Raw genomic sequence first — 57,671 nt, 5'->3', positions numbered from 1 at the left:
ACAAGGAGAGCATTCTCTACCTGTGCCTGATCAAGTCGTTTGGCGACCTGGACGCGGTCATGAAGCAGATGGAGGACCGGACGATACCGGCCCTGGACCGCCTGCGCATGTTTGCCCGCAGCCTGGCACTGGCCCAGAACAACGATTACGGCCGTTGCCTCGTCCTGGTTGGCTCGCGTCCGCTTGACATGGCCCCAGGCGGGGAGATTCGTAAATTCCAGAGACGGCTTGACGCCACCGTGCGCGCGCTGGTGGTCGAAGGCATCGCGGATGGCTCCGTCAAACCCTGCCATCCCGGCCTGGTATCGGCCATGCTGTTCGGCTCGTTGAACTGGGTGCCACGCTGGTTTGAGAGCAGTGGGAGGCTGACGCTTGAGCAAGTGGTCGACGCCTTCGTCGATATGCTCACATCGGGCATTGCCACATCCCATACAGCTTGAATGGCACGCAGACGGCAGCGGGCTGCGTCGCGCACCCCGCTTGCCAGTCCCACACTGGCTCCCCATAGAAGACGTTGAACCAGGCCCCAGGCACTCGAGCAGCTTGCCCCTGAGCTCGCGCAGTGGGAAGTCCACCAGTGACTTAGCCTAGTTATTGTCCCGCACCGGCAAATCCATCTGCCTACGATCTTTTCGATGCACCGCGGATCCTCGCCCAGCAGGATGCGGGGCGCGATCACGTCGTAGATCATGCTGATCATTGGATACTGGAGTTCTTCGCGATATACCGCGACGAGGTATCGCCCAAGCCGGCGAAGCCCACCACGCCATCGGTGGACGGCTATCGCCTGCGCATCGTGGATGGCAGCCATTTGCGGGCGAGCGAAAAGCGCCTGAAACCATTACGTGGGTTTCGGGGCGCGGCCTTGCCGGGGCAGTCATTGGTCGTCTATGACCCGGACACAGCGATGATCGTTGATCTGGTGCCCTGTGAAGATGCGCATGCCCAGGAGCGGGCCATCATGGAAACCCTGCTCGCATCGGCCCAGCCGGCTGAACTGTGGATCGCCGATCGACAACTTCAGCACCCGGGCGATTCTTGCCGGGTGGCAGCGTCGCGGCAGCGCCATCATCGTGCGGGAGCACGGCCGCAATCCGAGCCCCAGCGAGCTGGAGCCGTTCGCGAAATGGGCGGGGTCGAAGCCGGCATCGTGTACGAGCAAGCGGTCAGCATCCCAGATGAATCGAACGCGCCGCTGATGCTGCGGCGCATCGAGCTGCATCTGGATGGCGCCACCGAGGACGGTGACACCATCATCCGCCTGCTGACCAATGTCCCGGCCGCCCAGCTGACGGCCGAGGCCGTCGCCCGGCTATACCGGCGACGCTGGAGCATAGAGAATATGTTTCAGCGGCTGGAATCGGTGCTCAACAGTCGTACTGAGCGTGATTGCGACTGCGGCGAGAATCCGGCATGAGCTGGATACCAGCGACATCGAGCTCTCACCGTATTACCTCGCCAGCGAAATCCGGGCAACTTATGCCGGCATGATGATCGCGGTGCCGCCCGAGGTGTGGCAGGCCTATGACCTCCTCACCCCAGCTCAGCTCGGTCGCGAGTTGATCAAGATGGCGACGCACGTTGATCCCCGCGCGATGCGCAAATATATGCGGGGACCGAAAGCGCCGAAGAAGAAAGGCTACGTGGCCGGATGCGTAGCACGGCGGCATGTTTCTACCGTCCGTGTCATCAAGGCTGGACGTGTCGTCTAATCACCTTGAAAGGGGTGGCACTTGGGACTTGAAACCGCCAGCAATCAATAGGCACGGAAATCGAACATGAGCAATTCCTTCAAACCTAAACGCGATGCGGCAGAGACCATGAGGATCCCGGCAACCGACAGAGATCGGAACGGCACTGTCAACTTCTTGGTAGCAAGGCGAAACAGTGGCAAGCATGACCGTCCTTCGTAGGGATCGGCAACCGTTTGCCCTTCCAGAGTGGGGGCATCGTGTGTCAATTCTCAACGTATCGTTTCCGTTACAGACAGCATCCATTGCCACGACAAGTGCCTACCTGCATACGGAAGACGATGCGCGGCACGAGGCCACGCAGAAACGGCACCGGATCGCGTGGACCCGCGAAAGGTGATGGGCGCGCCCACCGGCATCGCATCCCTGCGCGCGACGACTGGAATCCATTGCTCCCCTGTTGAGCTGCCGTGGACACCACCGCAGCCACCATCGTCGCGCCCTGCGCTTCCTGCTCCAGGTCTTGCCCTACGCGCCTCACATGCACCTGGACGCTGGAGCTCGGAAGTTGCCTCCCGCACGGAGACGCATCGCCCAAAAAGGATCCGCGCCGGTCGGTATGACATCACGCTGGCATACCGACACTGGGGCCCAGGCCCACTCCACCGGGGATGAAGGAACAGCACTCGTGCGGATGGGATGCCCGTGACCATGGAGCAAACCCTCATGACGCCGGATGCGGTTCAGTTGTTGCAGATCGCTATTTCGGCTAATGGCGACCTCTAATTACGCCATTGTGGGTGCCAGCCAGGATAGATGAAGGAAAAACGCTCTTCTCCTACCGAGGCTCGCGAGTGCTTTCAATGGTGATCTCGCTGGCGCGAAGATCGTGGCGTGAACGCGGATCGCCAGAATTCCCCTATTTTTCCGACCTTTTGCACGGTCATACGCATGGCTCTACCGAAATATCACCCTCCCCGTCCGCCCTGCCCGGCCAGCAATAGAATTTCGCCGACGCCGGCTCGGCGTAGCCCGCGTTAGCGGAATTAATGATCCGCCGCGCCGCATTAGCGGAATCGTTGGACATGGACGGAAAGTGGCGTTGCTCTTGCACAACGGCAAAAAACGCCACTGAACGGCCGTTTCGCCATATAGATCAAAGGTTTACAGCCATGTGATCGCCGCAACCACCCTACTGGCTATCGACAAATATCCCTTGCAAAAGGGAGGCGACCATATAAGTAAAGATGCGAACACTTCGCTATAGCGTCGCCGCTCGGTTGCCTCCAGCAGTGCCGTGCGCAGCGTTCTTGTTGACAAGCGCAGGGTTTCGTTCAACCAAAAGAAATTAACCAACCCGCTCTGCGGCGGGATGCCCTCGTAGGGATCGATGTCCAACAAGGGACGGTCATGTTGGCAGAGGCGCAGGCGATTAATTGCGTTTATTTGCCACTCCATCGGCCCCATGCATCATTGCCTGCCGCACCGAGCCATCGTTCGCGGTCGACACAACGCGGCGGCTCGCACGTCCGATGGTGCGTCCGGCTGGAAGCTCGACGAAACGTCTTGGGGAAAGCCTGCGACGGGCGCGTCGATACCACACTGGCGAGGTCTCCCCAAGCACAGCCGACCGGGCCCTTCAAGCCTTCGTCAGGATCTCTTCAGCCTTATTGGTGTCCTCCAGTGAGTCCAGTCCCACGAACACGACAAACTGTGTTCCAAGCACGGAGGCCGAGAAGCCGCGCAGATTGACCCCGCTGGCAGCAAGCCGCTGAGCCAACTCCGCCGCGATGCCGGGTCGGTCCGGGCCGATGACCCGAAGGGTGTGAAGGCTGTGAGTAACATTGAACCCGACTTGTGCAGCCGCGCGGACTTCCCTGTCACCCTGCAGCGGCGTAACGAACACTACACCCTTGCCGGGATCAACTGCGGTACGGCGGGCGATGATGAACTGCAGATCCGCGCCCGCGTCGCGCAATGTCGCCAGCACTTCCGCGAGGCCGCCGGGTCTGTCCGGTATGGGTGCCGCCCACACATCCACGCGTTCCACCAGAAGATCCATCGCCATCTCCTAGTCTCCATTGCACCAATCAAAATCTAGCTCACGGGATGCTGCAAGCAAAGTCCGACGCGCTGGCGCCTTGCCCGGTAAATCCTGATGGAAAAAAAAAGTCCACTTTGCCCCGAGCACGTTAGTTCCGTTGGCCTGGCAACTCGGCACCCCTGCACGTAATATTTACATAGTAGTTTCAGATCCCGCGCTTACGTGCCGACAGGGCCGGATCGCGGCACTGCGGCGCTTCCGGACGTGGCAGGTGTCTCCAAGGTTGCCTCCATCGGCGTCTATGAAAGCTGAAAGGGGAATGGTCATGTCAGAAGACAAGTCGCCGCGCCATGCCACGGAGCAGCAGACAGCTGATATTTCCGAGGCACAAATTGCGGTCCATTGGCCCGAGGAGGACTATTTCTCGCCGTCCAGCCAGTTCATCGCCCAAGCCAACCTGACCGACGCGCGCATCTTCGAGCGCTTTTCCCTTGAACATTTTCCAGAGTGCTTCAAAGAGTTCGCGGACCTGCTCGACTGGTACAAGTACTGGGAGACAACCCTGGACTCCAGCAATCCGCCGTTCTGGCGCTGGTTTGTCGGAGGCAGGATCAACGCCTGTTATAACTGCGTGGATCGTCACATCGCCAGCCACAAGAACAAGACAGCTATCCACTTCGTTCCCGAGCCCGAGAGTGAAACAGTACAGCACCTTACCTATCAAGACCTCTTCGTACGCGTAAACGAACTGGCAGCGCTCTTGCGCGAATCCTTTGGGCTGAATGCGGGCGACCGGGTGACCCTGCATATGCCGATGGTGCCTGAGTTGCCTATCACCATGCTTGCCTGTGCGCGACTCGGCGTGATTCACTCGCAGGTCTTCAGCGGATTCAGTGGAAAGGCTTGCGCGGACCGCATCGTCGATTCCGGGAGCCGCCTGCTGATCACCATGGATGTCTACCACCGCGCCGGCGAGTTGCTCGACCACAAGGAAAAGGCTGACATCGCGGTCGCGGAGGCCGCCAGTGCCGGCCACCAGATCGACAAAGTACTGGTCTGGCAACGCTACCCGGGCAAGTACTCGAGCCCCACAAAGCTGGTGGAGGGACGTGATGTCGTCATCAATGATGTCCTTGCCAAGTACCGTGGCAGGCACGTAGACGCCGTGCAGATGCCGGCAGAGGCACCGCTCTTCCTGATGTACACAAGCGGCACGACCGGGCGGCCAAAGGGCTGCCAGCACTCCACCGGCGGCTACCTCGCCTATGTCGCGTGGACATCGAAGTACATCCAGGACATTCATCCCGAGGACGTCTACTGGTGCATGGCGGACATCGGCTGGATCACGGGCCATTCCTACATTGTCTACGGCCCGCTTGCGCTTGCCGCCTCCACGGTCGTGTATGAAGGCGTTCCGACCTATCCGGACGCCGGCCGGCCATGGCGTATCGCGGAGAACCTGGACGTCAACATCTTCCATACTTCGCCCACGGCGATCCGGGCGCTGCGGCGCAACGGGCCCGACGAACCCACGAAGCACAACCACCATTTCAAGCACATGACTACCGTGGGCGAGCCGATCGAACCCGAAGTCTGGAAGTGGTATCACAAGGTGGTTGGCAAAGGCGAGGCGGTCATCGTGGATACCTGGTGGCAAACCGAAAACGGCGGATTCCTCTGCAGCACAGTGCCGGCGATCCACAAGATGAAGCCAGGCAGCACGGGACCCGGCATTCCGGGCATTCATCCGGTGATCTTCGACGAGGAAGGCAAGGAACTCCCGGGCGGGTCTGGCAAGGCGGGGAACATTTGTATCCGCAACCCGTGGCCAGGCGTATTGCAGACGGTCTGGAAGGATCCAGATCGATACGTGAGCCAGTACTACGCGCGCTATTGCAAGGACCCCAAGAGCAAGGACTGGCGGGACTGGCCTTATCTGGCCGGTGATGGCGCGATGCAGGCCGCGGATGGCTACTTTCGCATCCTCGGCCGCATTGACGACGTGATCAACGTCGCAGGCCATCGCCTCGGCACCAAAGAAATCGAGTCTGCTGCCCTTCTGGTGTCCGATGTCACCGAGGCGGCTGTGGTTCCGGTCGCGGACGAGCTCAAGGGCAAGGTGCCCGACCTCTACGTGTCGCTGAAGCCGGGACTGGCCCCCTCCTCGAAGATCGCGAACAAGGTTTCGGCATCCGTGGTTTCCCAGATCGGGGCAATCGCGCGGCCGCGTAGGGTCGTCATCGTTCCCGACATGCCCAAGACCCGCTCGGGAAAGATCATGCGGCGTGTACTTGCGGCGATCTCGAATCAGCAGGACCCCGGCGACGTGTCCACTCTCGCCAATCCGGAGGTCGTTGAGCAGATCAAGGAGCTGGCTGCGGAGGGACGGTCAGGCTAGTCGCAGGTCGCACACAACGACGGTTAAACCGTGTCAAGAAGAAGGCGCGCGTGCGCCGACGGGAAGTGAGACACCTTTGCCACGACAGCACTACGTCGATGACCACCCCGCCCTTCTTTGCGTGGCAGGTATCCTGGCCGCACAGAAGGCACGGCTGACCGCTCCCTGAGAACATCGCGGGTGTGACGCAGGTAAGCTCGCCGAAGCAACACAGCCCATTTGGAGCATCGCACCTACGGCTGACGCCGTACCCATTTCTGCGTGGCAGTGGGCGAGTGGGAGTGGCCGAATTGGGGGGCGCCTTCTATGCCGCAGGGATTGCGGCATCGCGTCCCTTCGAACTGTCGCGGCGCCTTGATGTAGCCGGCATCGGACAATCGCGCGAAAACAGGTAATGAATCATCGTCGATAGCGGTCGTCGTTGCAGCATTGGGCCAGGCTGGCAGACAACCACGGGTCTGGGCTTCTGCCATGCCGCGCACCAAGCGATTGCAGGAAGAAATGACCAAATTCCTGGTGGACAGCGGGTACGACGATCCCAATGACGTCTGTGTGGTGACCGACGGCGCCCTGGATCTTGCCGGGGTTGCTGACGACCTTCCGTTCGATACCGAATGGGTACTCGACTGGGCGCACATCGGTCGAATGCTGCGACACGTCGATCAAGCTATCACGCCTCTGGCGTAGGGGCGTCTTACGGCCAACGGATCAGCGTTCGAACTGTGGGATCTGTTCGTTCGCTTTCGCAGCTTCGTCTCGACCGGGCAAACGGTGCGGTGGCAGAAGCTCGCTAAAGAGCTGTGCGTCTGCTTGAGCTGCGCGAAAAGCTTGACCCGATCTCGAGCCACGAAGCCAGACAAGCGCGCTACAAGCTCATAAATTTGGTCAGTTACCTCAATAACAATCTTGAGTCGCTGATCGACTATCGCACCCGGCAGCGTGTTGGCCTAAGAATCGCGACCGGCTTCGTCGAGTCATCTATCAATCGAATCGTTGGCCGTCGCATGTGTAAAAGCCAACATATGCGTTGGAGTCGTGCGGGAGCACACAGTGTCGTGCAAGTGCGCGCGCCCTATTGAACCAGGAATTCCACGAACTCGCTCCGCGGCAGTTTCCGTTGATTGGCCAGGGACGTGTGTCTTGGCCCTGGCAAAGACCGGCGTGGGCTTTTTAACGGCTTCCCTCAACAGTTGCCGCCGCGCTGGACCGCTCCCGGCGGATGCAGCGGGGCCGCCAACCACCGCGGCCCCGCTTGGTACGGCCGGACAGTCAGCCGTACTTACATCCCACAGTCGCTTGATTCCGCAACCTTCCCCATCAGCATCAGTTGCGGGTCCGGCGCGCGGCTGATAAACGACCATAGTTCATCGACCAGCGGCTTCGGGCTGGTCGCCGAGCGGTACAGGCGAATATCAAGGCTCGTTGCCCACGAGGCAGGCCCTGCCACCACCAGCTTGCCCTCTCTCAATTCGTCGCTGACGCAGCTCTCAGGCAACCAGCCTACGCCGTGTCCTGCTACGACCATGGCCTTCAGGGCCTCGGACATATGCGTCTCGAAGCAACGTTGCAGCCCGTACGGCTCCGGTGCATTAAGCAGGATCATCTCGACCACGTTGCCAAGGAAGGCGCCGGATGAGTAGGCCATAAAGGGCAAGGGCTTGGCGCTCGAGCCCGGCAGGCGGAAAATCGGCTGTCCCTCCTTGTCCGGCGCCGAGAACGGGAGGATCCGCTCGACACCCAGAATCAGGAACGGGAAGCCGTTTGGGTCGAGAAGGATCGGCAGTTGCTGATGGTGGTAGCCCAACAGGATGTCGCAGTCGTCATCCACCAGCTGTTGCACGCCCTCCGGCACATTCACCGCGTGTACGCACGCGCTCAGCGACCCGAAGCGTTGGTGCAAGTACTTGAGCCAGCTCGGGAAAAAGGTAAACATCAGGGTGTGGGCCACCGAGAACCGTATCACCTTGTCACTCTCAGCAAGGGGCTGTTGGCTGCTCAGCAGCGCTCGTGCGGCATAGGCGTCACGCAGCAGGTCGGCGGCGAGGCGCCGGAACAGCCAGCCTGCTGTCGTCAACGAGGCCGGCTGCACGCTGCGATCCACCAGGCTGACGCCAAGCCACTCCTCAAGGGCCATGATGCGGCGGCTGAATGCCGACTGGGTAATATGCCGGTCGCTTGCCGCGCGCGAAAAACTGCGCGTTTCAGCCAAGCACAGGAAGTCTTCAAGCCACTTGGTTTCCATAATGGAAGGTACTCGACATCAGGGGGGGACATCAGGGGGGCTCTATCGCACATCATACGACAACGCGGCGCCGCACAAATCGGTGGACGCCCGATAGCCTGATGAAAAATTTGCGCCACATTATTCCGAAATTGCAACATCCGTCCCCGCCTCCTGCCTGCGGCGAAGGGCCGGGCGCACCGGCGGCTGATGATACGGCAAGCCAAATGCGCCCGTATCCGTAGAACCCCTGAGATGGCGATGCAAAATTCGCCACAAGGTATTCGAAATAATCATCACCCTCCGGGCCCGCCGGGCTGATGCACGCCAGGCTCTCCCTGCGCATTTGTCGACAAGCACGGATGCTGCATGAGTATTTCGTGGCATGTCATGACAAATTCGCATCACAGTCGCTACGTGCCGACGGATTCAATACAGTCTGCTCCTCCCTTGATGCCAATTTGCGAGGAGCAAATTCATGACCGCCGCATCCTTTAGAACCGAACACGATCTCCTGGGCGACCGCGAGGTCCCGGCCGATGTCTACTACGGTGTGCACACCTTGCGCGCGGTGGAAAATTTCCCGATTACCGGCACCCCGATCTCCATCTACCCCGAGCTCGTCAAGGCGCTGGCCTATATCAAGCAGGCGGCCGCGCTGGCCAACCATGAGCTAGGCCTGCTCGACGAGTCCCGCTGTGACGCCATCGTCTCGGCGTGCGCGGAACTGCTTGGCGGCAAGCTGCACGAGCAGTTCGTCGTCGACGTGATCCAGGGCGGCGCCGGCACCTCGACCAACATGAATGCGAACGAGGTCATCGCCAACCGCGCGCTGGAACTGCTGGGGCACAAGAAAGGTGAGTACCAGTACCTGCATCCGAACGAGCAGGTCAACATTGGCCAGAGCACCAACGATGTCTACCCGTCCGCCCTCAAGATCGCGACCTGGTTCGGCATCCTGGGGCTGGTGGATGCCATGGGCGTGCTGCGGCGCGCGTTTGAGCGCAAGGCTGAGGAGTTCAAGCATGTGTTGAAGATGGGGCGCACCCAGTTGCAGGATGCCGTGCCGATGACGCTGGGCCAGGAGTTCAGCACTTACGCCGTGATGCTGGGCGAAGACGAAGAGCGCCTGCGCGAGGCGGCCTTGCTGATCTGCGAGATCAATATGGGCGCCACCGCAATCGGCACCGGCATTACCGCGCACCCGGACTACGCGCCGTTGATCCTGCGGCGCCTAAAGGAGATCACCGGCATTCCGCTCGTGACCGCGCCGAACCTCATTGAAGCCACGCAGGACTGCGGCGCCTTTGTGCAATTGTCCGGCGTGCTCAAGCGCGTGGCGGTCAAGCTGTCGAAGACGTGCAACGACCTGCGGCTGCTGTCCAGCGGCCCGCGTGCCGGCCTGGGCGAGATCAACCTGCCGGCAATGCAGGCGGGATCGAGCATCATGCCCGGCAAGGTGAATCCCGTCATCCCGGAAGTGGTCAACCAGATCGCATTCGAGGTCATCGGCAATGACATCACCGTCAGCTTCGCGGCCGAGGCCGGCCAGCTGCAACTGAATGCATTCGAGCCGATCATCGCGCACAGCCTGTTCAAGAGCGTGAGCCATCTGCGCAACGGATGCTTGACGCTCGCAGAGCGCTGCGTCAATGGCATCACGGCCAACGAAGAGCGCCTGCGGGCCACGGTCGAGAACTCCATTGGCATCGTGACCGCGCTGAACCCCTACATCGGCTACGCCAATGCCACCGCCGTCGCGCAGGAGGCCCATGCATCCGGCGGCAGCGTGTACGAGATCGTGCTGCACAAGGGCTTGTTGTCCAGGGAGCAACTCGACCAGATCCTTCGCCCGGAAGTGCTGACGCAGCCGACACCGCTCGGTCTGTCCTCGCACGGCAGATGAACCGGGGCACAAGCTGCCCGGCGCCGTACCAGGCATCCTTGGGGGTGCCTCCCCGCTAAATCGACGGCCAGACCAGGATCTGCCGCAACCGCTGGAGACAACGCATCATGAAGGCAAACAAGCTAACCACCAGGATCATGGTCGCCATGGTCCTGGGTATCGTCGCGGGCTATCTCTGCAACATCCTCGCGCCGAATGCAGCGATGGCCAAGGAGATTGCCGGCTACTTTTCGATCGTGACCGACGTGTTCCTGCGCCTGATCAAGATGATCATCGCGCCGCTGGTGTTCGGGACACTGGTGGCAGGCGTCGCCGGCATGAAGGACGCCAGCGCCGTGGGACGCATCGGCATCAAGGCATTGGGCTGGTTTATCACCGCGTCGCTGATTTCGCTGCTGCTCGGCATGTTCTTCGTGGACGTGCTGCAGCCTGGGCATGCGCTGAACCTGCCGCTGCCGGAGATCGGCACCGCCACCAACCTCAAGACCTCCTCGCTGAACCTGAAGGACTTCATCACGCACATCTTCCCCAAGAGCGCGTTTGAAGCGATGGCGCAGAACGAGATCCTGCAGATCCTGGTGTTCTCGCTGTTCTTCGGTTTCGCCATCGCTTCGTTCAAGGGCAAGGTGGGCCATCACCTGGTGGCGTCAATCGAGGAACTGGTGGCGATCATGCTGCGCGTCACCGACTTTGTGATGCGCTTCGCGCCGCTGGGTGTGTTTGCCGCCGTTGCCGCCGCCATCACGGTGCAAGGCATTGGCGTGCTGTTCACCTACGGGAAGTTCATCGGTGGCTTCTACCTGGGCTTGCTGGTGCTGTGGCTTGTGCTGACCGCGGCGGGCTACCTGTTCCTGGGCGGGCGGGTGTTCACCCTGCTCAGGCTGATTCGCGAACCGACGATCCTGGCATTCTCGACCGCCAGCAGCGAGGCGGCCTATCCCAAGACCATGGAGCAGATGGAGAAATTCGGGGTGCCTAACAAGGTGACCGGCTTCGTCCTGCCGCTTGGCTACTCGTTCAATCTCGACGGCTCGATGATGTACCAGGCCTTCGCGGCGCTGTTCATCGCCCAGGCCTACAACATCGAGCTGAGCCTGACGCAGCAGATCACCATGTTGCTGGTGCTGATGATCACCAGCAAAGGCATCGCCGGCGTACCCCGCGCCTCCATCGTCGTGGTGGCGGCGACCTTGCCGATGTTCAACCTGCCCGAAGCCGGCCTGCTGCTGATCCTGGGCATCGATCAGTTCCTCGACATGGGCCGCACCGCCACCAACGTGATCGGCAACAGCATCGCCACCGCGGTCGTCGCCAAATGGGAGGGCGAACTGACCCCGACGCAGGTATCGGAGGCGGAAGACGTTCCTGCAGATTCCCACGCATACAGAAGTCCGATGGACCACGAAATGAGTGAAGACGCACGAGACGGGCGTTACGTCGAACACCAACCCACACCCGATTTGACGCCCTGACAGAGCCACAGAGACAGCCATGACCGACAACCTTCGCGAAGCCGCACTCGATTACCACCGCTATCCCACGCCCGGCAAGATCTCGGTGACGCCCACCAAGGCCATGGCCACCCAGCGCGACCTCGCCCTCGCCTATTCGCCCGGCGTGGCCGACGCCTGCATGGAAATTGTGCGCGACCCGGCCGAAGCGATGAACCTCACCTCGCGTGCCAACCTGGTCGCCGTCATCACGAACGGCACGGCGGTGCTGGGCCTTGGCAACATCGGCCCGCTGGCCGGAAAGCCCGTGATGGAGGGCAAGGGCTGCCTGTTCAAGAAGTTCGCGGGCATCGATGTCTTCGACATCGAACTGGAGGAGGAGGACCCGGATGCGCTGATCGACACCATCGCCCGCATGGAGCCGACCTTCGGCGGCATCAACCTGGAGGACATCAAGGCGCCCGAGTGCTTCTACATCGAGAAGAAGCTGAGAGAACGCATGAAGATCCCGGTCTTCCATGACGACCAGCACGGCACCGCCATCGTGGCCGCCGCGGCCATCCTCAATGCGCTCAAGCACGTCGGCAAGGACATCCGCGAGGTCAAGCTGGTGGCGTCCGGCGCGGGCGCCGCCGCCCTCGCCTGCCTGGACCTGATCGTCAGCCTTGGCCTGCGGAAGAGCAATGTGTTCGTCTCCGACAGCACCGGCGTGGTCTATCAGGGCCGCAAGGAGCAGATGGACCCGAACAAGGCGCGCTACGCGCAGGACACCTCCGCGCGCACGCTGGCCGACATCATCGGCGACGCGGACATCTTTCTTGGCCTGTCGGCCGGCGGCGTGCTTAAGGCCGAGATGGTCAGGGCCATGGCGCGCGACCCGATCATCCTGGCCATGGCCAACCCCACGCCCGAGATCGCGCCGGAAGATGCACTGGCCGTACGCTCCGATGCGATCCTGGGCACAGGCCGCTCGGACTATCCGAACCAAGTCAACAACGTCCTCTGCTTCCCGTTTATCTTCCGCGGCGCGCTGGACGTTGGGGCCACCACCATCAATGAGGAGATGAAGCTGGCCGCCGTGCGGGCCATTGCCGATCTCGCGCATGCCGAGATTCCGGAGATGGTGGCGCAGGCCTACGGCACAGTCGGCCTGCGCTTCGGCGCCGAATACCTCATTCCCAAGCCGTTCGACCCGCGTCTGATCGAGGCCGTTGCCCCTGCCGTTGCCAAGGCAGCGATGGACAGCGGCGTGGCAGCGCGGCCCATCGCGGACCTGGGGGCCTATCGCCAGCGCCTGAGCCAGTTCGTCTATCAGTCGCGCAGTGCCATGCAGCCGGTGTTCGCCGCCGCCAAGCGCGCACCCAAGCGGGTGATCTACGCCGAAGGCGAGGACGAGCGCGTGCTGCGCGCCGCGCAAGTGGTAATCGACGAGGGCGTCGCGCGCCCGCTGCTGGTGGGCCGCCCGGACGTGATCGCGCAGCGCATCGCGCAATTCGGCCTGCGCCTGCAGCCGGATGTGGATTGCGAATGCGTCGATCCGCTGGACCCTGGGGTGTACAGCAGCGCGGCAGAGGCTTACTACCAGTTGAGCTGCCGCGACAGCGTATCCCGCGCCCTGGCGCAGGAGGAAGTCCGCAGCCGTGGCACGCTGCTGAGCGCGATGCTGGTGCGCCAGGGCCGGGCCGATGCCATGCTGTGCGGCACCGTGGGCCGCTACCAGGACCACCTTTCCTACGTACGCGACGTGATCGGCATGAAGCCCGGCATCCAGACGCTGGCCGCCATGCAGATGCTGATGCTGCCCGGGCGCCAGCTGTTCATTTGCGACACCCACGTCAACCTGGATCCGACCGCGCAGCAGATTGCCGAGATCACGTTGCTGGCGGCCGACGAGGTTCGCCGCTTCGGCATCACGCCGAGCGTGGCACTGCTGTCGCACTCCAACTTTGGCAGCTCCACCGCCCCCGCGGCAGTGAAGATGCGCGAAGCGCTGGCGCTGGTGAAGGCGCAGGAGCCGTCGCTCGCGGTGGATGGCGAGATGCAGGGGGATGCGGCGCTGTCCAAGCCCATCCTCGATCACGAATTTCCGGAATCGAGCCTGGCGACGGAAGCCAACGTGCTGGTGATGCCCAATGTCGATGCCGCGAACATCTCCTACAACCTGCTGCGCATCGCGGCGGGCGGCGGCATCACGGTGGGCGGCATCCTGCTGGGGGCGGCGAGCCCCGTGCACATCCTGACGTCATCCTCGACGGTCCGCCGCATTGTCAACATGACGGCGCTGGCTACGGTCGATGCGGGCTCGCAGCGCGCCGCCGCGGGGTCGCCCGACTGAACCTGGAGCATCGCCACGGGATGCTGGTTGCCGCCCAGGGCCAGCATCCCGGCGGGATGGCGCAAACGGCGGCGAATCCAGACACCGGCCGCTGATGTATCTCTCGCTCTACAAGATGCACGAACTGGCCTTGCATGGCTTCGCCAAGGTGGCGCTCGACACCCTCGCGCGCTCGATCGTCCGACGCACGGAACCCCATGTGAAGCTGCACTGAGTCCGGTGCCGCCTCATTCGCTCGCTCACACATTGTTCCCGATCTCATGACCGTTCCTACACCCGATCCCGCCCGCCGGATTGCCGAGCTCTTCGGCGCGCAGCAGACCATGCTGCGTGCGCTCGGCGTCGACGCGCTTTTCGCGCCGGTGTCGATGCTGACGGCCGCGCGTGCTCTCGCCGCCTGGCCGGACCAGGCATTTAAGCAGATGACGGCATTCTGGCCGATGGGAGAACCCACCGGCACCCCCGACCGCCGCTTTGCCGCACAGGCCTGGCGCGATGACCCGCGCTGCGAACTGGTGGTGCGCCACTACCAGAGCTATGCCAGGCTGCTCCGCGGCACCATCGACGAGTCGCCGGCCGATGCGCAGACCAAGGCGCAGTGGAAGTTTGCGCTGCGCCAAATGCTGGACGCACTCAGTCCGGCCAACTGCCTGGCCACCAACCCCGAGGCGCTGCAGCTTGCCGTGGACTCCGGCGGCGCCAGCCTGGTGCAGGGCATGCGGCTGTTCCTGCAAGACCTGGCCAAGGGGCGCGTCTCGATGGCCGACGACCGGGCCTTCGAAGTCGGCCACGACGTCGCCACCACCCCGGGCGCCGTGGTGTACGAGAACGAGCTGATGCAGCTCATCCAGTATGCGCCGGCTACGGCCAAGGTCTATCAGCGTCCGCTGCTGATCGTGCCGCCTTGCATCAACAAGTTCTATATCCTCGACCTGCAGCCCGAGAATTCATTCGTCGCCCATGCCGTGGCACAAGGGCATACGGTCTTCCTGGTGTCGTGGCGCAACGTCTCCGACGCACAGGGACATCTGACGTGGGACCACTACGTTGAAGACGGCGTCCTGCGTAGTGTCGACGTGGCACAGGACATCACCGGCGCCGATCGCGTCAACACGCTCGGCTTCTGCGTGGGCGGCACGCTGCTGGCCTGCACGCTGGCCGTGGCCGCCGCACGGGGCCAGGACCGGGTCGCCAGCGTCACACTGCTCACCACGATGCTGGACTTCCACGATACCGGCGAGATTGGCCTGCTAGTCAATGAGGCCATGGTCGCGGTCCGCGAGGCGACAATTGGCCACGGTGGCCTGCTGCGTGGCCGCGAACTGGCCCAGGTCTTCGCCGCGCTGCGCGCCAACGACCTGATCTGGCCCTACGCCGTCAACAGCTACCTGAAGGGTACCGCGCCACCGGCGTTCGACCTGCTGTCCTGGAACTGCGACGACACCAACCTGCCGGGGCCGATGTATTGCTGGTACCTGCGCAACGCCTATCTCGAAAACCGCCTGCGCCTTCCCGGCGGCACCGTGCAATGCGGGGAGGCGGTGGATTTCGCCCGGGTCCAGGTCCCCGCCTTCCTCTATGCCTCCCACGATGACCACATCGTGCCGTGGGGCAGCGCCTATGCCACCACGCGCCTGCTCGGCGGCCCGACGACCTTCGTGCTGGGCGCCAGCGGCCACATCGCCGGCGTGATCAATCCGCCGGCCAAGGGCAAGCGCCACCACTGGACCGGCCCGCTGGAAAGCGACGCGCAGCGTTGGCTTGGGGGCGCCGAGCGCGTCGAAGGCAGTTGGTGGCCAGCCTGGGCCACCTGGCTCGGGCAACACGCCGGAGCGCGGACCGCCGTACGGCAATCGCCAGGCAGCGCCAGCTACCCCGTGATCGAGCCCGCACCCGGGCGCTACGTCAAGGCGAAAGCCAGCTAGCGCTGGCCCGCCCCCCTATCCCCTATTCACCCAGGAGAGTCATATGGAAGATGTTGTTATCGTCGCTGCAACCAGAACCGCCGTCGGCAAGTTCGGTGGATCGCTGGCCAAGGTGTCGGCGCCAGAACTGGGCGCCACCGTGATCAAGGCATTGCTCGAGCGCAGCGGCCTGCAGCCTGAGCTGGTGGACGAGGTGCTGCTGGGCCAGGTGCTGACCGCAGGAAGCGGGCAGAACCCGGCGCGGCAGGCGGTCATCAAGGCAGGCCTGCCGCACAGCGTGCCCGCCATGACCATCGGCAAGGTTTGCGGCTCCGGACTGAAGGCTGTGCACTTGGCGGCGCAGGCCATCAAATGCGGCGATGCGCAGATCGTCATCGCGGGCGGCCAGGAGAACATGAGCGCGTCCCCGCACGTGCTGCTGGGCTCGCGGGACGGCCAGCGCATGGGCGACTGGAAGGTCACCGACACGATGATCGTCGACGGCCTGTGGGATGCCTTCAACCGGTACCACATGGGCACCACCGCCGAGAACGTCGCCAAGGCCTATAACATCTCGCGCGCTGATCAGGATGCGTTCGCGGCCGCTTCGCAGCAGAAGGCCGAACTCGCGCAGAAGACGGGCCGCTTCAAGGACGAGATCGCGCCGGTCTCCATCGTCTCGAAGAAGGGCACGGTGATTTTCGATAGCGACGAGTTTATCAAGCACGGCACCACGGTCGACTCGCTGGCGGGTCTGCGGCCCGCTTTCGACAAAGCCGGCACCGTCACGGCTGGCAATGCCTCCGGCCTGAACGACGGCGCGGCGGCGGTCCTGATGATGTCCGCCAGCAAGGCGCGCGAACTCGGCCTGACGCCGCTGGCACGCATCGCCGCCTATGCCTCGGCCGGGCTCGACCCCACGATCATGGGCATGGGCCCGGTACCGGCCTCGCAGCGTTGCCTGCAAAAGGCGGGCTGGAGCATCCGCGACCTGGACCTGATGGAGATCAACGAGGCATTCGCAGCCCAGGCGTGCGCGGTCAACCAGGAAATGGACTGGGATCCCAGCAAGATCAACGTCAACGGCGGCGCCATCGCCATCGGGCACCCGATCGGCGCATCCGGCTGCCGGATCCTGGTGACCCTGCTCCATGAAATGGCGCGCCGCGACGCCAAACGCGGCCTGGCCTCGCTTTGCATCGGCGGCGGCATGGGCGTGGCCCTGGCCATCGAGCGTTAAGACAGCATGCATTCCCCATTGATTCCATAAAGAGACGACAGACATGAGCAAGCAACGCGTAGTACTGATCACGGGCGGCATGGGTGGCCTGGGCGAAACCATTTCGACCAAGATGGCCGATGCCGGCTATACGGTGGCGGTGACCTATTCGCCCGGCAATACCACTTATGGCGAATGGGTCCGGCAAATGAAGGCACGCGGGTATGACATCCTGGCCGTGCCCTGCGACGTGGCGGATTTCGACTCCTGCGCGAAGGCGGTGGCCGCCGTAGTGGAACAAGCCGGCCCGGTCGATGTGCTCGTCAACAATGCCGGCATCACGCGCGACATGACCTTCAAGAAGATGGACAAGGTGAACTGGGACACAGTGCTGCGCACCAACCTGGACAGCCTGTTCAACATAACCAAACAGGTCGCCGACGGGATGGTGGAGCGCGGCTGGGGGCGCATCGTCAATGTGTCCTCGGTGAACGGGTCGAAGGGCGCTTTCGGCCAGACCAACTATTCGGCAGCGAAGGCGGGCGTGCACGGCTTCACCAAGGCACTGGCATTGGAGGTCGCCAGGAAAGGCGTCACGGTGAACACCATCTCGCCCGGCTACATCGGCACCAAGATGGTCACCGCCATTCCCGAAGAGATCCTGAATACCAAGATCCTCCCGCAGATCCCGGTGGGCCGGCTGGGCAAGCCGGAGGAAGTGGCGGGCCTGATCATCTACCTGGCCTCCGAGGAAGCCGCCTTCGTGACCGGCGCCAATATTGCTATCAACGGCGGCCAGCACATGCAGTGACGATGGCGGGGCCGGACCTTGAGCCAATGCTGTCCCACGTGGCGCAAGGCATGGACGCCGCGCTGGTGCAGGCGGTGGAAGCCAATCGCCGGGCGTTGCAGCAGATCGTCGACCAGGGTGCGCAATTGCGTGAGACCCACGTCAAGAAGGCCGTGGCCTACATCGAGAACATGGAGGACGCGCTGTTCACCACGGTAGCCAAATCCATCGGCGAGTTTCCCCAGTCGGTGCAGGGGCCCTGGTCGTCGGTGCTGGACGGCATGAAGCTCAAAGGCAGCGCGACCGGCGCCAGCGCAACGGCGCCGCGCGTGGGTGGCGCCCCCCTAACCACCCACGGAGGAGACCCGGAATTTTGGGCATGCCTCCATTTCGACCACCAACGGCTACCTGCACAGCGAGACCGGCGCTTCCCACCTGTCTCTCCGACTGAGGCGCCTGTGGATCGCCTGCGACGTCACGCCGTCACCTGCGAAGCTGTGGTGAGGATCAGGAAGGGTTCCGAATCAACCCATTTGTTCGGAACAGTGTGTCAGGGATGCCACACGCGAGGAGTGATGCCAAAAACTGCCGCTCACCCAGCACCTATTGGAATTGGTGCGATTATTGCTTGACTACACTGCCGCAAAGCGCATTATTTTCATTGACACGCGAGAAAAGTCGAACACGCGGCCTATGGGTGGGACTCGACATCGAGAATAGTGTCATGAAAATCACAATGAGCAAGCGGCAACGTGGCCCTACTTCCGCATCGCGGGTGTGCATTGGCGGCATCTTGCGTCACTGCGAGGGTGCCTTAGAGGACCGTGCTGCATGCGCGCTTGCAGCACAGATGTGTATCGAGGCCATGCTCGCGGAATCCCTAGTCTGTACAAAACAGACGCCGCGGGATTGGCGTCCACATTGGATGGCTTTCCAGTGGGCTTGCATTACCGGTCAATGGGATATCGCCTTGACCATGCTGGAGCAATGCGCGATGCTCGCTCCACAGTTTTGCCCGTCCATCGACCAGTACCGTGGCTGCTTGCGAGCGGAATGTCATCGCGCGAGCGTTTTCCATAGCCAGTCGGCTTGTCGCGCTGCGCGCCCAAATTTCCTGTCCGGCACACGCCGATGGGTCAAGCGGCAGCTCGGTCTGCTGCAATCCGGGCACGACGGAGGGCTCCTTGCCGCAAAGCACGACTACAACTTGGAGGCCGACAAATCCTGGAACTTGCCGGGGACAAGCAATCTTGGCGCGTTTGCATGGTTGCATGATGGCGATGACCGACTGGGGCCGATTAGCGAGATTTTTCTTGGCGGGCGCTATTTTTGGGTTCCATTTGAGAGCATGGCCGAGATGAGCTTGACACCTGTCGTCTACGTACTGGACCGCGTCTGGCGGCCGGTCGAGATTCTCCTATGGGATGGTACAAAATGCGCCGGCTTTCTTCCTGCGCGCTACATTGGATCGCAGTGGACCGACGATGATCTCAAGCTTGGTCATCGCACGCTCTGGATATGGCTGAACTCGTCACAACAGGCCGGCCTCGGGGAGCGACAGCTTTGCTCCGAGCAGCGTTGCTTGCCGCTCTCTCAATTGACGGTCATCCGCTTTCATCCCGCCGCTGATTCCTTGTTGTCCGATGAACGTGAGCGATAGTGTGAAAATTCGCGAAGGAGGCCAAAACCACGCCGCGCAAGTCGCTTGCCCGGGAAAGGCGCTCTCCTCTTCGGTACGGATCACCAAGATCATGAGCTTGCCTTTTGCCATCCTCTCGCCAAGCATGCACAACAATCCCGGCGTACTGGGTATTTTTGCGGCCCGAACAACGGTCCGCGCATAGGTGTGACACGGACTGGCGCCAACACGATCGCGCTCGAGACGCAAACGTTGACCGAATGGCAGGGACCCGCAGTGACCACGATCAACCTCTTCTTATGTGGTGATGTCATGACTGGGCGAGGTGTCGATCAACTCTTCGCGACGCCGAGCGTGCCTACGCCGCATGAGGGATCCATCGGTTCCGCCTTGGACTACGTCAAGCTGGCTGAGCGTAAGACGGGACCGATATCAAGAGCTGTGAGCCACGCATACATCTGGGGGGATGCGCTGGAGGAATTCGCGCTGCGGCGTCCCGATGCACGCATCATCAATCTGGCGACGGCGATTACGACATCGGAAGACGCATGGCCAGGCAAGCGCGCGCATCACCGCATGCACCCAGCCAATACGGCTTGTCTTGTCACCGCCGGCGTCGACTGCGCAGTGCTGGCCAATGACCATGTGCTCGATTGGGGCTATGCGGGGTTGACTGACACGCTCGCTGCTCTCCACATGGCAGGTATCGAGACTGCCGGCGCCGGGCACGACGCAAGTGAGGCCGCCCGGCCAGCGATACTCGCACTGCCGAACCAAGGACGGATCCTGGTGTTTGCGTTCACGATGGAGAACGCGGGTACGCCGCACAAATGGATGGCCACGAACAGGCGCGCCGGCGTGAATCTGCTGCGTGACTTTTCAGGGGCGAGCGTCGACCGTATCGCCAGACAAATTGCGAAGTTTAAGCGAAAGGGTGACCTGGTGGTCGCTTCGCTGCATTGGGGCGTCGACTGGGGTTACGACCTGGAGCCGGGACAGCAGGCATTCGCACACGGGTTAATCGACGAAGCGGGTGTCGACGTCATCCATGGTCACTCTTCGCATCACGCCAAGGGCATTGAATTACATGCTGGCAAGCTCATCCTGTACGGATGCGGTGATTTTGTGAACGATTACGAGGGTATCGGCGGCCATGATGAATTTGGCGCCCACCTCGCATTGATGTACTCCCTGACCGTCGACAGCGACCACGGCAGACTCACCGACCTGCTGCTGGTTCCGCTGCGTCGCCGCCACTTCCAATTACGCCATGCCCATGAGATCGACTTCTGCTGGCTCACTGAGGTTCTCAATCGCGAGGACCTGAGGTTCGGGACGTGCGTCACGCGCTTGAATCGGGACGAGTTTCGCGTCCTTGCGCGCGGATCTTGAATGCAACAGCCTCAGATACAATGCATGCCTGACGCACACTTGCCCCGAATCTGTCTCCATGCTGAAAATCGCTGCAACCCTGCGTATCGAACTCCTGGACGTTAAGCCGCTGGTCTGGCGCACATTCGCGGTGCCCGCCGATGTGCTGCTACCCAAGCTGCATAAGATCATCCAGGCGGTGATGGGCTGGGAAGACGAGCATCTGCATGCATTCGACTTCGGCGTAACCGTCTATGGCGTACCCGACGACAAACTCCCGGTCGAAACCACCTTGCCGGAGAAAGGCGTACGCCTGAGCAAAGCGCTTGGGACTGGCACAGAGTTCGAATACAAGTATGACTTCGGTGACGATTGGTCGCATCGCATCATCGTAGAGGGACTTGGCGTGCCGGACCTGGCGCTGACCCTGCCGGTCTGCCTGGCTGGTGAAAATGCATGCCCTCCGGAAGATGTTGGCGGCCCGCACGCCTATCCGGAATTCCTGGCGGCGATCAAGGACAAGACCCATGACCAGCACGAGGACTATCGGTCATGGGTGGGCGGAGTATTCGACCCGGCCGGCTTTGACGTGAACGCGGTGAATGCTAGGTTGAGGGCAATTCGATAGGGGCAAACACGGCTGCAGCGTTGTTCTGCAGCCTAGCCGAAACGTATGTGGGCTGCGCCAACTACAGAGCCGGCACAAACCCGTCAATGATGTCTTGGGGTCTTGGGCAAAGAACACCATTCCCCGTCGCGCTGCACCGATGCTTTCCGAGGGCCTAGTCTCTCTATCCCCTGCACGAACGTCGTCCTCATCTACATGGACGTGGAGCAGCAACGGGGTGTACGTTGTACTTCAAGTCACTGACCGTTACCGGGGAGGTGGCGTGCCCCCACCCCCGCTAAAGAGAAGCCACATGCTGACCCCAACGCGATGTCGATCATGCGGGCTTTTTGGCTGCGTTGAAGACCACATCAATTACGATGGCCGCGGCCTTCGACCGTCTGACAGTAAGCGGTGGGACTCCCGGCCTCAAGGATACGATCAAGAAGGAGTTGGCATGGGGGCGCAATCAGATAAACGTCGAGCGGCGCCAACATCAGCGGCCACCGGGATAATGATGCCCCCAAACGGGGGTGGACGCTGCGATAGCTATGTGGAACATTGCGAAGCGTAGCCATGCTCGCGCGCTGGCGCTGTCAGCGGCGCGCGCGATGACGATAAGATCGTCACCACAACAGGAAGTCGTCCAATGAAGCTCGACCTGGAAGCACCTACCGCTCTCCCACCCGGCCTCTATTGGGCAACCTGCCGCGAGCGCACGCCGATGCAGGCTTTGAAAAACGACCATGCAGCACTTTTTCCGCAAGCGCGTTGTGTCAGCGATGGAAAGCGTGTGGTGTTCTACCGAGATGGCAACGAGATCTGGGCGTGCAATGCACTCTATGCCGCGGTGAATTTCGACTTCCAACCTGCTTGACCCATTGCCCCCGCTCTCACTGCTGTGTAGCAATTGCCACTCATGCGAGTTGGCTTGGAAGTGCCGATGCCAGATTGGCTACCTGAGGCACACAGGGAAAACCCTTCATTTCATTTTTCTGCCGTATTTTTCTGCTATGTTCGCTCCCCCGGCAGAAAAGATCAGCACCCACGTGCTGACGCCAGCTAGCGCTGCACCATTCCGGCACCAAGTCGACCGGGGCCGGAATTTGCGGACAAACACAAGAGGGGGACAAGACAAGAATATGAAGTCTTTGGCACAAGAATCGCATGAGCCGGTCGTTTTCGACTTGATCGACACCGTCAAAGCCTGGCAGGACGTACTCAATCAGGAACTCTCGGTGTACGGGATCAATTATGTGAAATGGGTCCTGCTGCGTGCCATCATGCATGGCGAGTTCGTGCGCCACGAGGACTATCTTGGGCCGCTGCTGATCGATGCTGAGCAAGCCGAACGCTTGCTCGCCGAATTGCATGCCACCGGGTGGGTGGCGTTCACCTCAGCCCCGCAAACGGCCGAGCCGTTTGTTCCCCCCGAGGCGATGGCGCGTGTGACGCGGGTGAGCCAGTCCGTGCGCGCGCTCCACTCTGTCTCCGTCGCCCCGTTTGACCGCCAGGAGCGCGCGGCGCTCGGTACCTTGCTTCGACGCATGAAGTCGACGTTGCGCGAGCACAGCCAGCGGAAACGCCAACAAGGCCGACCGCCGGAGTTCGACGCTCCGCTTGCCAACGCGGCATAGCCGGCGACACACCCAGCCCACACCAGAGAGACGGGGCCGCGCCGCACACGGCCCCCGCAACGCGCAGGAAACGCGCGGGCGGGACGCGGCGCGGACACTACCGCGTCCCGCCCATCGTTTATTGCATGTGTTGCCCGCCGTTGATGGCGATATTGGATCCGGTCACGTAAGCCGCGTCCTCCGAGCACAGATAGGCAACCAGGGCCGCCACCTCCTCCGGTTTGCCGAGACGGCCGACCGGAATCTGCGGCAGGATCTTTGTCTCCATGATCTCCTGCGGCACGGCGGTGACCATCTTGGTGGCGAGGTAACCGGGGGATATGGTGTTAACCGTCACGCCCTTTCGTGCCACTTCCAGCGCCAGCGACTTCGTGAAACCGTGCATGCCGGCCTTAGCGGCCGCGTAGTTGGTTTGACCGAAGGCCCCCTTGGAGCCGTTGATGGAGGCGATATTGATGATGCGGCCCCAGCCGCGCTCGACCATGCCCTCGCACAGCGGCTTGGTGACGTTGAACACCGAGTCAAGATTGGTGCGGATCACGGCGTCCCAGTTCACCTTGTCCATTTTCTTGAACGCCATGTCGCGGGTGATGCCGGCGTTGTTCACCAGGATGTCGACCCGACCCATGTCGGCCAGGATCTTCGCCATGCAGGCCTGGCTCGCGTCGTAGTCGGCCACGTCCACCGGATACGCGCGCAGCTCCCGGCCGGCGGCAACCATGGCAGCAAGCCAGCTCTGCACGTTCGGGTTCTCTGGCGAGTGGGTCACGACCACGGTATAGCCCGCGTCGTGCAGCTTAATGCTGATAGCCTCTCCCAGGCCCGCCCATGCCGCCTGTCACTACTGCGATTCGTTTCGTCATACTACCTATCTGTAATCCTAATGTTGACCGACCCCTGACACCCCATGGTCGTCCCGAGTAAATTGCCATCGGCTTTCGAGATGGCTACCCGGCACGCGGCAAGGTGGACGCACTCAGCCTTGGCTGACTAGCTCGCCGGTTTTTCCGACTTCTGGTTTTGTTGGATTTAATTTCCCCGCCCGTGCAGGCAGTAGCCGGGCGCACCATTCCCTCCAATCGGAACATCGGGGATGGATTTGTTTGGGGGTTGCGCGATGCCGGAACGAAACGCTCCAGAGAGCTGCGCTTAAGCTCCGGATGCCATCCGAATCCGTTGGAGGTTCGGAGCGCTTAGCCCACCTGCAGGAGCACGGCGCTGCGCAACGACAGTGCCATTGCGCAGCGTCGCAAGTCCTACCGCTTTGCGGTGCGCGGCGCTCGTGCGTCGGCTTGCTGCGCAGCCTCCGACGCAGCGTTGGCCGCCGCATCAACGTTGGTTCTGGCAACTTCGACCGCTTGCTTGGCGGCCTGCTGCACTGATTCATAGCTGCCTTGGGCGGCCGAGAACGCGGATTGCAGCAGCGCGGTGGCGGCTTCCGAACCGGCCGGCGCGTTCTTCACGAAATTATCGAGCAGCACTTGCGCGTTGCGGCTGTGCTGTTCATATTGTGCTTGCGCCACTTTCCCGATATCGGCCTGGGTATCCGTCCACGATGTCGTAGACCTGACGGCTGTACGAGATGGCTTTTTCGGCCGCCGATTGGGCCAGGCTGGCTTGCAGCGCGAACAGCTCCCGCAAGCCTTTTCCGGCCACTGCCTGTTGCAGGCAGTCCTGGCTTTCGTCGATCGCGGACTTGGTCGCCTCCAGGTTCAGTTCGGTCAACTTGTGGAAGCCTTCAATTGCCTTGTTTGTCAGGGCGAACAGATTTGCGACGTTAGCTCGTTGGGCGGCAAGCCATGGCTCTTGGTCGATAACACTCATTGCTGCTCTCTCCTGTAGCTCGACGGCGCGTGTCTGATGGACGACATACAAGTTTGGTATCGCGCGCCCATGGTCGAAGGGTTTCACCACCTGGGGACGCCACCGTTTGTTGCCCCCTGCTTTTGGCCACTCCCGCACCTGCTCGGCGGCGGGATCGACAAGATATTCACCTCGACGACGACGTGGCAAGATGCGCAGGACCACCGGCGCGTCTCGGAAAAAGCGCGCCGGGTGTTGCCACTCACGTCCCTGCCTGGAGATGAGCATGTGCAATAACTACGCCCCGGTGCAACGCCCGCTGCTGCGCGACGTCTACGGCGTCGAGCCGTCCGCCCTGGAGTACCCGCAGGAGACCTGGCCGGACTATGGCGCGCCAATCATCCGAGCAAATCAGGATGGCAAACGCCAAGCTCTGATAGGTACCTTCGGCATGATCCCGAAATCCCGCATTCCGCCCGGCGTAAAGAAATTCGAGACAACCAATGCGCGATCGGAGACGATTCGCGAGAAGCGATCATTTGCGGGTGCCTGGACGAACGGTCTGCTCTGTCTCGTGCCAGCCTAACGGTAAGTTGCCATGGCATGGACATCCAAAATTCGCAGTGCTGGCGCGGCCTTGATCTGAAATGACGCTGTCCATAGCGCCATCGGTTTTTGCAGGGGGGGCCATGATGGCGTCCATACCTCAAGGTTCTTCGCGTGCTGGCTGACTTCGCGGGCACAAGTAGACTATGTCGAGCTGGACGCCGGCGCGGCGAAGACTGTCCGGCCGACCGACATATCATGGGCGACGGATTGGCGTCACATTTGAAGGCAACTTGGCTTCCAATTCGGCGACGCGGTCGGTCAACTCGAGAATCTTTACATTGGCTTCGTTCAGCAGACAGGTCACCAGATCCCGTTGTTTCGTGAGATCTTCGATTCGATCCCGCAGGTTGCGATTGCGCTTGCGCTGCGCCTGAAGAATTTGGCGTGGGGATGGTGGGCGATCATCGGCATGCGCAGCGACGAAGTGCTGTATTTCCTGTATCAGCATCGGAAACCGTGATTTCTTCAATGCGCTGGGATCGCAGCCGGCTTCCTTCGCGACGTTATTCTGGCTCACTGGCGTTCCTTCAGGCAGCCGCTCGGGTTGTCCTCGTTTTAGACGCTCGAACGCTTGGCGATACGCTGCCTCGGCCGATAGCCGCGTGCCGGGATCAATCTGGTTTGATGACATCGAAGAAGCTCCTGACACTGCGTTTCTGGGCTTCCAGTGACGCCCGCAATGGACTACCAGGTGGCGCTCCTGCGAGCTGCTCATCGAGATGCCGTTCCAAGGCCTCAATTTGCCCAACCCTGTCGTTGTCATACAGGACATCAGGACAGGGCTTCCCAGCGTGGTTGAGATCGCCGCCACCGCAATGCGCGATGGACTCGAGGCCGCCATAAGGGCATGGCCCGCGGTTCGTGCATAGACCAAGCAAGATCTCGCGGCAGGCTACGCGGCCTTCTTTTGCGAGCTTTGTCAACTTTCTTGCGTCGTTCGGATTAATGAGCCGTACGATTTCTGCCTTACGCTTATCCCCGTGCGGGCTGACGTAACGGTCCGTCACCATGCAAGCGAGTTTCCTTCCGAGCGTCTCATACATGGTTCGCACGTAGAGCGTTTGGGCGTCTTCTTCAAGTGGCACACGAGCATAGCCGCGACCGTAGTACAAACTCATAGCACGTGAAACGTGCTTGAGTTGATATTGAAGCGAGGCGTCTGACACGAGGCCGGATGCCTGCATGTTGACCGCCCCGGTTCGCCGCAATTGGTGCCATGCCAACGGCCAGATCTTGCCCACTGCAAACCGCCTAGAATCCAGTGTTGGTGTGACAAGCCGTGCCACGTCAAGGTCCGGTTGAGTGATGCGCAGTTCGGCCGGATCAAACAATTTCGGGTATAGCGTTAGCAAGACAGAGTAACTGGGATTGCTATGCCGAAGGTGATAGGCCGGTTTGCGACCCACGTTCCACGGTTCATAGACATGGGTCTGCAGGAAAGGATTGCTCCCGTCTTCCGATGTGAGCGGTACCGATGGATTAGCCTGGGCGCACGCGATCCGTAGGCGCGCGATAGCGTTCATCGCCTCCACCGCCTCTTTCGCCGAGGGTGAAGCGATCCAGATCGCTTCGAGATCACGCATCGTTTTAGTCGTGACGCCGCGTAAGGTATGGATGGGACCAAAGACAGGATCATCTTCGACACTATGGCAATCTGCCCGAAGATTCCATCCTTCCTCGATTCGCATTAACGAGAAATTCAACAAGTAGGCGAGCCCGACGCGGCTGACCAGGGTGAGGTATCCGGAGAACGAATCCACCCCAATCGATGCCTTCCCATACTGCCGCCCTCGAGGCCCCACCCAGCGCGCCAGCAGCTCGTCAATACCGAACTTCACAGCCGTCAGTGCAAAGGGGCCAAAGAATTGCTTGCCGCTTCTCGCTCCGGTAACGCCGCGTATCCACTGAAATGGATTGGACGCCGAGGAGACTGGCCCCACAAGCGCCGCCGTAAGAGATCCATAATTCCAGGCATAGGCGTCAACACAAAAGCGAAAACAGTCCTCGACCTGCTCTCGGTGTGCGAGGAAATCGTCGAGGCATGTGCGGAGCCGCTCTAGCTGGTATCGCCAGATCCGTGGYGGGACGTAGGGCGTCTGCAGCATCTCGTGGGCTGGGAGTGCCGCCTCTAGGCACACCATCCCATCACGGTCCAGCAAGGTGAAGCCGAGGTCGTCGCGATGCTCATGGAGCGCGTGCAGGATTCGCATGATGCTGCTCCCGCGCGATGGCGAAATCACCTCGGGAAGCCGGCTTGCCACACGCGGGAAACGCATTAAATCTGACGCCAGGATGCCCTCACGTGAGCACAAGACAAACAGCGGCCGGATCAGGCCAAACTTCGTTACTAACGTTCGTGCCGACCGCGCACCGCGTGGGCCCCACAGCCACCACCCCACGATCAGTCTCAATAGATTTGCGTTGGCCCGATCGATCGGTGGCGACCTGTGCAAATCGCCATCGCCGAAATTGAGCGGAACTGCCTTGCCTGCCCACGGGTCCATCCTCCAGATCGAATCGCCCCAACGGCTCACGACGTTGCCTGCAACGTCGATGATCGCTGGCCAGTCTTGTGCCGGGGGCCAGGTCGACGGGCGGTAGTTGGGCGCAGTGGGTACGACCAGAGGGGACTCAATTGCGAGTCCTAGGCGCAAGGGATCGACGCTCATGAGCGAACCTCGGCGAGACGGACAAAGCCCTGCCAAGCGGGATGATAGTCGCCTTCTTCAATGCGCAGGAGTGCTTCGCGCACCCACAATCCCCGCACCTCGCTGCTGCTTTCATAGAACTTCAGCTTGGCGGTTAGCCTGTCGACGGCGAGTGCGGCGGGATGTGGAACGGCCGATTTCTTAGGTTCAGATGACGGACGGTCGCGTGCCAATTCGAGTGACTTCAGGTAACGGAAACTTGTTAGGGACCAGACGTGGTCCTCACTATCGACGTCGCGATGGTGAACGCAAAACAGGCAGCCTGCCGGGCTAATGCAGTCGGGCGGCGTCGCATGCGGTGGGATACCCGGCACGGCCACAGGTGTTGGCGAAACGCATCGCCCTGGCCCGGGAGGCGCGATGTTCGGATCCGCATGGCGGTGAAAGCGCGAAATCTCCAGCATTGCGACCTGTGGATTGGGTTCGGCGTAGTCGCGCAGCATAGTCTCGCGTGCGTGCTGTGCCATCTCAGCCGCCAGCGCTGGATCCTGCAACTCTCGTAGCAGCCAGTTGATTCTGACCTTGCGCAAAACCCTAGGCGACACGAAGGCGATGCCAAGCCTGCTGCATATCGTCCGGACCCTGTTGAACATTGGAGGCGTATCTTCTGCACGGCTACGCCTCACAAACGGAAAAAGTAAGCCGCACGGATCATCCGGAAACATCGTTGATCGCCAAGTGAGGTAACGTTCGAATAGGGAACGATATTCGCGATAGATCTCGAACTCGACCTCGCCTTCCCGGCGATGCTTGTATCGGCGTACCTGATAGCCGTCCAAATGACTCGTGTAGTGGAAATGGCCCACGCTGGCCGTGACAACTTGGGTCCGGTTCATGCCCGTCTGGGCGATGAACAGTAGCAATTCGGCTTCGATCCTCAAATTGACCAGTGGATATCGAGTGCGGAACGACGTATCCGCCGTCCACGCGGCGCGCGCTTGATCGGAAATGGGAGCACGCCGCCGTCGCGATGCATCTCCGTCAGCACGCTCGACTTCTGGGCGCGGCAGGAACGACCATTCTTCAAGGACCTTCCCGTTACGGAACGGAACACGCACTGGCAGTGAACCGCGTATCGACTCCACAGTTAATGCATCGCAAATATCGACTATCGCGTGCCCAAAGGCAAACGACTGAGCCAAGCTCTGCTTGCTTGCCTTGGTGTTATGAACCAGTCGGTCGTCGCGGGGCTTGCGAATACGCGTATCAAGCAGAGTGCAGACACGTCGTTCTAACACTCTGTCCAACACAACGGCAACCGACTTGGCAAGCTGGTACGCGCCCCGCTCCGTTAGATCGCGGTCAACGCGTTGCCGGTGCAACAGGTAGTCGGTCCAGTGAACAAATGTACGGGCTACGGTGTCGAGGCACAACGCAGGCCCGGAATCATCAGCCCATGCGAAAAACCACCGCAGGCAATAGATCTTGGCCCTTGCGGTCTCCTTACTACCACCGCTGACAAGGCCGCTCGCAATCTCTGCGTGTATTCTCTGAACGAGCTGTATTCGCTCCAAAACAGGGGCTCCCAAGTAGCCGCCTGCTATTAGACCCGCAACCTTATTCACTGGGGCCGCGGCACCGCCACGATAAAGTATGGAGCGCAAATCCCAACGCGTCTCCTTGGGGCCGAGCCGGATCATTGGAAACGTCAGATCTGGAAGATCGATGTCGCACATCTCGACTCCTCACGGTGTCCGCTGCGTGACGATTCCAGTAAAGGCGGCCATGAACGCGTTGGCTGCCGCCTCCTTGGCGGAGGCCTTTTGGATGAACTTGATGTATCGGAACGTTGTTGCCTCGTCCCGGTGCAGCAAGGCGTCCTTTACGATGGCGACGGCGTTGACAGCGCCACCGGCCGCTATGACCAGGCGCGCCAACTCCGTGGCAAACGTGCAGCGGGTCTGGTGCACATGGAAATGACGCATTACGCCGAGGCCGGCTGCAATTCCAGTCCGCCGCAAGGAGGACATCTCGACATTGACTGCCGTCGACTGATCCGAGTTCCGCCGGCCATAGCCATTGCCGAACCGCGTCAGGAAGAGCAAATGTCGGTCCTGATGCGATGCCTTTGCTTCCCGCATCAAACGCCGTGGGTTGCCGGCGTACTCGAGCAGGTCTTCCAACAACGGCTGCGGAATCCACACCTGCCCAGTGACGCCGAACTTGGTGTGAACCGGTGGAGAAGCGCCAGGGCCGACGGCGAGACGGCACAACCCTGGCGCCAAAGAGTCTGGTACAGCGTGCTCAAGCGTCGCGACCTTCAAATCGCAGATGGTACCTAGACGCATCCCAGAGAAGAAGCCGAGTGACAGGATGCGAAACAACTCCGGGCTGGCGTGTTCGTGTGCGAAAGTGAGAATCGCGTCGCGGTCTCCTGTGGACACTGGCAGCAGACCGTCCTCGAGCCGTTCACCTGGGCGGGCGCGATTGGGAATCGCAAGGTCCGTCGTTAGCCTCGCAAGGGTTCGTTCAAAGCCAACGGAGTCGAAGTATTTGATGAAGACGATCTTGTCACGCCAGAGCGGCGATGTAGGGGAAATCAGACCGCGTGCCTGGGCCCAACGATAAAAATGAATGACCTGGCGCATCCTCATGCTTGCGGTCGAAGGGCTAATCTGGCCATTATTCCTGGCATCGATGAGGGCACCCCGATACTGAACGAGGCAGCGCTCCTCCTTGCGGATCGGAAAGGCGAACCACTTCAGGTCGCGAGACTCAAGGAAAGAGGCGAAGTCGGCAAGGCCACGGAGATTCGATTCAATAGTCTCAACGCCCACCATCTCACGAATGACACGTTCGACGGCCCAGAGGTTTGCCTCCGTCCATGGGGAGTGATCAGCCCAGAATATCTGCGCCAAGGACGGTATCGCTCGACCATTACGTTGAGGCGCATAATGCACTTTTCCGTCAGCAATCTCACATCGGTGAGGGACAAAATGGATATGTTCGACACTAGCCATGAACACCCTCCAAGCATCGGTGTCCATACTCTCGACGATCTTGGTTACACGTCCATTACGTCTGCTTACCATTATCCGACGGGCCTCTGCGAACCCACCTGCGAATCCGGTAAGGCAGAGCACTGTCGCGACTGCGCCGGCGGCGTTCGCCACAGCCGGCCTTGTAGCACGCTTGGACAATCGGCGCGAGCAACTCCACCGTGCCGACTGTGAGCGCGGACAATGCCTTGAACAAGATCCCCGCTCGGCGCGCAGGCCCAAGCCGGCAGCCGGCCGAGACCGGCCATGAGCCGCCGTTCGACATCACCGCCACGCGGTCATTCTAGCGGCTGCTCCGCTCAAACAGCGGCCCCTCGTTCTCGCATTTTGTTGGCGTTGTATTGGCTTAAGCCGGTCATACAGCCAGAAGGCCGCGCGATTGCTGATTTGTCTACTGCCGAGCACGTCGCGCTAATCAAAATGGCGGAACGGCGGTTTATCGCTGCGCGCGAGACCGAGCCCACCGAGCGCGCAAAGCGAAACACGACTCCGTTGGGCGGTCCTGATTCGTGATAGGTCTGGTTATATTCACGCGATACGCCGGCACGCAACCTCGCTATCGCCGATGAGCATTACAACGCGAGCCGTTCCCCGACGGCGCGCGGAATTGCCGCTCACCGCGAGAGCTCAGATGCCATGGAGATATCAACCCTAAGGATGTGACCGTGTCCGGAGGCATGGGGCAAATTCAACTGCTATCACGATGCACGCAGCAAAGGTGCAAATTACGGTGTTGGCGTGATCTTGCGGATCCTATTGTTGGCCGAATCCACAGCAATAGGTGCTTGACTTCCAACGCCCCATAGAAGTCTTACTGTGTCGTTAATTTAGGGGCAGCGCCAGCCCAGACTGGTAATGGAATCAGGCACGTTTCGCTGTGCGCGCTGAGGAGCCGCTCGGCACGTAATCATATCTGGCGTAACGTCCGCCTCGTGTCGCACCCGACATAGCGCCTCTACCGTTCCGGCCTCAGCGACGTCCCCACCTCGGCAGGAATCCCAATAGTCCAATTACAGGCCCGGGCAGCAACAGCCACGCAACGTGAAACCCGACGCGCTGAAAGCATGACGTGGCTATGCCGATCGATACGACCGTAAGCGCAAAGCCAATGGAGTTCTGAATTGCTAGCGCACTCCCGATCAGATTCGGCGGGCATTCCTTTGCAGCGAGCGCGGAAAACTGTGGCGAATCCGCCACGACTGCCGCACCCCAGACGAGCATGAATGCGAACAGCATTTCGGCGGAGATTTGCTCGGCCACCAAAGGAAACAGGAGGCAGCAGGCCCCGGAAATGGCCAGCGCACCGGCGGCGATCTTCTCGCTGCTGATCCATCTGGTCAGCACCCCAGCCAGAACGCATCCAAGCGCGCCCGTCGCGATGATAGCGAAAGAGAGACCCGAACTGCCTGCGCTGTGGAGTCGTTGATTCAACGCCGCGCGGAGTACGAGCATCGGCACCAGGGTCCAGAACGTGTAGAGCTCCCACATGTGCCCGAAGTAACCGATCGCGACCGCGCGAAACCGGGGATTCCGGAATGCCGTCAGCGCGCCCTGACCGCGTAATGCTGTGCGGGCCGCACAAGGACGATGCGAGCCATCGCCCTGGGCATAGATGACTGCCGCGGCGATGACGGCCAGCAGTGACGAGGTGGCGATGACATACTGCCACGGCCAGGAAGACGCGAGCATGTGCATGCCGTGGGGCAATGCGGTGCCAAGCGTGAGCATGCCTACCAGCAACGCTAACGCGGTCGGCGCTCGCCGTGGCGCCCAACCAATGATCAATTTCATCCCGATGGGATAAATGCCCGCGAGCGAAAGCCCGACCAGGAAGCGAAGCACAATGGCGCTTGTCAGCCCGGCTGACAAGCAGGCAAACATGACATTGAAGGTGGCACCCAGTATAGAGCACACTGCAAAGATCCGACTCGCCGGATACCTGTCTGCAATGCCCGTCACCGCAAAGACCATCGTCCCGAGAATGAATCCAATCTGGACTGAAGCCGTCAGGAGCCCAATGTCCGATGCAGTGATCGACCACGCTCTCAACAGGTCATCGGCCGCGCTGTTCGCACTGAACCACATTGACGTACTGAACAATTGGGCGAGCGCGATGATCAGGACGGGGTCCATTCGCCGCTCGCGCCCGTTGACGTCTATCGCCTGGTCCGTGTGTTCGATCATTTTTTCCGGGTGTGGCAAGGAGACTGTGGCGCCCCTGTCATCGGGATCTCCGGATGCCATGTTCGAAAGATCGGCGAGAGGACGCTAACGTCCTCTCGTCGAAACCTACATTCGAAGCCGCTACTTCAACAGCGTCGTAACCTTGACGGGATTCGCCAGGGTATCGCGAATCGGAGAGCGCCACTCCAGCGTCTGGATCAACTCCCGAATCTCATCTTGCGACGCATTCTGACTATTCACCGATACATTGACGCGAATCTCCTGTGCCCCGGATCGAACCCCCTTGTCGGTGCCGAGGAAACCATTGAGATCGATGTCACATTCCAGATCAAGCGCAAGCTTCTCCAGCCGAATGCCACGCTCCGCAGCCGTTGACACAAGCGTGACCGCGTAACAGCCTGCCAGGGCTTTTAGTACATATTCCGCCGGACTTACCGCCGTATCACTGCCGAGCAGGGTCTCCGGCTCATCGCTCTCCAGGCGATACTTTCCGCGACGCGATTCGCTCATTTGACCTGCCTGGCTTAGCGCCCCCGTTTGCGACGTCAGACGAAGGCCTCCGCTTGACTCGCTGTCCAGACGAAACGTCACCTTGCCAAGTTCCGGGTTCTCTCGCACGGCGGCTACCGTGTCCGCCAGCGTCTTGGGGTCAACAAACGGATATTGGTTGTTCATTTGATCTCCTATTTTTACAGATGCAGCATTAGAAATGTCAAAATCTTTCATTTATATAAACCACGCACATGCGCTAGACACTGGCCGATTCAGTCGCTTCCTTCCTCAGTCTCTGTTTGTCAACCTTTCCGACTGGCAAGAGGGGAAGATCCTTGCAGAGCAGGAAGCGCTTTGGAATCTTGTAGTTAGCGAGCCGGTCACGGCACCATGAGACAAGCGCTTCGCTTGTCAGCGAACAGCCGGCCTTGGCGACCACAAATGCCCAACCTACTTCCGAGAAAGTGCGATCCGGCACCCCGACTACAGCGGTCAGCAGCACATCCGAATGCTGCTCGATCGCAAGCTCGACCTCTCGTGGATACACGTTGTAGCCACCCGACTTGAACATTTCACTGATACGTCCGACGAAACGGATATTTCCGTCATCACGCAACTCGGCCAGGTCTCCGGTCCTGAGCCATCCATCCGCCGTATAGGCGGACGCCGTCGCATCCGGCCGGTTGAGGTACCCCCCCATACTGAATTCGGCACGGACCTGCAATTCACCGGTGACTCCCGGCTCGCAGTCCTTTCCATGCTCATCAGCAACTCTTGCCTCTCCTTTCGGTACTGGCCGCCCGATGGTATTTGCAAGAACCTCGATACTTGCATCTCGATCAGAGTATGTGACGGATCCGCACGTCTCGGTCATGCCATACGTCAATCCAACCTTGCAGCCTGTGGCGTTCAGTATCTCAAGCAACTCGACAGGCATGGAAGCCCCCGAGAATATGAACCAGTCCAAAGAACCGAACAGTGCCGGTTCGAAGTCTGGCTGGTCCACGATGTACTTAACCATCGTAGGCAGTGCGATCAAGACATTGATCGCGCCTTCTCGCAAGGCTCTGATATACATCTCAGCTTTGAATCGGCTTTGGAAATATACTGTACCGCCCCCGACGAAGGCGTACAACGACAGAAAATGCATGCCGCCGATGTGATTGATCGGCAGCGGATTGATGAGTCGTGGATAATCCTGCGCCGGAAATCTGGTGTTTTGCGTGAAACTACGCCGCACCAGGTCACGTTGCCGCAGCAAGACACCCTTCGGCTTGCCGCTAGACCCTGACGTGTAGACAAGCAGTAACGGAGCTGCGATATCGGCGCTCGCGATAGCTGCATTGCGCACCACATTCGAAATATGTTCACCCGAGGTCAGCCACTCGGCGAAGCTGATGTCGAAGGCATCATCGCGGATACCAACACGACCAAGTTCGATGGTCTTCACTGGTCGATGCGGGAGCGTCCGCAGGAATGCAATGTCCAGTGCATAGTTGCGACCTTCAAATTCCGATATGCCCACCAGCATGCTGGGCTGCGCATCGGCAACGATGTATTCGAGCTCCGGCCGTTGATACTTCGGATTCAAGCCAAGCCAAAGCAATCCGAGGCGCGCAGCGGCAATGAACAGTGTCATCACCTCCTGGCACGGATAAGACAAAACGGCAAGGCAATCTCCCCTGCGCATACCGGCGGCAAGCAGGGCATTGACGCAGTGATCGACATTTCGCTGAAGCTCGCCATAGCTGACGGCGACGCCATCGTCGTCGACAAAGGCAGCTCGCTGCGGATACTGGGCGACGTGTCGGTCGAGCACTTCCGCAAGCGTGGGAACGGATCCGGCGGCCAGCGCAAGCCGCTGCGTTTGAATAGTGTCACTTATGATAGGCATCCCCGTCTCCGATCAGGTACGCTTCTTTTCTTCTAGAGCGCCCAGTGCCACTAGCCGCGCCGCCGCCCCCTCCTCATCCTGCATACACAACAGCATATCGCCGGCATCCCTATGGGAGGCGACTGCGTTCAAGGCCACGGAGAAATCGTTAATCGACTGCTTGATGATCTGCACCGGCAGCTTCGGCATGGCGCAGACCTCCTCAGCCAGCGCCAGTGCCGCCTGAATTGCCCCCCCCTTCGCGGCCACGCGGTCCGCGAGACCCCACTGCAGCATTTCGTCGGCGCCATGACGCTGGCACAAGATTGACATGGTCTTTGCTCGCGCCGGGCCGACTAGTCCAACCAGCCGGGGAAGGGCGCTCCACCCATAATTCAGGCCAAGCTTCACTTCGGGGACGTAGCACCATGCGTCATTGGCCATCACGCGCCAATCGCACGCCAGCGCGAGCGCTAGTCCGCCTCCAACCGCGCCGCCCTCAATCGCCGCAATTGTTACCTGAGGCAATGACTCCCATTCGGCGCACATCCGACTACCTTGCCTGGCCAGCTTGATCTTGACGCTGGTGTCCGGCAGACGCGCAAACTCCGCGAAGGTAGATACATCCGCGCCTGCCGAGAAAAACTCCTCACCTCCCGTCAGCACGATTGCCCGCACCGTCGAATCATTGCGCAATTCCTCGATCGAAACCAGCATTGATTCGATGACCTTATCATTGATTGCATTGCGCTGAGCCGCGCGATTGATAGTAAGCATTGCGACCCCACGTGCTGGCCTAGTGAAACGGATGGCTTCTTCATAATTAATCATAAGTTTCTCTCTTCAATATCAATAACTATTTTTCCAACAAATTCGCGATTCAGAAGCCGATTTATCGCCTGATCGACCATTGACAGCGAAAATCTTCCGGAAATTCTTGGCTGCAGCAGCCCCTGCCGATACATTGAGAAAAGTGCGTCAAATGCTTTTTCTGTCGACTGTGGTCTACGCAACTGATAACTGCCCCAGAACAATCCCACAATATCGCAGTTTTTCACCAATACGTGGTTCGTAGGAAGATGCGTACTGCTCCCACTCGTGAAACCAACCAAAACAAGCTTCCCCTCCCAGGCCAGACAGCGTAATGCGCTTTGGGTATAGTCCCCACCCACGGTATCGAACACAACATCGACTCCAGCGTCGCCGGTATAACCCTTGACCGCCTGCGTCAAGTCCTCGGCCGCATAATCGATTGTGGCTATGGCACCGTGCGCGCGAACCACGGCCAGCTTTTCTTCCCCTCGCGCCGCACCAATCACCCGCCATCCAAGTGCTCGACCTAGTTCGACCGCCGCGAGCCCAACACCGCCGCTGGCCCCTATTACCAGCAACGATCCAGGAGCACGATTCCCAATACGCTCGGTCAGCCCGCAGAATGCCGTGCCGTATGGAATGAAGAATCCCGCAGCAACGTGCATCGGCATTGCGTCCGGGATCCGGACCAGGCGGCGTGAATCGGCCGCTACATACTCCGCGTAGGCGCCCTGCTCCACCTGCCCCATGACGCGATCACCCGGCCGCAAGTGCGTCACATCCGCACCGGTGGAGACGATCGTTCCCGAAAACTCTGCACCAGGAATGAAGGGCGGAGTCACCGAACTCTGATAGCGGCCGGCCAGCAGCACGCTGTCGGCGAAATTGAGTCCTGCCGCAGCCACCTTCACCAGAACCTCATGCTTAGTAATTTCCGGAACAGCGGTCTCAACAATAGGCAGTCGCTGCGGCCAGCCCCAAGCCTTGCACATTAGCGCCCTCATTGCTGCATTGTGGACGGTAGCCACAGGGCAAGCTGCGGAAACGCAATCAGCAGCACAATAAACAGCAGATGCGCCACCACATGCGGCCAGATGCCATGGAACACCTCCTTGACGGGGACATTGGCGGTCTTCGCTACCACAAAGACATTCAAACCAATCGGAGGTGCAACCATCCCTATTTCCGCCAGGACGATCTTCAATATGCCAAACCAGATTGGATCAAATCCGAGCTGAATAATGAGTGGGATTACCACCGGGACGGTAAGGATAAGAATCGACAACTGATCGAGAAAGCAGCCGAGCACCAGGTACATGACGACCAGGAAAGCCAAGACCATGTATGGCGAGAGGCCCAGGGAGTGCACATAGGCGATCAGGTGCTGCGTCGCTTCAGTAACGGTCAGGAAATACCCAAAAATTTGTGCGCATGTAACGATCAGGGCGAGCATCGCGCTAGTCGAACAAGTTTTGAGCAAGGCATCCGCGAACATCGACCAGCTGAACTTACGTGTGTAGATCGTGAAGAGCAACGCGCCAAACGCGCCGATAGCCGACGATTCGACCGGCGTCGCGATACCGAGGTAGATAAAGCCGGTGACAATGCCGAAGAGGAAGATGAAGGGCCCGGCTACAGGCAGAGTCTGAAGCTTCTCGCGCCACGTATAAGACCGACGATTCGGTGCGCGCTTTGGGTCCAGCCAAATAAGTAGCCAGATCGTCAGGACGATCGTGACGACAACAAGCGCTGCGGGGATAATGCCCGCAACAAGCAGTTTTGCCACGCTCAGGCCGCTCAGGAGACCAAAGAATATGATCGCCACGCTCGGCGGGATAAGCATAGCCAGGGTGCCCGAGATCGAAACTATCCCATAAGCAAACCGCGGCTCGTATCCCGCCTTCACCATCGACGGGATAGCCGCGGATGCTAACGTAGCAGCCGATGCGGTACTGGAGCCGGAAATGGCACCGAATGCAGCGCCAGACACGGCGGTGGCGATGCCAAGTCCGCCTGGCAGGCGCCCTGTCCAGGCCGCAATCGCGGAGAACAAGCTGTTTGAAATCTGGCTTGCCACCATGAGTTGCGCCATGAGCAAGAACATCGGAATGGTAAGAAACTCGTAGCTACTGACCGCTGAATAGGGCGCCGTTGAAAGAATGCCGACCAGCAGGTCGCCTCCCCCCCATGCGACCAGGCCGGCAGAGCCTGCGATGGCGAGGGAGAATGCGACCGGGACACCTACGGTTAGCAGGAGGAGAAGCAGTAATGCCGAGAGTGGGAGGGTCATGTTATTCGATCCCCGATTCGATAGAGGGTGCAAGCGCCAGCGCGCCCTGGAACTCATCATCGCCTTCGGCCAAAAGATGAGCGATGCCTCGATGGGCGGTGCGAAGGAAGAGCGGCAGCATACCAAGTGGCACAATGGCCTTGGCAGGCCACATTGGCCATACGAGTGCCCCCATCATGGCTTCGCTTGTCGAGTACGCCTGTATGGTCTCTTGCAACCCCAGCCATCCTATGGTCGCAAAAACGACGGTAACGATCAAATACCCTCCGGCAAGCCCGCCGTGATACCAGGCGCTCGGCAGACGCTGTGCAAACACGTCGATTGCAACGTGCTCATTGCGGCTCAACGCGTAGGAAAATGAAAGGAAGAAGGTACTGAGCAGAAGATAGTTAGTAACAAGATCGTACGCCCACGCCAAGGGAGCATTAAAAATATATCGCATACCCACATCCGCAAAGGTGACAAGCATCATCACAACCGCGAAAATGGATGCCACACTGATATAGGCAAGATCTACTCTTCGAAGCCATCGATCCATTCTAATAAGAGAATTTCGCATCTTGATCTCCGTCGATATCATTTCTGAAGAGCGATAGCAAAATCCTTGAGCGTGCCAGATCCGGGTCGACCGCGCTTGTCGAGCGACGAAGCCCATTCACTTCGAACGGAAACCAGCGAATCTTCGATAGCCTTTATTTCCTTTGGAGGGAACATGCTAGCCTTGATTCCGCTCTTCTCCAGATCGGTTATTTCATTCACCTCTTGTCGGTCCACATACTCACAATGGTGCTTCGTCGTATAAGCGCCAGCTTGAATAAGGATCTGGCGGACACTTTCTGGAAAACGAGCCCAGGCCTTCTCACTCACGGCATATACCGTGACAAAACTCCCAAGACTCGTGTTGACGGCCATATGCTTCAGGGCGCTCTGCAGGCCAAAGGTCTTTACGCTTTGCAGCGGAGCCAGCGCCCCATCGAGGGTGCCGCGGGTCATTGAAGGAAGAATGTCCGGACCCGCCATGCGCACGGATACTGCCCCGAGTTTGGTTGCCGTGAGATCCATCGCCCCGCCGGCGGTACGGAGTTTCAAGCCAACGAAGTCATGCAAGCTGGTGATTTCTTTCTTTGTCGTCAGCACTTTGTATGGCGCATACGCTACCGAAGCCAAGACATGCAGGCCATTCGGTTTAAACTCCTTTTCAGCGAGAATGCCCCCCTCTTTGACGAGCTTTGCGTAGGCGTTGCTTCCTTCGCATGCAGTCTGAAAAAATCCCGGTAGTTCGGCAACGCTGGAAAGGGGAAATTTTTCACTGATGTAGGACGGCGATACGTCGACGAGATCGGCGACCCCGCTCTGAGCCAGGGTCGCCATGTCCTTGGCCTTACCTAGCTGCTCGGCGGGGAAATACTGGAACTCAATTTGGCCTTTCGACAGCTCGACGACCTTCTCCATGAAGATCTTCGCACCATTAACTACGGTGTAATGTGAGACTGGCATCCAGTCCGCAAATCTGATCTTGACCTTCTCCTGCGCCTCGACATTTCCGGCATCCAAGATCAGTATCAGCGCGACCGCGGCCGTGCCGAGCATACCGCCACATTTTGAARCTCCATATTTAATGGTCGATTTATCTTTCATTTTTGCCTCCCCCATGATTTATAAAAAATGCCTGTGAATTAATTGTAAATTCGTAGTTATTTTATTTTTTCGGATCGTCCTGAAATATGTTATCAGAAGCCATATCTGCTGCTTTTTTTATTTTCTCGATAAAATCAGGCAGCGAGTGACTTTTCAGGCGTGCCGCGGGGCCCACGATACCAATGCTGTAAATACCCCGCATGGCACCAATCGCCACAGGACACGCAATGCTCGCCACCCCCTCTTCAATCTCGCCGTCACATAAGGCATAGCCATTACTGTGCACCTCCTTGAGTTGCTGTAGTACTTGTGGCAGAGGAAGCGGTGTCAGTCCCGATGCCTCGAAGGCACCGGACTTATAGAGTCGCTTGATTTCGTCCGAGGCAAGGTACGCGAGAATTGCTTTGCTTGAAGAGCAGCGATCGAGGGGGCGCAGACCCGTGCCAGGGTGGATGTAGGAGCGCGAGGATGTCGGCGGTGGAACAGCCTCGATCAGTTCCACGCGACCGTTCGCGTACTCGGCAAAGAATGCACTCTCCCCGACGGTTGCGACGAGATATTGCAGGGCCGAGCGGAAGGCGGCGCGCCTGCGATCAGCCTGCGCGTACCGCTTGAGCAACTCGCCAAGCGACGGGCCCAACTGGTAAGGGCCATTCACGCTCTCTGGTGCCTCGAGATATCCAACGGCAACCAGGGCAGTCGCCAATCGATGACTTGTGCTCTTGGGTAAGCCGGTCGATCTCACAATTCCGGCTAGATCCAAACCTGCAGGATTGTTGGAAACAGCAAGCAGAACCTGATGATAGCGGGCCAGCGGCATGGGAGGAGCAGTCACATTGAAACCAAAAAGTGAGATTGGATCCCAGTTTATGGATGAGAAGATAAGGCGTCAAGGCGATTGGGCTCAGGGTCTACCACTATTCGAGTCGGCTCCGCCAGCGACGACAAGCTCAAGGCTCATTCGAGACCGTGGGCCTTGCTTGCGTTTTCCAAACGGCCGATCGGGCTCTGATGATCATCCAGCCGGTCTCCTTCTGGTCGAGTAGAGGCGGCCCGGGCAGAGTCAAGGTCCAGAGCTGCCGGCGACATCCCGCTCATCCTGCCCGGCCGTCCCCATAGCAACCGGCGTCTGGTCGAGCAGGCGGCAATCCAGCACGGGGTCCGCTTGCGCGTGGCGCTGGAAGTGGACAGCGTTGCACTAACGAAGCGCCTGGTCAAGGCAGGATTGGGGTACTCCATACTGACTTATGTCGCCATCCAGCAAGAGATCGAATCGGGAGAATTGGTGGCGCACCGTATAGAGCGGCCGGCGATTCGCTCTACGGTCGCGATCACAACCCTGCGTGATCAGCCTCCCTCGCGCTTCGCAGAGGCATGGATGGCAATGATGCGCGAGAAGTTGCAGAACTTTATCGCGCACGCCACGTGGAGGTCAGACGTGGCTTGGCTGGACGATGTCGGTTCTGAACGCGCGCGCTGACTCTGAAGAGACGGCATGCACAGATATTTTGCTGCACCCGAATGACATTTCCAGATCGAGCATATCTGGTGAGCTTTTGGCTGTTGGCCATACTCTCCGAACGTCGCAGTTTGCAGATCACGCGCCAGTCAGCAAGGCTGGCTGAATGGCCGTTGTACCTTGGAAGCTGCCGCCGGAACCGCGCGGGGTCGAACGGCGGCAGAGGGTCGACAACAGCCTGTCGGGGGATCTAACTCCATCCATCCCTGATGTCCATAAGTTGTACCTTGAGGTGTGCGCGTCCATGGGCTGCACCTTACCGTTACCGGCTACCAGTTTCTACGAACCCAACTATGAGAGCGGGGCCAAGTCGGTTCGCTGGCGAATCTGGTTAAAGGACGAACCCGATTTCGCGATTGCGGGGCTATGGCGGGCCTGGCCGCGCGAGGCCGGCGCCGAGGTATTCAGCTTCACCATGCTGACGGTAAACTCAGACAAGCACCCACTGATGAATCGCTTCCATGCGCCGGGCAAAGAAAAACGGATGATTGTGATCGTGCCGCGGTCGGAATGGGATGACTGGTTGACGTGCCGGGGTCCGGATCTGGCGCGCAGCTTCATGCGGCCATACCCAGCAGAGCGGATGGATGCAGAGCCGGCGCCGCAGACCATCAAAGAGAAGGTATGACATCCTCCGAATAGCGCCCGGTACCGGCGAGGCCCTTTTCGCTCCCATCGGATGCAGGCGCGCACTAAGCTCCCTGCCTCGGAGGACCCAATTGCAGCCAACTGGGAAAGCGGGTATCGAACTCCTGCGGAGAAATATCTGCCAGATGCGAACATGCCTCATTCGGCAGCGCAATGCTGAGTTCCTTGTGCCATAGAACCAGTCCGGCCATCCTAACGACACGGACGCGCTCCTCTCTCGGAACGGGGTATGTGGAAATGTGTCCGGGAACTGCCACCAATAAAACGCGCCGGCGCAGCTCGTGACTGAACCATCCCGACGAGTCGCGTCGAACCAATACCATGGTCGCAACGTGCCGATGCAAGTAAAACGCTCGCAAGGCCAGAAGCATTAGAAACAGCACCGATACCCGCAACATGATGTAGCTCCGCTGTGATGCAGCTACTCCCATTAAATCTAGGGCCGCTAGCCAACTCGGCAAGTGTGACCACTAGGGAGCTTTTTGTATATCCGGCTTACTACTTGCAACACTCGCCACCTCACAGGCTTGCCGAAATCACCCCCCACACTAGGTAGGCTAGCGCCGGCACCAGCAGCCAGACCGCAATCGCAAGGTAGTACCGCATACCATGGTGCGGTGGGTTGGAGTGAAAGTGGTGGATCACTGATTTCATGGCGACCTCCAGAATACTTGCGAAGTACCCAAGCCCCTATTCGAGAATATGCCCCGGTCCTGTCTATTGCAAAGCAAAGCGCATGCCACGCTTTCATCATTCTGCCTTCCCGTGAGCCACACACTATGCAGGTGCCCAACTCCCACCGCTGGCCGGTCGGTCGGATGCTTTGATATTTTTGTCAAATCTGATGATATTGCGTGGAAATTGCTCTCTTTCCCACTTTCGAATAGATTGTTCCTAGAGGCTATTGCCTCTCCCCGGTTCTACGCTCCCCGTGTATGAATCCCGGCACGTAGAGGCGCGACACCAATCGCGCCTTCTTTTTTGCGGGCACACATTTTCAAGCTATCTATCGGGCTTTTCGCAATGCGGAATATGCGGCGAAAACTTCATCCTTGCCGAGGCCACTGCCGATGCCATAGAACGCCAGCGGCGGCAGATCTGGAAACTGGATCAGGCCCACGCCGACAATCATCGACGTGGTCGCGCCCAGCAGCGCCCGGCCAATGATCAGCCGGAATGTCAGGTGTTCATCGCTCGTGAGCAGCTTCCCCAGGGCGATCATCGCGCCCATTACGGCCAATATTGCCAGGTTCTTTTCGTGCTCTTGCATGTAACCCTCCCCGTTATCCCTTGATGAATTGCTTTGCGCGCGCCCAGCGTTCCTGGCGGTCGGCCAGCCCATTGAGGCCGCCGTTGATCTTGCGTGTCAGCGCTTCGAATGCACCGGCACTCGGGGGTGGCTCTTGCGCGCGGCGTTCTGCGCTGGAGATGGCAAAGGCCGCACACGACGGGCTTCGCCCATTATTAAGTGTTGGCTTACAACAACATGAGGATTAAGCGACGCCTATATCAGATCTTGATATGTTTAAATTCGCGCCTCGCAGCGGTAGCTGCTTCACCTTTCGCGCCGCTGCGCAGGACCGGATTAGTCGCCCCCGCGCGGTCCGGTCTATTTTTTTGCCTGCGGCGTCAGCGCTGGAAAGGGAAATGCCCGCAAGCGGCGGGCTGGGATGAGTCGGCGGACTACTAGATGTCGATCAGCACGGACAGGTCCTTGGCGCCGGTTCCAACGGTTATTAGGCGCAGGCTGATGTCCGAGAAACGGAGCGCAACCAGCAGGGCAGTCGGCCAGTCGGTGGATGCGAATTGCGCTCCGGCTGCGAACGTCAGCGAACGTCAGCGTCATGATGTCCGTGCCGTTGACGTTCACCACAGCCACGGTGTCCGTGGAACCGGGCGTCGCCAGCTTGGCGAACAACGTCCGGAACTCGCCGCCGCGCTGCAGGAGCGTGACCAACGGATACGTCGTCAGCGCGCCGTTTATGACTAGCTCAATTGGCTCCGGGACTTGCGTTCCCGGCCTCATCGCATCGGTCGCCAGCAGATAGCAGTACGTGCCGGTCGTGGTGAAGTCACGGCCCTGCTGCAAGAGCAGGTTGCCATTCTGCAGGCCGGCGCCAGCCCCAGCCATCGACAGCAGCCCTTGATCCGGATGCAGCAGCCAGTCGGAGGCTTTGAGGTTCCACGCGCTCAGTCCAGGCTCGCCGGGCATCGATCCTAGGATCACGTAGTTCGGCCCAGAGCCATAGATGATGCACTTCCGAATGACGGTGTATCTGCTGTCGCTCAGGATCGCCTTGGCGCCTGGAATCTTGGCGCACTTATGTCGATAGATTCCGATACGACCGCCACTCTGGAAATACGTTGGGCGACGCGCATTCAGCAGGATGCGGAGCATGCCGGCATTATTGATCGGCGCCTGGCCAGAGATCATCGCAAAGGCTGCGCTGCCATTTCGCGAGATGATGTCGCCAACACTGATGGACGCTTCCAACGTCACCGCCGAAGTCAATGTAGCCAGGGCCATTCCCGCCAAACCAGCCATCGGTGATCAGCTCGTAATCGTCTCCCTCCACCACCAGCGGATAGATGGTATGCGCACCAGCATAGTTCTGCGCCTGCGCATCGGCGGCGCGGCCGGCATGGTAGGCGGCCGGCTGGCTGGCCGGTGATTGCGACGATGCCCGCCAGCATGTCCAGCCTTCCGTGCTCGGGTGGGTCCAGCCGGTGAAGTCCATAACGGCGCCGTTGTTCAGGATCTGGCCGGCGTAGGAGTGGCCTGGCCGCGTTTGAAGTCTGTGGTCATGGGCACACCGCGCGGGGGCGCGCCCGGTGATGGGTTGGATCAGACGGGCTTTGTCGGCCAGGTGATAGCGCGCGGGAAGCCTGCCTGGGCGGTGACAGCACGCAAGTCCTTGCGGTACTGGCTCAGCGCCTTCAGGTGCAGCGTGTCGTCAGCGTCCAGTTCCCCAAGCACGAAGCCGTCATCAGCGGCGCGATCAGCCGGTCGGCCTCGGCCAGCAGCGCGTCTCGCTGGACGCGCGCGGCCGCGGCGAGCCGCTCGGTCTCCAGCGCCACATCTAGCGTCCATCCCTCGTTGACCCACTTATGCGCGGGCGACGGGCGCGGCTCGTCGGTCAGGAACGACGGGAGATCCCCCAGGCCGGTGTACTCGGCGCCGAGCATGAACGGCGCGCCGTCAGCGGTGCGGAAGAGCGGCTCGGCGCGGTAGTCGGGCACCAGCGTCCAGGCACCATCCCGCCAATTCTGCGGGGGCCGCCCGGTGGCCGCCAGATACAGCGCGACGCGGCGCTCACTGGCCGCCGGCGGCGCGGTCGGGGTGGCATAGCCGGGCACGATGGGGTCATCAGCCTTCAGCGGGTTGTCGTCGGTCAGGCCATTGCCAAGGAGCCCGCCGCTGACGGGATGATAGTTGTGGTTTCCATGTCGGTCCTCAGTACTTGATGCAGGCGAGCAGCGCGATATTGCGCGGGCGCGTTACGGTGCCAGTCGAGTTGCTGGTGGTCGAGTTGGCACCGCCCGCATTACCGTCCCCGCGCGCGGTACCGCCACCGCCGTCCGTTCCCAGCGTCGACGGACTGGCGTGCGCGTGAGGTGCGATGTCGGCGGCCTGAGCACTACCGAATGACCTGGTGCTGCGCGGCCCATGGCACGGCGGAGCGCCAGCGGGCTATGTCGAGGTCAGCACGATAGGTCCGGCAGGGAGCATCACTGAGATCGAAGCGAAGCAATATCACGCCGGCGCGCAAAGCAGCATTGGCTCCACGCGCATCGAAGGTAAGCGCCTGCGCCTGGTGCTGGCCGGCCGCCCTGCCGCGCTTGAAGCCGACAGCGCGCGCGATTGTGGAGGTGATGGGCACCACCCTGCTGCTGGCCGAGTCCGGCGAGACGTTCATGTTGTCGACGACGCCGGTCTGGGTGCGGCCGGTTGCTGTGGCGCTGTCGGTCGCGCAGACAGCGGAGGTGATGTAATGGGCTATTTTCCGAATAACAAACCGGCCACCGTCACAGATGCGGAAACGATAGCTATACCGAGAGCCCATTTCGAAATGCGGAGCGCTTGTCGCGCAGTCTCGGCTTGGTCCAGCGCTGCTCCTGCCGCCTGCTCCGTCGCCAGAAGCGCTCGTTCCTCGCGTATCCCGGCTCGCCGGCTGTCGATCCTAGCGAGATATGCCCGAGCATTCTCCAAACGCGTGTTGCCGAACGCGTGGCGCTCTACGTTCTGCCGGAATTCGTCCTCACTGTGTTTAGCAATCCAATCGAGTATTTCGTCATCGCTTTCGAAGTTCGCCATGGCTTGCCTCCCAACGTTTCGCAGGATCGTAGCATGCGAAGGAAGCGAGACGGATGGGGATGGCGGGGTGAGCCTATTCCTCGACGCCCGGAATGACGTCCACCGCGGCTCTGCCCGCCTCTTCCGCGACCCGATGCGCCCAGCGACGGGAGAACGGGCCGCCATGGACCTTGATTCGCTTGCCGAATGCTGCGGCGCCCGGCGGCTTCATCGGACCTTCGATCTGGAACCAGACATCGAACATGTCCTCGGAGGTGCTAACCAGATCAGCGTTGATCACGAACCCACGGTATTCGGTGAGGCGACTCATGACTATCACCCAAGGCTGACAAGGATCGTAGCTGACTAAAGAACGCCCCACCCTCTTCAGCGGCCCAATGGTGCGCGCGCTATACCCTCAATGCGGGCGTTCCAGGCGATCAACGTACTTCTGAGCCCACAGGATCGCGTTGTGCTGGGCATCCTCGCGCGTCGTGTAGAACCCAAGCGCGTCGGACTCTTCAATCACGCGGTGATCCATACTCACGCGCCCCAGGGCTGCAAACTCTCCGCTTCCCGACGGCTTTGCAAAACCCTCAACTATGTAACCTCGGTACTTTTCGATGGACATGGGGAACGTTTCTCCTATCGGCGCCTGAGGACGCTACGTTGCAATTTCAATGGCCACTTAATAAAGCCTAGCATGCAACGCCACGCCGTGCGGCCTGGACGCCGGCTCTGCATCCCCCTCGTTATGGGGGTAGCGATGAGGAGGACCGCGGCGTCAGCGAGAACACCAAAATTGAGTGGACCGACCACACTTTCAACCCCTGGTAGGGTTGCCAGAAAGTCGGCCCCGGCTGTGACCATTGCTATGTGGAGACGCGCAACGCTCGCTTCGGTGGCGGCACGGCCGTGAACTGGGGCCCGGGCGCACCGCGGCGCCGCAGCAGCGAATCAAACTGGCGCAAGCCACTGAAATGGAACGCTGACGCCGAGAGATTCTGGTTCGAGCACAACCGACGGCAACGCGTCTTCTGCGCCAGCCTAGCCGACGTGTTCGACAACGCCGTGGATCCGGCCTGGCGCGTAGACCTACTTGAACTGATTGCGGCGACACCGAATCTCGACTGGCTGCTTCTGACGAAGCGAATCGGCAACGCACACGCCATGCTGGACGAAGCGCTCGGCGTACTGTCACATGGTCTTACCGAATGGGCGGATGTGCCCTGGCATAACCTGTGGCTCGGTGCACCATCAGCAACCAGGCCGAGGTCAACCGCGACATCCCGAAGCTGATGGCCGTGCCGGCGCGCGTGCGCTTCCTGAGCATGGAGCCGCTGCTGGGGCCGGTGGATCTGCGCTTCCCAACGATGTTGTGAGGCGGTGATCGGTGCAACCACTGCTGTAACGGGGATCGATGCGACGACCCGGATCACTACGACCACGCGCGCTGCCCATTCTGCCGCGGCACCGGGCGCCAGAAGATCGTGGATTGGGTGATCGTCGGCGGCGAGAGCGGCGCCAGCGCCCGCCCGATGCATCCGGACTGGGCCCGGAGCCTGCGCGACCAGTGCGCTGCGGCCGGCGTGCCGTTCTTATTTAAGCAGCATGGCGAGTGGGCGCCGAACTGCCTGTGCAATTCCGCGCACGCGCATGCCGACACACCGCGCCCCGAGCCCCGCAAGCCTGGCGTCATGTTCCGCTGCGGCAAGAAGGCCGCCGGTCGCCTGCTCGATGGTGTGCAACACGATGGATTCCCGGGGAGCGCGGCATGACCAGCCACAAGACGCCCTGGAACCCGTCGCGCCGCGCCCTTGTGCGCGTCAAGAACCCGCTGCCGGCGCCGACGCATTGCCTATTCTCCGCCGCGCCGGTGGTAATCGCCAATCTACGGTCGCGAGTATGGCGGTTGGCCGTGGGCCTACCGCTGCACGGGCAAGAACTGCCACGCCTACGTGGGCATGCATCCGTTCACGAACATCCCGCTGGGCACCCTGGCGGATGCGCCGACGCGGCAGGCCCGGACGCGCACGAAGTCGGTATTCAACCCGATCTGGGAGAGCCGGCGCATGACGCGCTCGGAGGCTTACATCTGGCTGGCCGGGCAACTCGGCATCGCTAATGTCGAGGAATGCCACATTGGATGGTTTGACGTGCAGACGTGCCAGCGCGTGGTGGTCGTGTGCCAGCAACTCGCCAAGGAAGCGAAGCGGATGGGGGTGACAGCATGACCCTCACAGCCTCATTTAACCCATCTCCTTATACAGAAGTACCGCCGGCCAGAGCGAAGGTGCGAGGCAGAAGTGGATGGATGTCGAGGCAGAGGGGGGTTGTATAGCGCCAGGATAAGACTGGGAGTGGGGGAAGTACCGAAGTATGGGCGGAAACCATTCGTTGGATTCCAGAGGGTTCGACTCCCTCCCGGCAAAGCCTAACCGGCGGCCGCGAAGCGAGCTTTGCATGCGAATGCGGTAACGGGCGTTGTTGCATTAATCGAATCTGAAGACAAAATGACCCCCCTGATCCGAAAATCAGGCAATGCGGACGGACTGCGGGCGTGCGAGAGCCGCCATGCGGTTGAGCACGCCCACGCGGATCGCCACCTCGGTTGCTTGCGAGCCGATGCCGCGTGCCCACAGGCGATTGCCCGTGAGCGTCGTGAGCCGATACATCAGGTTCTCGACCAGCGAGCGGCGGTGGTAGCCGCAGGCCTTCTTCCATTTCCCTCGCCCGTTTCGCGCAATGGCGTCGATGGCTTCGTTGCGCCACTGCGCGCCAGGCGTTCTCTCAGACCAAGGCGCAGCCCCTTCGCGCGGAGGGATCGACGGTTGCGCGCCGCGGGCCTCGATTTGAGCGTGGCACTGCCTCGTGTCATACGCACCGTCACCGCCGACGGTTCCGATGGGCACGTCTGCGGGGATCTGATCGAGCAGATCGGGCAACACGTCGGCATCCGGAGCATCCTGGTGAGTCATCAGTGCCGCGGATACCTGGCCGGTCTTCGCGTCCAGAGCCAGATGCACCTTGCGCCAGGTGCGCCGCTTCGAATAGCCGTGTTTGCGCACCTTCCATTCGCCTTCGCCATACAGCTTCACGCCGGTGCTGTCCACCAGCAGGTGCATCGGTTCGCCGGTGTACGAGGCGGGCAATGTCACCTCAAGCTCCTGAGCGCGGCGGCTCAACGTCGTGTAGTTGGGTACCGGCAGGTCGAGAAAAGCGAGCTCGCGCAGGCTACGCGCGAAACCCTGAAGGGCCCGCAGAGGCAGATGGAAGACTTGCTTGAGCCCGAGCAGCATCTGAATCGCTGCGTCCGGGTAGACGTGCGGCCGCCCCCGCCTGGGCGCTCCGCCCTGGGGCGCCATGTTCAGTACGCTCTGGTCAATCCACATCGTCACGTCGCCCCTGGCAATCAAGCCAGCGTTGTACTGCGCCCAGTTCCTGACGCGATAGACGCCTTTGGGCTCGCTTCGCTTGTGTACATCCTTGCGCATCTTCTCGGGAAAAGATCGAGAATCTACGCAAGTCCGCGAAGAGTTAACAGAGGTACCAGCCTAACTGTTGCGCGTAAACGTCAGCCCGCGCGGCAGCCGGATTTATGCAACAACACCGCGGTAACGCACTACTTGAAGCGTAAGCAGCAGGTACTAAAGACCTTATAGCGTGGATTGGGATGCTATCCCCTAGATGCCGGCCCCGACGATCAAGACATCGAAATGTTCGGACGCCTTCGACCCGGCCTTTTCGGGAAACACTCGTTCTGTCATTCATTTACCCCAACTTGTAGATTGATTGGCGGACCGACTCCTATTGCAGGCCACCAACGCCCGGAAAGACGATCACGCTGCGTGCGACATGTCCTGATTGCATCGCGCTGAAGCCCTCGTTGATCGCGTCCAGCGGCAGACGCCGCGAGATCAGTTCGTCCAGCAGCAGCTTTCCCTGCATGTACAGTTCGACCAGCCTGGGGATATCGAGGCTCAGGCGATTCGAGCCCATCAGGGATCCCTGAATGCGCTTTTCGCGGAGGAAATCCGTGGCCGGCAACTCGATCTTGAGTCCCGGCTTGAACAGGCCGATCACCGTAGCGGTCCCGCCCGGTGCCAGCATCGCATAGCACTGCTCGGCGGTCTCCTTGCGGCCGATACATTCGAAAGCGTGGTCCACGCCCCCTCCGGTCAGGGCCAGGACCCGCTCGGCCGCATCGGAATCCGCCGCGTTGACGACGTCCGTGGCACCGAATTTCCGCGCCATTTCGAGCTTGTCGGGGAGCATGTCGACGGCAATGATGCGGGCGGCGCCGGCAATGGCCGCGCCGTTGACTACGGACAGCCCGACTCCGCCGCATCCGACCACAACCACGCTGCTGCCGGGCGCTACCTTCGCGCTATGGAATACGGCTCCGGTTCCTGTGATGACGGCGCAGCCAAGCAGCGCAGCGCGGTCCAGCGGCATGTCATGGCGGATCTTCACCAGTGCATTCGCATGGACCAGGATTTTTTCCGCGAATCCCGAGAGTTGAATACCTGGCTGACAGGATTGCCGGCCAGCGTCAGGCGACTGGCCTTCCCGGGCGGCATCTTCACCTCCGGATCCTGGCACAGGACCTGGTGGCCGGACACGCACACTGGACAGTGGCCACAGTAGACGGAAAGGCATCCCACCACGTGGTCGCCCGGACGCAGTCCGGAAACGTGCGAGCCAACCGCCTCCACCACGCCCGATACTTCATGCCCCAGCACGGCTGGGAGCGGCAAGGGATAAGTGCCCTGCATCATATGCAGATCGCTATGACACAGACCCACGGCCGCAGTGCGCACCAGCACCTCATGCGGGGCCGGTTGCCCGATGGCGATTTCATGAATGGCAAGCGGTGCGCCAACTTGCTCCAGTAGAGCCGCTTTCATTTGTCTCTCTCCTTGGTCTGGCTGCGTTGCGCTACACCCCGGGGCAACCGGAAGGGCTCGCTGCAGTTGCGGAACGTCAGTATCTTGCAGCCTGGGACCCCCGCGTCCGCCATCGACCGGCAGGGCCGCGCCGGGCCCCTTCATGCTCAGCACCCGCGAAGTCAATCAATCCAGCGTCAGATGAGCCGTCCGGATGACTTCTCCCCACTGCTTTCGCTCGCTTGCCACGAATGCGGCGAACTTCTCTGGTGGCTGGCCTCCCGCAACGCCCCCCATTTCGCGGATCTGGGCCTGCAGCTCCGGATCGCGCATGACCACGGCAAGCTGCTGCTCCAACTGGGAGACGACCGCCGGCGGCGTCTTGGCAGCAACGAAGATGCCGATCCACGCAGTCGAGAGGAAACCGTCAAAGCCGGCCTCCACCATCGTGGGTGCCTCTGGCAGGCTCGGCATGCGCTGCGCCGAAGTCACGGCGAGCGCGCGCAGCTTTCCCGAGCGGATATGCGGCAGTGCCTGTGTCAGGTTGTCGAACTGGAATGTCGTTTCCCCTGCCACCAATGCCGTGGTGGCAGGCGTGGAACCCTTGTATGGCACGTGAATGGCATCGGTGCCGGTGCGCATCTTGAAGAGTTCGCCCACAAGATGGCTGGTCTGGCCAATACCAGCTGAGCCGAAGGAAAGTCTACCGGGTTGTTGCCTGAGTTGCGCGACCAGGTCGGCCACGCTCCTGATGGGCGACTGGGCATTTACCACCAAGACATTGGGAAAGGCGATGATGTCGGTGACCGGGGTCAGATCCGACGGCGCATAGGTGAGGTGCTTGTAGGCGCTATAGTTGATCGCTTGCGGGCCGACATTGCCCGCCAGCAACGTGTAGCCGTCGGCCGGCGCACGCAGCGCTGCCTGCGTTCCGATGATGCCGCCGCTGCCGGGGCGGTTGTCGACGACGACGGACTGCCCGAGGCGCGCGCTGAGTTTCCTGGCCAGCAGCCGGATTGGAATATCGATGGTGCCACCTGCCGCGCCCGGCACAACGATTGTGACCGGCCGCTTTGGCCATGTCGTATCCGGCTGCGTGCCGGCAGTGGCAGACAGCGCCGTCGCGGTCAGGGCGCAGACGAGCGAAAGGGCGAGGTGCTTTTTCGGGGGCGTTGCATGCATAGGTCTTCTCCACTTGGTTCCGTCGATGTCCTTGCCGTACTACATTGGGGGAGCGTACATGGTGGCGGCAAAGCGCCCGAGATGCGTGGCGGCATTGCCCAAAAGCAGCTCATTGCCGATCAGCCGCTTGCTGTAATGGCTGATGGCTGTCTCGTCCTGCAGGCCGATGGCGCCATGCAACTGCAAGACATCCAGTGCGATACTGCGGCCGGCGGTACCGGTCATGTACTTGGCCGCGCTGACGCGGCGCTCGCGTTCCGCCGGTTGCACGGTATCCCAGTCTGCCAGTGCCTGCCGCACCAGATGGTGCGCGTTGTTCCATGCGCGGTAGTGTTCAGCCACGCGGTGCTGGAGGACCTGTTGTTCCGACAAGGTGCGACCGAATTGCTTGCGTGTACGCAGGTATTCGACCGTGATGCCCAGTGCGCGCCGCATGGCGCCGACGCTCTCCGCGCAGAGCGCTACCGTGGCCAGTGCCAGGGCCTGTCGAATGGACGCGGGGGCATGTTCGGGGCCGGCGAGCAATGCGGCGCGCGTCAGCACCACGCCGTCCAGGTGCAGGTCAGCCGCGCTGCGCCCGTCGTGGAGCTGATAAACGCGTTTGCCAATGCCGCCGATGTTTGCCGGCACGTCGAACAGGCCGATGCCGCCGTCACTCAGACACGCTGCCACGACAAAGCGATGGGCCTGGGCGCCACCCATCACCATCGGATTGACACCATCCAGAAGCCAGCCTTCGCCGGTGCGCTGCGCCGTGATCTTCGGCCGCGGTATCCGGCCATCGCCGGCGCCGTCACCGCAAGCCAGCGCGCAGCGGGTCTGTCCGCTCGCCAGAGCCGCCAACAGCGCGTCGCGGACTGGGCCATGCGGCGCGGCGAGCAGCGCCTGCGTGGCGAGCACCGCGCTCCACGGCAGCGGTTCCAGAACCAGCGCTTCGCCCAGCGCTTCGATGATCGGCAGCAGGTCTGCAATGGTGTTGCCCAGGCCTCCGGCTGCCTCCGGAATGGCCAGGCCGGTCAGGCCAAGTTCGGCCAGGCCGGTCCACGCTGCTTCATCGAAGCCTCCATGCGTGCCGATGATCTTCTGCCTGCGCTCGAAGCTGTAGTGCTTGCCCAGCCAGCGGCGTACGGTATCGGCCATCATGGCCTGCTGTTCGCCCAGGTGATCGGCACGCGGGCCGTCGATTTCGGTCTGTCCGGCAAAGATCGCCTTGGCGATGATCTGGAGCTGTATCTCGGAGGAGCCGCCGGCCAGTGAACTGCCGCGGTAACGCCACATGTGCAGGGCCAGGTTCCCGGCGTGCCCGGTCAGCCCGTCGCCTGGCCTGCCCTCGACGGCTTCCGGATCGAACGCCAGGGACGCGGTGCCATGGGCATCCATGCTGAACAGGTGCAGGTCCTGCAGCAACTGGATGCCTTCGAGTTTCAGCAGGGAAGCTTCCAGTTGGGGACTACCGCCTTGCGCGGCCTGCTGCACGGCAGGCCACCACGCCGCCTCGAGTGCGCGCATGCGAATGTCCAGGGTGGCGTGGCGGCGCCTGAACAGGGCGTGCTCCATGCGTAGCGCCGGATCGTCGCCGCCGTGCTGCTGCTCGACCAGCACCGCGGCTCGGGAGAGTTCTGCCTTGCACTCGGCCACCCGTGCCACAAACAGGCGCTCGATGACCAGCAGGCCCTTGGCGATGGCCCAGCCTGAATTCTCCATACCGACCAGGTTTGCGGCCGGGACACGCACATCATCAAAGAACATCTGGACGTGAAGGTGCGAGCCATTGATATAGCGGATGGGACGTACCGTCACGCCGGGCGAGCGCAGATCGATCAGCAGCACCGAAATCCCGTTCTGCTTGCGTTGCGCGGCAGTGTCCGTGCGTGCCAGCACCAGAGCCCAGTTGGCCCAATGCCCGAGGCTCTGCCAGATCTTGGTGCCATTGACGACCCACATATCGCCATCGCGGCGCGCTACAGTGCGCAGCGATGCCAGGTCCGAGCCGGCATCGGGCTCGGAGTACCCCTGCGCCCAGAAGTCGTCGAAGGTGAGCATGCCGGGCAAGAAGCGCCGGCATTGTTCAGGCGTGCCATGGCGGATCAGCGTAGGGCCGATCGTGTCGATACCCAGGTTCTCCACATAGGGCGCGTCGCTTGCAGCGAGTTCCTCCCGGAAAATGGCCTGCTCCACCAGCGACCAGCCCGGGCCGCCGTGCTCGCGTGGCCAACCGGGCGCAGCCCAGCCGCGCGCGTGCAGGATGCGGTGCCATCTGGCAGCCTGCTCGCGCGTGACGAGGCAGTGCGCGCGCGTGGCGGCGCGGATGTCGGGCGGAACTGCCTCGTGCAGGAAATCGCGGATCTGCTTGCGCAATGTTTCCAGAGAGCTACCGGGCGTGCCGGTGTTCGGGAAATCTGGCATGGTCATTCCTTCTATGAGAACGCTATTGGATCTGTGTGCCGCCCGAACGGGGCTCCCGTCCTGTATCAGGCCCGGCGTTCGTGGCGAACTTCGGCGCATCTTCGACGTACGTGCCACAGCCAGTGTTCTGACGCTCGATCAGCGCAGCAAGGATGCCGCTTTAGGCATGCATGCCGGGCCGGGATCGACAGGCGAGAAGCTTGCTCGCGCGGGCGGCCCACCGGCCTCCCATCGTGCAGATCATGCCGCCGAATGCCTGCAGCACGACGTCGTTGCAGGGCTTTGCGCCAAGCGGTCCGGTGCGGCCTTCAGGAAAGTACAGCGGTTCAGTCTCATCGTGTCTCCGCGCGATATCTTTGCCGGGATCCGCCGACTTTCGCGGCAGTGGCCCCACTATTGCCCCGGCGCCCTTAAATGTCCAAGATCGTTTTTTGATGCCGGATATAGAATCTGGATATACCCCGCCTGCCGGCGAATTGCTGGTGGTGCCGCAAGGCGAGCCGCGCATTGCGGCCAGGTACGTGCTGCTGCGCGACCGGCCGGACCTCGGTAGAATCGCTCACGGCGTCGCACGCAAGATGCGCCGCCTTGCCCCATGCCGGTGCAGTATCCCGCGCGCCGAGCGGCGCGGCCGGCATGTCCGCACGGACCCAAGGAAAACAACATGAGCGACGAGAGTTTGACCCCCTCTCCCGAGAGCAAGCCTGTTCTCGACTACGCATGCGGAGACGCGCCGGCGCCAGGCAGCGCGGTTGAGATCGTGCCGGGCGTGCTATGGATCCGCATGCCCATGCCGTTTGCGCTGAGCCATATCAACCTGTGGGCGGTGCGCGACGGCAAGGGGTGGGCCGGGGTCGACGCCGGGTTGCAAACCAGCGAAACCGCCGCCGCCTGGCGCGATCTCTTCGCGCAGGAGGGCGCGCTGGCGGACGGCCTGACCCGGCTCTTCGTCACGCACATGCACCCCGACCATATCGGCATGGCCGGCTGGCTGACCCGCAAGTTCGCCTGCCGCCTGTGGATGACCCGGCTGGAGTACCTGAACTGCCGCGTGCTCGCGGCGGACACGGGCCGCGAGGCGCCCGAAGACGGCGTGCGCTTTTATCGCCGCGCGGGCTGGGACGACAACGCCATCGAGGCCTACCGCGTGCGCTTTGGCGGCTTCGGCAAGTACGTCCATGCCTTGCCCGACAGCTACCGGCGCTTGCGCGATGGCGAGAACCTGACGATTGGCGAGCACCAGTGGCGGGTCGTGGTTGGCAACGGCCACTCGCCCGAACACGCCTGCCTGTATAGCGAGGCATTGAAGATCCTGATCAGCGGCGACCAGATCCTGCCGCGCATCTCTTCCAATGTCTCCGTCTTCCCGACCGAGCCCGATGCCGATCCGATGGGCGACTGGCTGGCGTCGCTCGCCAAGCTGCGCCAGGAAGTACCGGACGACGTACTGGTGCTGCCGGCGCACAACGAGCCGTTCCGTGGCCTGCACGCGCGCGTCGCTTACCTTGAGCGCAGCCAGCATCAAGCGCTCGACCGGCTGCGCGCGGCGCTGACCGAGCCAAGGCGGGCGGTGGATGTGTTCGGCGAGCTGTTCTCCCGTCCCATCGGTGGCGAGCCCGCGCTGCTGGGCATGGCAACCGGCGAGAGCATTGCCCACCTGAACTATCTCGTGCATCGGGAAGAGGCCGTGATGGAGGTGGGCGCGGACGGCATCGCGCGGTATCGCAAGGCTTGATGGCCCGGTGGATGGGGCGGGCAGGACGGCCAGGTTCAGACGTCGTTGACCGCCGTCCGCTCGCCACTCTCTTCACTACGTCCAGATCCTGCTGTTGGCGATCGTTAATTCTGGGAGTGGAAAGAGATTGGGGGAGGCGCTCGTCTACGTGCTCAATCGGAGCTCTGGCGATCGGAAGTATGGGTACTTGTCGAAAAATCGCTCCTCCAGCTTGCCATCTATTGAGACTTGCATAAATGATGACATCACCACAACTCGGCCTGCTTCCAGCACGCGGCAATGATGTTGGCGCGTTGCTGTGCGCTGCGCAGCCGATTGCGGGCGGTCGTTTTGAGTTCGGCGAGCGAGTGTGGGCAGTAGTTGGCCAGAGCATGGCGGC

At 61.0% G+C, this 57,671-nt stretch carries 49 protein-coding genes and 7 pseudogenes (1 of these 56 running past the window's edge); 24 read left to right on the top strand and 32 right to left on the bottom strand.

What is annotated here, in order from left to right:
• The 4 genes and pseudogenes from AC1DQ3_RS26860 to AC1DQ3_RS26845 form a co-directional block, all read left to right on the top strand.
• On the top strand, positions 1–440 hold the 3' portion of the coding sequence (locus tag AC1DQ3_RS26860) for a TetR/AcrR family transcriptional regulator (protein ID WP_477123192.1). The gene continues 259 nt to the left of window position 1, outside the view; the window shows 440 of its 699 coding nt (coding positions 260–699); the start codon falls outside the window, past its left edge; it ends in the stop codon at positions 438–440.
• A 332-nt stretch (positions 441–772) separates the two neighbouring features.
• Positions 773–1,417, top strand: coding sequence for a transposase (locus AC1DQ3_RS26855; protein ID WP_477123191.1), 645 nt, complete (start codon positions 773–775; stop codon positions 1,415–1,417).
• Entirely contained in the window at positions 1,386–1,712 is a 327-nt protein-coding gene (locus AC1DQ3_RS26850; RefSeq protein WP_477123190.1) for a hypothetical protein, read from the top strand. The genes AC1DQ3_RS26855 and AC1DQ3_RS26850 overlap by 32 nt, the downstream gene beginning before the upstream one ends.
• A gap of 277 nt (positions 1,713–1,989) precedes the next feature.
• Positions 1,990–2,091 (top strand): annotated as a pseudogene (locus tag AC1DQ3_RS26845) (integrase); the annotation flags it as partial.
• Between the two features lie 764 nt (positions 2,092–2,855).
• Here AC1DQ3_RS26845 and AC1DQ3_RS26840 read toward each other — a convergent pair.
• Together AC1DQ3_RS26840 and AC1DQ3_RS26835 are read right to left on the bottom strand one after the other, a co-directional pair.
• The gene (locus AC1DQ3_RS26840) at positions 2,856–3,158 is read right to left on the bottom strand and encodes a hypothetical protein (RefSeq protein WP_477123189.1); all 303 of its coding nucleotides are present in this window, start codon (positions 3,156–3,158) and stop codon (positions 2,856–2,858) included.
• A gap of 172 nt (positions 3,159–3,330) precedes the next feature.
• Positions 3,331–3,753 carry an ACT domain-containing protein gene (locus AC1DQ3_RS26835; RefSeq protein WP_477123188.1) on the bottom strand — a complete coding sequence of 141 codons (423 nt, stop codon included), beginning with the start codon at positions 3,751–3,753 and terminating at the stop codon, positions 3,331–3,333.
• A 307-nt stretch (positions 3,754–4,060) separates the two neighbouring features.
• On the opposite strand from AC1DQ3_RS26835, the gene acs reads away from it, so the two are divergent.
• The gene (acs, locus tag AC1DQ3_RS26830; protein WP_477123187.1) at positions 4,061–6,133 is read left to right on the top strand and encodes an acetate--CoA ligase; all 2,073 of its coding nucleotides are present in this window, start codon (positions 4,061–4,063) and stop codon (positions 6,131–6,133) included.
• Positions 6,134–6,505: 372 nt separating this feature from the next.
• Positions 6,506–7,307, top strand: a pseudogene (locus tag AC1DQ3_RS26825) (ISKra4-like element ISBusp5 family transposase); the annotation flags it as partial.
• A gap of 105 nt (positions 7,308–7,412) precedes the next feature.
• On the opposite strand, the gene AC1DQ3_RS26820 reads toward AC1DQ3_RS26825, so the two are convergent.
• Entirely contained in the window at positions 7,413–8,375 is a 963-nt protein-coding gene (locus AC1DQ3_RS26820; protein ID WP_477123186.1) for a LysR substrate-binding domain-containing protein, read from the bottom strand.
• Between the two features lie 457 nt (positions 8,376–8,832).
• Between AC1DQ3_RS26820 and aspA the strand changes: the two genes are divergently transcribed.
• The 12 genes from aspA to AC1DQ3_RS26760 all read left to right on the top strand — a co-directional run bounded on the left by aspA (position 8,833) and on the right by AC1DQ3_RS26760 (position 23,213).
• The gene (aspA, locus tag AC1DQ3_RS26815) at positions 8,833–10,260 is read left to right on the top strand and encodes an aspartate ammonia-lyase (RefSeq protein WP_477123185.1); all 1,428 of its coding nucleotides are present in this window, start codon (positions 8,833–8,835) and stop codon (positions 10,258–10,260) included.
• A 107-nt stretch (positions 10,261–10,367) separates the two neighbouring features.
• Positions 10,368–11,732, top strand: a complete 1,365-nt coding sequence (locus AC1DQ3_RS26810) for a dicarboxylate/amino acid:cation symporter (RefSeq protein WP_477123184.1) — start codon at positions 10,368–10,370, stop codon at positions 11,730–11,732.
• A gap of 19 nt (positions 11,733–11,751) precedes the next feature.
• Positions 11,752–14,046 (top strand): NADP-dependent malic enzyme, encoded by a 2,295-nt coding sequence (locus AC1DQ3_RS26805; protein WP_477123183.1) that lies wholly within the window; start codon positions 11,752–11,754, stop codon positions 14,044–14,046.
• Between the two features lie 260 nt (positions 14,047–14,306).
• The gene (phaC, locus tag AC1DQ3_RS26800) at positions 14,307–15,971 is read left to right on the top strand and encodes a class I poly(R)-hydroxyalkanoic acid synthase (protein ID WP_477123182.1); all 1,665 of its coding nucleotides are present in this window, start codon (positions 14,307–14,309) and stop codon (positions 15,969–15,971) included.
• Between the two features lie 43 nt (positions 15,972–16,014).
• Positions 16,015–17,190 (top strand): acetyl-CoA C-acetyltransferase, encoded by a 1,176-nt coding sequence (locus AC1DQ3_RS26795; RefSeq protein ID WP_477123181.1) that lies wholly within the window; start codon positions 16,015–16,017, stop codon positions 17,188–17,190.
• A gap of 43 nt (positions 17,191–17,233) precedes the next feature.
• The gene (phbB, locus tag AC1DQ3_RS26790) at positions 17,234–17,980 is read left to right on the top strand and encodes an acetoacetyl-CoA reductase (RefSeq protein WP_477123180.1); all 747 of its coding nucleotides are present in this window, start codon (positions 17,234–17,236) and stop codon (positions 17,978–17,980) included.
• A gap of 50 nt (positions 17,981–18,030) precedes the next feature.
• Positions 18,031–18,591, top strand: a complete 561-nt coding sequence (locus tag AC1DQ3_RS26785) for a DUF6781 family protein (protein ID WP_477123179.1) — start codon at positions 18,031–18,033, stop codon at positions 18,589–18,591.
• Positions 18,592–18,683: 92 nt separating this feature from the next.
• Positions 18,684–19,619, top strand: a complete 936-nt coding sequence (locus AC1DQ3_RS26780; protein ID WP_477123178.1) for a type VI secretion system accessory protein TagJ — start codon at positions 18,684–18,686, stop codon at positions 19,617–19,619.
• A 255-nt stretch (positions 19,620–19,874) separates the two neighbouring features.
• Positions 19,875–20,990, top strand: a complete 1,116-nt coding sequence (locus tag AC1DQ3_RS26775) for a CapA family protein (RefSeq protein WP_477123177.1) — start codon at positions 19,875–19,877, stop codon at positions 20,988–20,990.
• A 58-nt stretch (positions 20,991–21,048) separates the two neighbouring features.
• Entirely contained in the window at positions 21,049–21,597 is a 549-nt protein-coding gene (locus AC1DQ3_RS26770; RefSeq protein ID WP_477123176.1) for a plasmid pRiA4b ORF-3 family protein, read from the top strand.
• Between the two features lie 628 nt (positions 21,598–22,225).
• A complete protein-coding gene (locus tag AC1DQ3_RS26765; protein WP_477123175.1) occupies positions 22,226–22,453 on the top strand; it encodes a hypothetical protein in 228 nt (75 codons plus the stop codon).
• Between the two features lie 265 nt (positions 22,454–22,718).
• The gene (locus AC1DQ3_RS26760; protein WP_477123174.1) at positions 22,719–23,213 is read left to right on the top strand and encodes a MarR family transcriptional regulator; all 495 of its coding nucleotides are present in this window, start codon (positions 22,719–22,721) and stop codon (positions 23,211–23,213) included.
• 118 nt (positions 23,214–23,331) lie between these two features.
• On the opposite strand, the pseudogene phbB (AC1DQ3_RS26755) reads toward AC1DQ3_RS26760, so the two are convergent.
• Together phbB (AC1DQ3_RS26755) and AC1DQ3_RS26750 are read right to left on the bottom strand one after the other, a co-directional pair.
• Positions 23,332–24,076, bottom strand: a pseudogene (gene phbB, locus AC1DQ3_RS26755) (acetoacetyl-CoA reductase).
• Between the two features lie 393 nt (positions 24,077–24,469).
• Positions 24,470–25,037: pseudogene (locus AC1DQ3_RS26750) on the bottom strand (phasin family protein).
• 265 nt (positions 25,038–25,302) lie between these two features.
• On the opposite strand from AC1DQ3_RS26750, the gene AC1DQ3_RS26745 reads away from it, so the two are divergent.
• On the top strand, positions 25,303–25,602 hold the full coding sequence (locus tag AC1DQ3_RS26745; RefSeq protein WP_477123173.1) for an SOS response-associated peptidase family protein: 300 nt from the start codon (positions 25,303–25,305) through the stop codon (positions 25,600–25,602).
• A gap of 216 nt (positions 25,603–25,818) precedes the next feature.
• Here the strand turns inward: AC1DQ3_RS26745 and AC1DQ3_RS26740 are convergent, their stop codons facing one another.
• The 13 genes from AC1DQ3_RS26740 to AC1DQ3_RS26680 all read right to left on the bottom strand — a co-directional run bounded on the left by AC1DQ3_RS26740 (position 25,819) and on the right by AC1DQ3_RS26680 (position 41,442).
• Positions 25,819–26,256: a hypothetical protein gene (locus AC1DQ3_RS26740; RefSeq protein WP_477123172.1), complete on the bottom strand. Its 438-nt coding sequence runs from the start codon at positions 26,254–26,256 to the stop codon at positions 25,819–25,821.
• The gene (locus tag AC1DQ3_RS26735; RefSeq protein ID WP_477123171.1) at positions 26,237–27,835 is read right to left on the bottom strand and encodes a hypothetical protein; all 1,599 of its coding nucleotides are present in this window, start codon (positions 27,833–27,835) and stop codon (positions 26,237–26,239) included. Before AC1DQ3_RS26735 ends, AC1DQ3_RS26740 begins: the two co-directional genes overlap by 20 nt.
• A 455-nt stretch (positions 27,836–28,290) precedes the next feature.
• Positions 28,291–30,009: a site-specific integrase gene (locus AC1DQ3_RS26730; protein ID WP_477123170.1), complete on the bottom strand. Its 1,719-nt coding sequence runs from the start codon at positions 30,007–30,009 to the stop codon at positions 28,291–28,293.
• Positions 30,010–30,018: 9 nt separating this feature from the next.
• Complete coding sequence (locus AC1DQ3_RS26725) at positions 30,019–31,293, bottom strand: site-specific integrase (protein WP_477123169.1); 1,275 nt, start codon at positions 31,291–31,293, stop codon at positions 30,019–30,021.
• Between the two features lie 1,008 nt (positions 31,294–32,301).
• Entirely contained in the window at positions 32,302–33,516 is a 1,215-nt protein-coding gene (locus AC1DQ3_RS26720; protein ID WP_477123168.1) for an MFS transporter, read from the bottom strand.
• Between the two features lie 120 nt (positions 33,517–33,636).
• The gene (locus tag AC1DQ3_RS26715; RefSeq protein ID WP_477123167.1) at positions 33,637–34,191 is read right to left on the bottom strand and encodes an OsmC family protein; all 555 of its coding nucleotides are present in this window, start codon (positions 34,189–34,191) and stop codon (positions 33,637–33,639) included.
• A 73-nt stretch (positions 34,192–34,264) separates the two neighbouring features.
• Positions 34,265–35,902, bottom strand: a complete 1,638-nt coding sequence (locus tag AC1DQ3_RS26710; RefSeq protein ID WP_477123166.1) for a class I adenylate-forming enzyme family protein — start codon at positions 35,900–35,902, stop codon at positions 34,265–34,267.
• A gap of 12 nt (positions 35,903–35,914) precedes the next feature.
• Positions 35,915–36,712, bottom strand: coding sequence for an enoyl-CoA hydratase/isomerase family protein (locus AC1DQ3_RS26705; protein WP_477123165.1), 798 nt, complete (start codon positions 36,710–36,712; stop codon positions 35,915–35,917).
• Positions 36,709–37,686, bottom strand: coding sequence for an NADPH:quinone oxidoreductase family protein (locus AC1DQ3_RS26700; protein ID WP_477123164.1), 978 nt, complete (start codon positions 37,684–37,686; stop codon positions 36,709–36,711). The genes AC1DQ3_RS26705 and AC1DQ3_RS26700 overlap by 4 nt, the downstream gene beginning before the upstream one ends.
• An 8-nt stretch (positions 37,687–37,694) precedes the next feature.
• Positions 37,695–38,984: a TRAP transporter large permease gene (locus tag AC1DQ3_RS26695; protein WP_477123163.1), complete on the bottom strand. Its 1,290-nt coding sequence runs from the start codon at positions 38,982–38,984 to the stop codon at positions 37,695–37,697.
• A gap of 1 nt (position 38,985) precedes the next feature.
• Positions 38,986–39,543, bottom strand: a complete 558-nt coding sequence (locus AC1DQ3_RS26690) for a TRAP transporter small permease (RefSeq protein ID WP_477123162.1) — start codon at positions 39,541–39,543, stop codon at positions 38,986–38,988.
• A gap of 17 nt (positions 39,544–39,560) precedes the next feature.
• Positions 39,561–40,622, bottom strand: a complete 1,062-nt coding sequence (locus AC1DQ3_RS26685; RefSeq protein WP_477123161.1) for a TRAP transporter substrate-binding protein — start codon at positions 40,620–40,622, stop codon at positions 39,561–39,563.
• Between the two features lie 61 nt (positions 40,623–40,683).
• Entirely contained in the window at positions 40,684–41,442 is a 759-nt protein-coding gene (locus AC1DQ3_RS26680) for an IclR family transcriptional regulator (RefSeq protein WP_477123160.1), read from the bottom strand.
• Positions 41,443–41,709: 267 nt separating this feature from the next.
• Between AC1DQ3_RS26680 and AC1DQ3_RS26675 the strand changes: the two genes are divergently transcribed.
• Both AC1DQ3_RS26675 and AC1DQ3_RS26670 read left to right on the top strand, forming a co-directional pair.
• Entirely contained in the window at positions 41,710–42,102 is a 393-nt protein-coding gene (locus AC1DQ3_RS26675; protein WP_477123201.1) for a LysR substrate-binding domain-containing protein, read from the top strand.
• 145 nt (positions 42,103–42,247) lie between these two features.
• Complete coding sequence (locus AC1DQ3_RS26670; protein WP_477123159.1) at positions 42,248–42,769, top strand: SOS response-associated peptidase family protein; 522 nt, start codon at positions 42,248–42,250, stop codon at positions 42,767–42,769.
• Positions 42,770–43,795: 1,026 nt separating this feature from the next.
• Here AC1DQ3_RS26670 and AC1DQ3_RS26665 read toward each other — a convergent pair.
• The 9 genes from AC1DQ3_RS26665 to AC1DQ3_RS26625 all read right to left on the bottom strand — a co-directional run bounded on the left by AC1DQ3_RS26665 (position 43,796) and on the right by AC1DQ3_RS26625 (position 47,714).
• The gene (locus AC1DQ3_RS26665) at positions 43,796–44,059 is read right to left on the bottom strand and encodes a phage holin family protein (RefSeq protein WP_477123158.1); all 264 of its coding nucleotides are present in this window, start codon (positions 44,057–44,059) and stop codon (positions 43,796–43,798) included.
• Between the two features lie 339 nt (positions 44,060–44,398).
• Positions 44,399–45,223 carry a hypothetical protein gene (locus tag AC1DQ3_RS26660; protein WP_477123157.1) on the bottom strand — a complete coding sequence of 275 codons (825 nt, stop codon included), beginning with the start codon at positions 45,221–45,223 and terminating at the stop codon, positions 44,399–44,401.
• Complete coding sequence (locus AC1DQ3_RS26655) at positions 45,195–45,527, bottom strand: hypothetical protein (protein WP_477123156.1); 333 nt, start codon at positions 45,525–45,527, stop codon at positions 45,195–45,197. The genes AC1DQ3_RS26660 and AC1DQ3_RS26655 overlap by 29 nt, the downstream gene beginning before the upstream one ends.
• Before the next feature lie 107 nt (positions 45,528–45,634).
• Positions 45,635–45,766 carry a phage tail assembly chaperone gene (locus AC1DQ3_RS26650; protein ID WP_477123155.1) on the bottom strand — a complete coding sequence of 44 codons (132 nt, stop codon included), beginning with the start codon at positions 45,764–45,766 and terminating at the stop codon, positions 45,635–45,637.
• Positions 45,727–46,146: a tail fiber assembly protein gene (locus AC1DQ3_RS26645; RefSeq protein WP_477123154.1), complete on the bottom strand. Its 420-nt coding sequence runs from the start codon at positions 46,144–46,146 to the stop codon at positions 45,727–45,729. Before AC1DQ3_RS26645 ends, AC1DQ3_RS26650 begins: the two co-directional genes overlap by 40 nt.
• Positions 46,147–46,427: 281 nt before the next feature.
• Complete coding sequence (locus tag AC1DQ3_RS26640) at positions 46,428–46,670, bottom strand: hypothetical protein (protein ID WP_477123202.1); 243 nt, start codon at positions 46,668–46,670, stop codon at positions 46,428–46,430.
• Positions 46,671–46,786: 116 nt separating this feature from the next.
• Positions 46,787–47,104 (bottom strand): hypothetical protein, encoded by a 318-nt coding sequence (locus tag AC1DQ3_RS26635; protein WP_477123153.1) that lies wholly within the window; start codon positions 47,102–47,104, stop codon positions 46,787–46,789.
• Between the two features lie 73 nt (positions 47,105–47,177).
• On the bottom strand, positions 47,178–47,414 hold the full coding sequence (locus AC1DQ3_RS26630; protein ID WP_477123152.1) for a hypothetical protein: 237 nt from the start codon (positions 47,412–47,414) through the stop codon (positions 47,178–47,180).
• Between the two features lie 87 nt (positions 47,415–47,501).
• Entirely contained in the window at positions 47,502–47,714 is a 213-nt protein-coding gene (locus tag AC1DQ3_RS26625; protein ID WP_477123151.1) for a hypothetical protein, read from the bottom strand.
• Positions 47,715–47,959: 245 nt separating this feature from the next.
• On the opposite strand from AC1DQ3_RS26625, the pseudogene AC1DQ3_RS26620 reads away from it, so the two are divergent.
• Positions 47,960–48,861 (top strand): annotated as a pseudogene (locus AC1DQ3_RS26620) (phage Gp37/Gp68 family protein).
• Positions 48,862–48,972: 111 nt separating this feature from the next.
• Positions 48,973–49,317, top strand: a complete 345-nt coding sequence (locus AC1DQ3_RS26615) for a zinc-finger-containing protein (RefSeq protein ID WP_477123200.1) — start codon at positions 48,973–48,975, stop codon at positions 49,315–49,317.
• Between the two features lie 300 nt (positions 49,318–49,617).
• Here AC1DQ3_RS26615 and AC1DQ3_RS26610 read toward each other — a convergent pair whose 3' ends face one another.
• The 4 genes and pseudogenes from AC1DQ3_RS26610 to AC1DQ3_RS26595 form a co-directional block, all read right to left on the bottom strand.
• Entirely contained in the window at positions 49,618–50,577 is a 960-nt protein-coding gene (locus AC1DQ3_RS26610; protein ID WP_477123150.1) for an IS5 family transposase, read from the bottom strand.
• Positions 50,578–50,890: 313 nt separating this feature from the next.
• Positions 50,891–51,990 (bottom strand): annotated as a pseudogene (locus tag AC1DQ3_RS26605) (Zn-dependent alcohol dehydrogenase).
• A 165-nt stretch (positions 51,991–52,155) separates the two neighbouring features.
• Positions 52,156–53,151 carry a Bug family tripartite tricarboxylate transporter substrate binding protein gene (locus tag AC1DQ3_RS26600; RefSeq protein ID WP_477123149.1) on the bottom strand — a complete coding sequence of 332 codons (996 nt, stop codon included), beginning with the start codon at positions 53,149–53,151 and terminating at the stop codon, positions 52,156–52,158.
• Positions 53,152–53,190: 39 nt separating this feature from the next.
• Positions 53,191–55,557: an acyl-CoA dehydrogenase family protein gene (locus AC1DQ3_RS26595; protein ID WP_477123148.1), complete on the bottom strand. Its 2,367-nt coding sequence runs from the start codon at positions 55,555–55,557 to the stop codon at positions 53,191–53,193.
• A 664-nt stretch (positions 55,558–56,221) separates the two neighbouring features.
• Between AC1DQ3_RS26595 and AC1DQ3_RS26590 the strand changes: the two genes are divergently transcribed.
• Complete coding sequence (locus tag AC1DQ3_RS26590) at positions 56,222–57,292, top strand: MBL fold metallo-hydrolase (RefSeq protein WP_477123147.1); 1,071 nt, start codon at positions 56,222–56,224, stop codon at positions 57,290–57,292.
• A gap of 245 nt (positions 57,293–57,537) precedes the next feature.
• Here AC1DQ3_RS26590 and AC1DQ3_RS26585 read toward each other — a convergent pair.
• A pseudogene (locus AC1DQ3_RS26585) lies at positions 57,538–57,671 on the bottom strand (IS630-like element ISCARN39 family transposase); the annotation flags it as partial.

It is taken from the genome of Cupriavidus sp. 01T418, from assembly GCF_056398885.1.
The sequence above is the reverse complement of the archived record's forward strand: the minus strand, read 5'-3'. Positions and strand labels throughout refer to the sequence as shown.

Coding starts and splice junctions, on each gene's coding strand:
- AC1DQ3_RS26710 (WP_477123166.1), bottom strand. CDS start 35,902: ATGCCTATCATAAGTGACACTATTCAAACGCAGCGGCTTGCGCTGGCC.
- AC1DQ3_RS26690 (WP_477123162.1), bottom strand. CDS start 39,543: ATGCGAAATTCTCTTATTAGAATGGATCGATGGCTTCGAAGAGTAGAT.
- AC1DQ3_RS26590 (WP_477123147.1), top strand. CDS start 56,222: ATGAGCGACGAGAGTTTGACCCCCTCTCCCGAGAGCAAGCCTGTTCTC.
- AC1DQ3_RS26695 (WP_477123163.1), bottom strand. CDS start 38,984: ATGACCCTCCCACTCTCGGCATTACTGCTTCTCCTCCTGCTAACCGTA.
- AC1DQ3_RS26655 (WP_477123156.1), bottom strand. CDS start 45,527: ATGGACTTCACCGGCTGGACCCACCCGAGCACGGAAGGCTGGACATGC.
- AC1DQ3_RS26730 (WP_477123170.1), bottom strand. CDS start 30,009: ATGTGCGACATCGATCTTCCAGATCTGACGTTTCCAATGATCCGGCTC.
- AC1DQ3_RS26670 (WP_477123159.1), top strand. CDS start 42,248: ATGGCCGTTGTACCTTGGAAGCTGCCGCCGGAACCGCGCGGGGTCGAA.
- AC1DQ3_RS26700 (WP_477123164.1), bottom strand. CDS start 37,686: ATGTGCAAGGCTTGGGGCTGGCCGCAGCGACTGCCTATTGTTGAGACC.
- AC1DQ3_RS26600 (WP_477123149.1), bottom strand. CDS start 53,151: ATGCATGCAACGCCCCCGAAAAAGCACCTCGCCCTTTCGCTCGTCTGC.
- AC1DQ3_RS26760 (WP_477123174.1), top strand. CDS start 22,719: ATGAAGTCTTTGGCACAAGAATCGCATGAGCCGGTCGTTTTCGACTTG.
- phaC (WP_477123182.1), top strand. CDS start 14,307: ATGACCGTTCCTACACCCGATCCCGCCCGCCGGATTGCCGAGCTCTTC.
- acs (WP_477123187.1), top strand. CDS start 4,061: ATGTCAGAAGACAAGTCGCCGCGCCATGCCACGGAGCAGCAGACAGCT.
- AC1DQ3_RS26625 (WP_477123151.1), bottom strand. CDS start 47,714: ATGTCCATCGAAAAGTACCGAGGTTACATAGTTGAGGGTTTTGCAAAG.
- AC1DQ3_RS26630 (WP_477123152.1), bottom strand. CDS start 47,414: ATGAGTCGCCTCACCGAATACCGTGGGTTCGTGATCAACGCTGATCTG.
- aspA (WP_477123185.1), top strand. CDS start 8,833: ATGACCGCCGCATCCTTTAGAACCGAACACGATCTCCTGGGCGACCGC.
- AC1DQ3_RS26665 (WP_477123158.1), bottom strand. CDS start 44,059: ATGCAAGAGCACGAAAAGAACCTGGCAATATTGGCCGTAATGGGCGCG.
- AC1DQ3_RS26780 (WP_477123178.1), top strand. CDS start 18,684: ATGAAAATCACAATGAGCAAGCGGCAACGTGGCCCTACTTCCGCATCG.
- AC1DQ3_RS26810 (WP_477123184.1), top strand. CDS start 10,368: ATGAAGGCAAACAAGCTAACCACCAGGATCATGGTCGCCATGGTCCTG.
- AC1DQ3_RS26745 (WP_477123173.1), top strand. CDS start 25,303: ATGTGCAATAACTACGCCCCGGTGCAACGCCCGCTGCTGCGCGACGTC.
- AC1DQ3_RS26720 (WP_477123168.1), bottom strand. CDS start 33,516: ATGATCGAACACACGGACCAGGCGATAGACGTCAACGGGCGCGAGCGG.
- AC1DQ3_RS26705 (WP_477123165.1), bottom strand. CDS start 36,712: ATGATTAATTATGAAGAAGCCATCCGTTTCACTAGGCCAGCACGTGGG.
- AC1DQ3_RS26660 (WP_477123157.1), bottom strand. CDS start 45,223: ATGATCTCTGGCCAGGCGCCGATCAATAATGCCGGCATGCTCCGCATC.
- AC1DQ3_RS26715 (WP_477123167.1), bottom strand. CDS start 34,191: ATGAACAACCAATATCCGTTTGTTGACCCCAAGACGCTGGCGGACACG.
- AC1DQ3_RS26795 (WP_477123181.1), top strand. CDS start 16,015: ATGGAAGATGTTGTTATCGTCGCTGCAACCAGAACCGCCGTCGGCAAG.
- phbB (WP_477123180.1), top strand. CDS start 17,234: ATGAGCAAGCAACGCGTAGTACTGATCACGGGCGGCATGGGTGGCCTG.
- AC1DQ3_RS26740 (WP_477123172.1), bottom strand. CDS start 26,256: ATGTCATCAAACCAGATTGATCCCGGCACGCGGCTATCGGCCGAGGCA.
- AC1DQ3_RS26805 (WP_477123183.1), top strand. CDS start 11,752: ATGACCGACAACCTTCGCGAAGCCGCACTCGATTACCACCGCTATCCC.
- AC1DQ3_RS26610 (WP_477123150.1), bottom strand. CDS start 50,577: ATGCGCAAGGATGTACACAAGCGAAGCGAGCCCAAAGGCGTCTATCGC.
- AC1DQ3_RS26840 (WP_477123189.1), bottom strand. CDS start 3,158: ATGGGGCCGATGGAGTGGCAAATAAACGCAATTAATCGCCTGCGCCTC.
- AC1DQ3_RS26785 (WP_477123179.1), top strand. CDS start 18,031: ATGGACGCCGCGCTGGTGCAGGCGGTGGAAGCCAATCGCCGGGCGTTG.
- AC1DQ3_RS26725 (WP_477123169.1), bottom strand. CDS start 31,293: ATGGCTAGTGTCGAACATATCCATTTTGTCCCTCACCGATGTGAGATT.
- AC1DQ3_RS26765 (WP_477123175.1), top strand. CDS start 22,226: ATGAAGCTCGACCTGGAAGCACCTACCGCTCTCCCACCCGGCCTCTAT.
- AC1DQ3_RS26680 (WP_477123160.1), bottom strand. CDS start 41,442: ATGCCGCTGGCCCGCTATCATCAGGTTCTGCTTGCTGTTTCCAACAAT.
- AC1DQ3_RS26835 (WP_477123188.1), bottom strand. CDS start 3,753: ATGGATCTTCTGGTGGAACGCGTGGATGTGTGGGCGGCACCCATACCG.
- AC1DQ3_RS26635 (WP_477123153.1), bottom strand. CDS start 47,104: ATGGCGAACTTCGAAAGCGATGACGAAATACTCGATTGGATTGCTAAA.
- AC1DQ3_RS26595 (WP_477123148.1), bottom strand. CDS start 55,557: ATGCCAGATTTCCCGAACACCGGCACGCCCGGTAGCTCTCTGGAAACA.
- AC1DQ3_RS26820 (WP_477123186.1), bottom strand. CDS start 8,375: ATGGAAACCAAGTGGCTTGAAGACTTCCTGTGCTTGGCTGAAACGCGC.
- AC1DQ3_RS26770 (WP_477123176.1), top strand. CDS start 21,049: ATGCTGAAAATCGCTGCAACCCTGCGTATCGAACTCCTGGACGTTAAG.